Raw genomic sequence first — 57671 nt, forward strand, 5'->3', positions numbered from 1 at the left:
TCCACCGCCACCGGCGCGGCCGACCGCATCGACGACGAGACGCTGGGGATCCAGCTCGCCCCCTCGGTCAGCACCGAGGTGGCCGGCATACTCCAGCGCCCGCGCTCCTGCTACGTGTGCAAGACCCGCTACGTCGAGGTCGACGCCTTCTACCACCAGCTCTGCCCGAGCTGCGCGGTCGAGAACCGGGCCCGTCGCGACGCCCGCACCGACCTGGCGGGGCGCCGCGCGCTGCTCACCGGCGGCCGGGCCAAGATCGGCATGTACATCGCGCTGCGGCTGCTGCGCGACGGTGCCCACACCACCATCACCACCCGCTTCCCCAACGACGCGATCCGCCGCTTCACCGCCATGCCCGACAGCGGGGACTGGCTGCACCGGCTCAAGGTCGTCGGCATCGACCTGCGCGACCCGGCCCAGGTCGTCGCCCTCGCCGACTCGGTCGCGGCGGAGGGACCGCTGGACATCCTCATCAACAACGCGGCCCAGACCGTGCGCCGCACCCCGCGCGCCTACGCCGAGCTCGTCGCCGCCGAGTCGGCGCCGCTGCCGGCCGGGCAGCTGCCGGCCGCCGAGGTGTTCGGCGCCTTCGGCTCCGGCGCGCCCGCCGCGCCCGCCCTGCCCTCACCGCGCGGCGGCGGCCTGACCGCCGCCGACGTCACCGGACTCGCGCTGGTCAGCGGCTCCGCCACGGTCGCGCGGATCGAGGCGGGCACCGCCATCGACGCGGGCGGCCTGGTGCCCGACCTCGACCCGAGCAACACGTGGGTGCAGACCGTCGGCGAGGTCGACCCGGTGGAACTGCTCGAAGTCCAGCTGTGCAACGTGACCGCGCCGTTCATCCTGGTCAGCCGGCTGCGGCCGGTGATGGCGGCGTCGCCCGCGCGCCGCAAGTACGTGGTCAACGTCTCCGCCATGGAGGGCCAGTTCAGCCGCGGCTACAAGGGCCCGGGCCACCCGCACACCAACATGGCCAAGGCCGCGCTGAACATGCTCACCCGCACCAGCGCGCAGGAGATGCTGGACACCGACGGCATCCTGATGACGGCCGTGGACACCGGCTGGATCACCGACGAGCGGCCGCACCCGGACAAGGTCCGGCTGGCCGCCGAGGGCTTCCACGCCCCGCTCGACCTCGTCGACGGCGCCGCCCGCGTCTACGACCCGATCGTGCGCGGCGAGCAGGGCGAGGACCTCTTCGGCTGCTTCCTCAAGGACTACCGGCCCTCCGCCTGGTGAGCCGTCGCGGGATCGGCGGCCGGCACGTCCACGCGTGCCGGCCCGTCCCCGGGGCCGGCGGTCAGCCCCGGCCTCAGGACGCCGGGCCGGCCGCGAAGAACTCCCAGTGGTGGCCGTCCAGGTCGTAGAAACTGCGGGTGTACATGGGGCTCTCCTCGGCGGTCCGGCGTGCGGGGGCCGCACCGGCGGCCAGGGCCGCGTCGCCGATCCGGTCGACGTCCTCGCGGGTGTCCTGGAGCACCGCGACGATCACCTCGGTGGACTCCGACGCGTCCGCCGTGGGCTTGTCGGTGAACGTGGCGAAGAACGGCTCGGTGAGCAGCATCGCGTAGCTGTGCGCGCCGATCACCATGCACGCCGCCTTCGCGTCGGTGTAGTCCGGGTCGAAGGTGAAGCCGAGCGCGCGGAAGAACGCCGTCGCGCGGTCCAGGTCGCGTACGGGCAGGTTCACGAACGTCTTGGTCGCCATCGGTGCCGCCTCCTTGCGCGCGCCTGCCGGGGGCGCGGTCGTCTGTGTGCCGTCGCACTGCGTGTCGTTGTCCGCCCGCGTCGTCCGCGGATCACCTCTGGTGACGGTCCCGTCGCCCCCGACTCATCGGCCGCGGCCCGGCCGGTACGCCGTACGGGTGAGCCGCGCGCGGCCGGCCCGGGCGTTCACGCGGGGTGGCGCGTGCTCAGACGGGTGGGGCGGTGGAATCGCGGACGACGAGTTCTCCGGCCACCTCGATCCGGGTCGAGGCGGGCCGTTCGCCGGCGATGAGCTGGAGCACCATGCCCGTGGCCAGCGCCGCCATCTCGGCCAGCGGGGTGCGCACGGTGGTGAGCCGGGGCGTCACCCAGTCGGTGAACGGCAGGTCGTCGAAGCCGACCACGCTGACGTCCCCGGGCACCCGCAGGCCGAGCCGGTCGGCGGCCCGGTAGGTGCTCAACGCCTGCTGGTCGCTGCCGGCGAAGACGGCGGTGGGGCGGTCCGGCCGTCCCAGCAGCTCCAGGGCGTGGCGGTGGGCCGGCTCGTTGGAGAAGTCGCCGTACCGCACCAGCTCCGGGTCGAACGCCAGCTCCGCCTCCTCCAGCGCCGACCGGTAGCCGTCCACCCGGGCCCGGGAGGCCAGCCGGCGCGGCGGCCCGCCGATGACCGCGATCCGGCGGTGGCCGAGGCCCAGGAGGTGCCGGGTCGCGGCCCGCCCGCCGGACCAGTTCGCCGCGCCCACCCACGGCACCCCGGCCGGCGGCTCCTCGGCCGGCGCGATCTGCGCGAAGGGCAGGCCCAGCTCCCGCAGCCCGTCCCGCTCCGCCTCGGACAGCTCGGGTACGACCAGCACCGCCCCCCGGGTCGGCCGGGCGGCCAGTGCGGCCAGCCACTCCCGCCCGGTCCGGCCCCGGCCGTGCGCCGCCGACACCACCAGGCCCAGGCCCGCCGCGTGCACCGCCTCCTCCGCGCCGCGCACCAGCTCCGCCGCCCACGGCCCGTCCAGCTCGCCGACCACGAAGTCGACCAGCCCGCCGGCGGCCAGCCCGGTGGGCGCCGCCCGGCCGCGCGCCGCGTAGCCGTGCCGCTCCAGCAGCCGCTGCACCCGCGCCCGGGTCCGGGAGGCCACGTCGGAGCGGCCGTGCAGCACCTTCGAGACGGTGGACACCGACACGCCCGCCTCCGCCGCCACCCTGGCCAGCGTCGGCCCTCCGGGCTCGTCGGGGACGGCCGCCACGGCGGTGCTCCCACCGGCACCGGTACCGGGCTCCCCCGCCGCGGGTGCGGAAGCCGCAGCCTCCGCGGGCGCGGGGGAGGGCGCGGCCGTCGCGGGGTCCTCCGCCGGCGGCTCCCCTGCCGACCGCCCCGGCGCCGTCCGCCCGCCGTCGCGCCGCCCGCCCTGTCCGTCCCGCGCCATCGACTTCCGTGCCCTTCGCCCGCCGGCCCCCGCGGTCCGGTCCCGGGCCACAACGTACCGTCGCTCCGCTCCGCGTCGCGCCCGTCCCGCCCCGGGCCGGGCCGGTAACGATCGCCTCCCGGACGGCGCCCTTGTCGGGACGGGCCGGGCGGGAGCAGGGTGGTGCGAGCGGTAGGACAGCGCGGCGGGTCGCGGCACGTCCCGGCCCGGCGCACGGCGAAGGGGGAGCGGACATGACCACCGGCGGCGGGCAGGACTGGGAGTTCACCGACGACCGCGGCCGCACTCTGCGCGGCACCGGAGCGCCCCGGGTCGCGGCGTACCTGCGGGCGGGGGCGGCACTACGGGAGTACGGCATCCGCCCGGTCGCCGTCTACGGCTCCGGGCACGACGCCGCGGACGCCCCCGACCCGGCCAAGACCGGCGACCTGGACCTGGCCGAGGCCGTGTACCTCGGCGGGGGAGCGGCCGTGGACGCGGCCCGGCTGCGAGAGGTCGGCGCCGACCTCGTCGTGGACGTCACCTACGACGGCAAGACGTCCTACGCACTGCCCGAGGAGACCGCGCGCGCTGCCGGTGTCCAGCTGGCGGCGCTGGGGGTGAGCGGCGACTCCTCACTCGGGGAGATCCTCGGCCGGTTCGCCGCGCTGGCCGGCGTGCTCGGCGCCGGACCGCATCCGGCCTCCGGCGAACAGGCCCTGGCGGAAGAGGAGTTGCGGGGAGCGGTGGCCGGCGGCGGGGCGCCCCGAGCGGTGGCGCTCTCCCCGGCCGGGCCGGAGCAGGTGCACCTGGCCAGGCCCGGCACCTGGCCGGAGCTGCGCCGTCTGGCCGAACTCGGCCTGCCGCTGCCCGACCCCGGTCCGGGACCGGGCGTCAACTGGCTGACCCTGGACTGGGACCGGGCCGCCGACGCTGTGGCCGGGGCGCGGCTGGTGCTCGCCGACTGCCGCGCCAACGCCGTCCCCGTCGCCGAGCTGGCCGACCTGCCGGCCTGGCAACGGCTCACCCGCGACGCCCGGGTGCTCCCGTGGAACCCCGAACTGCCGCCCGCGCCAGGGGCGTCCGCCGCGTTCATCCGCTCGGTGACGGCGGCGCTCCGGGCGGTGTGAGACTCGGCCCGCCCTGCCCTCGCGGGCGCTGGTCAACGGGCTGTCCCGCAACTGCCGGCCGGGGACGGGGCGGCCTTTCCGTCGTCGACTCGCCGCCAGGAGCGATGGATCGGTGCCTGTCGCTCGCGGCGGCGGGTCAGCCGTCCCAGGTCCAGTCGGTGACCTCGGGCAGGTCCGTGCCGTGCTGCTTCACCCAGGCGCGGTGGCGCAGCCGGGCGTCCTCCATCACCTGGCGGACCGGGGCGGCGGTGACGGCGAGCCCGGGGACGCGGTCGATGACGTCCATCACCAGCCGGTAGCGGTCGAGGTCGTTGCTGACCACCATGTCGAACGGCGTGGTGGTGGTGCCGATCTCCTTGTAGCCGCGTACGTGCAGGTCGCGGTGGCCGGTGCGGCGGTAGGCGAGCCGGTGCACCAGCCACGGGTAGCCGTGGTAGGCGAAGATGACCGGTTTGTCGGGGGTGAACAGCGCGTCGTAGGAGGCGCCCGACAGGCCGTGCGGGTGCTCCTCCTCGGGCAGCAGCCGGGCGAGGTCCACCACGTTCACCACCCGGACCGCGAGCCGCGGCAGATGGTGGCGGAGCAACTGGGCGGCGGCCAGCACCTCCTGGGTCGGGACGTCGCCGGCGCAGGCCAGCACCACGTCCGGCTCGCGGCTGCCGTCCTCGGTGCCGGCCCAGTCCCAGATGCCGGCGCCGCGGGCGCAGTGCGCCCGGGCGGCGTCCATGTCCAGCCAGTCGAAGCAGGGTTGCTTGCCGGCGACGACCACGTTCACGTAGTCGCGCGAGTGGAGGCAGTGCTCGGCCACCGACAGCAGGGTGTTGGTGTCCGGCGGCAGGTAGACGCGGACCACCTCGGGGGACTTGTTGAGGACGTGGTCGACGAAGCCGGGGTCCTGGTGCGAGAAGCCGTTGTGGTCCTGCCGCCACACGTGCGAGGTGAGCAGGTAGTTGAGGGAGGCGATGGGCCGCCGCCAGGGCAGCCGCCGGGTGGTGCGCAGCCACTTGATGTGCTGGTTGACCATCGAGTCGACGATGTGCACGAACGCCTCGTAGCAGGAGAACAGGCCGTGCCGGCCGGTCAGCAGGTAGCCCTCCAGCCAGCCCTGGCAGGTGTGTTCGGAGAGGATCTCCATCACCCGGCCGTGCCGGTCGAGGTGTTCGTCCACCGGCAGCGTCCGCCCCTGCCACGCCTTGCCGGAGGCGCCGTAGAGGGCGTCCAGCCGGTTGGAGGCGGTCTCGTCCGGGCCGACGACGCGGAAGTCGCGCCGCTGCGCGGTGTCGGCCATCACCCGCTCCAGGTAGTGGCCCAGGACCCGGGTGGGCTCGTGCAGGACGGTGCCGGGGCGCTCGACGGGGACGGCGAACTCCTCCAGCGGCGGGGTGGGCAGGTCGCGCAGCAGCAGCCCGCCGTTGGCGTGCGGGGTGGCGCCCAGCCGCCGGGCGCCCTCGGGGACGTTCGCCAGCACCTCCGGGCGCGGCCGGCCCTCGGCGTCGAACAGCTCCTCGGGCCGGTACGAGCGCAGCCACGCCTCCAGCTGGGCGCGGTGCTCCGGGTTGGTGCGGGTCTCGGACAGCGGGACCTGGTGGGCGCGCCAGGTGCCCTCGACGGGCAGGCCGTCGACCTCCTTCGGCCCGGTCCAGCCCTTCGGGGTGCGCAGGACGATCATGGGCCAGCGCACCCGTCCGGTGGCACCCCCCTCGCGGGCGGCGCGCCGGGCGGCGTCGATCCGGTCGAGGGCGGTGTCCATCGCGGCGGCCATCAGCCGGTGGACGGTGAGCGGGTCGTCGCCCGCGACGTGGATCGGGTCGTGGCCGTAGCCGCGCAGCAGACCGTCCAGCTCGCCCTCGGTGAGGCGGGCCAGCACCGTCGGGTTGGCGATCTTGTAGCCGTTGAGGTGGAGGATCGGCAGGACGGCCCCGTCGTGGACCGGGTCGAGGAACGTGTTGCCGTGCCAGGACGCGGCCAGCGGCCCCGTCTCGGCCTCGCCGTCGCCGATCACGCACGCGACCAGCAGGTCCGGGTTGTCGAAGGCGGCGCCGTAGGCGTGGGAGAGGGCGTAGCCGAGCTCGCCGCCCTCGTGGATGGAGCCCGGGGTCTCCGGGGCGACGTGCGAGGGCACCCCGCCGGGGAAGGAGAACTGGCGGAAGAGGCGGGCCATCCCGGCCGCGTCCCGGGTCACGTCCGGGTAGGTCTCGGTGTAGCTGCCCTCCAGCCAGGAGTTGGCCAGCACCGCCGGCCCGCCGTGCCCCGGCCCCCACACGCACACCGCGTCCAGGCCCCGGGTGCGCACCACCCGGTTGACGTGGGTGTACACCAGGTTCAGCCCCGGCGAGGTGCCCCAGTGGCCCAGCAGCCGCGGCTTGACCTGCTCGGCCAGCAGCGGTCCGGCCAGCAGCGGGTTGTCGCCCATCAGGTAGATCTGGCCCACGGCGAGGTAGTTCGCCGCCCGCCAGTGGGCGTCCAGGGCGCGCAGCTCCCCGTCCGGCAGGGCGGCGGGCTCCGGCACGGCGGGGGCGGGGCCGACGGGGTCGGGTGCTTCGGGCGGACCGGGGGCCATGGGGTCGTCCTCCGTACGGGTCGTCCCCGTCAGCCTCGCCCAGCGCCCCCGGTCCCGCGCGGTCTGGCGGCCATCCGGGGCCCGGACCGCCCCGGACCCGCGAGCCGGACCCGCCCCCGGACCCGTGCGCCCTACGCCCTCCGGGCGCCCGGCTCGTGGCGGGTCGCGCCGGACCCGCCCGCACGGCCCGGTGCCGGCGTGTGCGCCTCGGTGACGTCGAACGGCACGATCGTGGCGACCACGTCCGGCAGCTTGCCGACCGCCCGCGCGATGTGGTCGGCCGTACGGCGGTGCAGCAGCCGGCCCAGCACCGGCGAGTAGTTGCGCTCCGGGATCAGCAGCGTGACCTGCGCGCCCTGCTCGCAGGTGCGGCGGTTGACCAGCTCCAGCACCGCCCGGCTGATCCGGCGGTCCGGGCACTCCACCATCTCCAGCGGCAGGTCGCCGACCTCGGTGCGGTCCCACTGGGCCGCGAGCCGCTTCGCCTCGTGCGCGTCCACCACCATGTGCACGGCGCGCACCTGCGCCGGGCGCAGCGAGCGGGCGTACCGGATCGCCTTGAGCACGGCCAGGTCCATCCGGTCGACCAGGATGTACACCTCCTGCCGGCCCGCGGCCGGCAGGGTCGCGCCGGCCTCCGCCGCGGCCAGCGCCGCGGCCTCCTCCCGGTACCGCTTGTTGACCTTGATCAGCGCCCAGACGCCTATGGGGAAGACCACCACGACGATCCACGCCCCCTCGGTGAACTTCGTGACCGCGAAGATCAACGCCACCGCAAGCGACACGCCGCAGGCCGCGCCGTTCAACGCGACCTTGGCCCGCCACGAGCCCTCCCGCAGCCGCCAGTAGTGCCGCACCAGGCCCGCGCCGGCCATGGTGAAGCCGGAGAACACGCCGATCGCGTACAGCCCGACCAGCGCGTTGAGGCTGCCGCGGGTGGCGATCAGCAGGGCCAGCGAGACGACGGTCAGCACGATGATGCCGTTGGAGAAGGCCAGCCGGTGGCCGCGCCGGGTCAGCTGCCGCGGCAGGAAGGAGTCGTCGGCGACGAAGCTGGCCAGGAACGGGAAGCCGTTGAACGAGGTGTTCGCGCCCGTGTAGAGGATCAGCGCGGTGGCGAGCTGGACGAAGACCAGCCCGGTGGTGCCGATCCAGCCGCCGCCGAACGCCCAGCTGGCCTCCTGCGAGATCACCGTCGGGGTCTGCGCCACGTACGGCGTGGCGTGGGTGATGTGCGCCATCAGCGACACGCCGAGCACGCAGACACCCAGCACGCACGACATCGCGACCATGGTGCGCCGCGCGTTGGGGCCCTGCGGGGCGCGGAAGGCGCTCACGCCGTTGGAGATGGCCTCCAGGCCGGTGAGCGAGGAGCCGCCGTTGGCGAACGCGCGCAGCAGGATCAGCAGCGACGCGCCGTAGAAGAAGCCGTGGGTGTCGTGGCCCATCGGCAGCATGCCGGGGGTGTGCACGTCGATCCGGGAGTGGTCGCCGAGCAGGTACCTCGTGAAGCCGGTGACCAGCATCAGCGCCATCGCGCCCATGAAGAGGTAGGCGGGCATCGCGAAGGAGCGGCCCGCCTCGCGTATGCCGCGCAGGTTGCCCCAGCACAGCAGCAGCACCACCCCGACGGTGATGAACAGCTTGTCGTCGTCCAGCACGGTCAGCCGGGCGCCGCCCGCCAGCAGGTGGATCAGCGACACCAGCGCGTCCGTGCCGGCCGCGGCCTGCACCGCCACCGTCACGATGTAGTCGATCAGCAGCGCCACCGCCGCCACCTGCGCCACCCGCGGCCCGAAGTTCTCCCGGGCCACCACGTACGACCCGCCGGCCCGGGTGTAGGCCATGACCACGTCGCGGTAGGACAGCGTCAGCAGGAGCAGCACGCACAGGATCGCCATCGTCACCGGGATCAGCGCGGTGAACGCGGCCACGCCGATCGCGGGGATCAGCACCACCAGCATCTGCTCCGAGCCGTACGCCGAGGACGAGATGCAGTCCGAGGCGAGCACGCCCAGCGCGATCGGGTTCGACAGCTTCTCGCTGTGCAGCTGCTCGGTCACCAGGGGCTTGCCCAGCAGGTGCTTCTTCACCCGGTAGCCGTAGGACTCCGGCAGCACGGCGGCCGGGCCCGGGGGAGCCGCCTGGGAGGCGCCCGCGGTGCCGCGCGCGCCGTCGCTCCCGCGGCGGGTGCCGCGAGATGTCCCGTTGGTCGTCCCGTTGGTCGTCGACGCCATGTCCGTCCGTGTCCGTCCGTCATCCGGCAGAGGGTGGTGAGCCCCCCATCCCTACTGCACAGAGTCGGGTCGAATCGGACATCTGGTCGACGGAGCGGGAGATCTTAGCGCCTCCTTAACGGACCTTGACGCGCCGCGGTCTTCTCACACGCGCGTCGTCGCCGGTCGGGGCGGTCGCCGGGGGTCCGGCGGCCACCCCCCGGGCCGCTCCTGGACGCCTCGTTAGCGGTGGTGTCAAGAAGCCGCCAAGATGGGTGGAGCGGCCCTGGTCGGAGGGGGTCGGCGGTCATCCGGCGTCCTATGCTCATGGATGTCGCGGCAAGGGTCCGCGGCTGCGGAACGGCGAACGGCGGAGGAACAGGTCCGGTGGCGAGGGAAGAGGCGTCCAGACCGCCGTCGGACGATCCGGCACCGGCGTCGGACCTGGACGCGGACGTGAACCCGAACCCGGACGAGAACGTGTATACCCACGTGAACGCGAACACGGAGGCGAATCCGAACCCGGACCCGGGCAGCAGGCCCGGCGGCGCCGGCCGCGGCCGCGGCCGGGGCACCCTGCGGGTGTTCTTCGGCGCCGCCCCGGGCGTCGGCAAGACCTACGCCATGCTGTGCGAGGCGCACCGGCGGGCCGCCCGCGGCACCGACGTGGTCATCGGCTTCGTCGAGGACCACGGCCGCCCGCACACCCGCGAGCTGGTGGCCGGCCTGGAGGAGGTCCCGCGCCGCCACACCACCTACCGCGGCGCGGACTTCACCGAACTCGACCTCGACGCGGTGCTCGCCCGCCGCCCCCGCGTCGTCCTGGTGGACGAGCTGGCCCACACCAACGTGCCCGGCAGCCGCAACAGCAAGCGCTGGGAGGACATCGAGGAGCTGCTGCGGGCCGGCGTCGACGTCGTCTCCACCGTCAACATCCAGCACCTGGAGTCCCTGGGCGACGTCGTCGAGGCCGTCACCGGCGTACGGCAGCGCGAGACGGTGCCGGACGAGGTGGTGCGGCGAGCCGACCAGATCGAGCTGGTCGACATGGACCCGCAGGCGCTGCGCCGCCGCCTGGCCCACGGCAACGTCTACGCACCGGAGAAGGTCGACGCCGCCCTCTCCCACTACTTCCGCCCCGGCAACCTCACCGCCCTGCGCGAGCTGGCCCTGCTGTGGACCGCCGACCGCGTCGACGAGTACCTGCTGCGCTACCGCGACGAGCACGGCATCCAGTCCGCCTGGCAGACCCGGGAGCGGATCGTGGTCGGCCTCACCGGCGGACCCGAGGGCGCCACGCTCATCCGCCGGGCCGCGCGGATAGCCGCGAAGGGCTCCGGCAGCGAGCTGCTCGCCGTCCACGTGGTGCGCTCCGACGGGCTTGCGGGCGGCTCCACCAGGGACCTGGGCGGCCAGCGCCGCCTGGTGGAGGACCTCGGCGGCAGCTACCACTCGGTGCTCGGCAGCGACGTGCCCGCCGCGATGCTGGACTTCGCCCGGGGGGTCGGCGCCACCCAGGTCGTACTCGGCTCCAGCCGGCGCAGGGCCTGGCAGTACGTGCTCGGGCCGGGCGTCGGCGCCACCGTGGCGCGCGACAGCGGCGACATCGACGTCCACATCGTCACCCACGAGGAGGCCGCCGCCGGCCGGCCCCGGCTGCCCGGGCGGCTGCCCATCAGCCTGGGACGGGCCCGGGCGGTCGGCGGCTGGCTGCTCGGCCTGGGCGGCCCGCCGCTGCTCACCCTCGCCCTGCTGTCCGGCTCCGGGCGCCCCGGGCTGTCCACCCCGCTGCTGCTCCTGCTCGCGCTCACGGTGGCCGCCGCGCTGGTCGGCGGGGTTTTCCCGGCCATCGCCGCCGCGCTGCTCGGCTCGCTGCTGCTCAACTACTACTTCGCGCCGCCCACCCACACCTTCACCATCTCCGACCCGCAGAACCTGCTGGCGGTGGTGATCTTCGTCGCGGTGGGCATAGCGGTCGCCTCCGTGGTGGACCTGGCCGCGCGCCGCGCCCAGCAGGCCGCGCGCAGCCGCACCGAGTCGGAGATCCTCAGCCACCTGGCCGGCAGCGTGCTGCGCGGCGAGGACCACACCGACTCCATCACCTCGCTGCTGGAACGGGTCCGGGAGATCTTCGCCATGGAGTCGGCGGCCCTGCTGGAGCACGCCGGGCAGGAACGGGCCGGTGAAGGGCCCTGGCGCACCGTGGCCTCCGTCGGCCCCGCGCCCGCCCCGGCCCCCGAGGGCGCCGACGTGGAGGTGCCGGCCGGCGACCGGCTGGTGCTGGCCCTCAGCGGCCGGGTGCTGCCGGCCGCCGACCGCCGGGTGCTGGTCGCCTTCGCCGCGCAGACCGCGGCCCTGCTGGAGCACCAGCGGCTGGCCCGCCGCGCCGAGGACGCCCGCCGCCTGGCCGAGGGCAACCGCATCCGCACCGCCCTGCTCGCCGCCGTCTCCCACGACCTGCGCACGCCGCTGGCCGGCATCAAGGCGTCGGTCACCTCGCTGCGCTCCGACGAGGTCGAGTGGAGCGAGGAGGACGAGGCCGAGCTGCTGGCCGGCATCGAGACCGGCGCCGACCGGCTCAACCACCTCATCGGCAACCTCCTGGACATGAGCCGGCTGCGTACCGGCACCGTCAGCCCGCTGCTGCGCGACATCGCCCTGGACGAGGTGGTGCCGGCCGTGCTGGCCGGGGTGCCGACCGGGGCGGTGCGGCTGGAGCTGCCGGTGGAGCTGCCGCTGGTACGGGCCGACATCGGGCTGCTGGAGCGGGCGGTGGCCAACGTCGTGGAGAACGCCGTCAAGTACAGCCCGCCCGGCCGGCCCGTCGTCGTCCGCGCCGACGCGCTGCCGCTGCCGTCCGGCACCCAGGTGGAGGTGCGCGTCATCGACCAGGGTCCGGGGGTGCCCGCCGAGGCCCGCGACCGGGTCTTCGAGCCGTTCCAGCGGTACGGCGACGCCCCGCCGGACGGCACGGGCGTCGGCCTCGGGCTCGCCGTGGCCCGCGGCTTCACCGAGGCGATGGGCGGCACCCTCACGGCCGAGGACACGCCCGGGGGCGGCCTGAGCATGGTCTTTACCCTGCCCACCGCGCCCGGCAGGCCGCCCGGGGGCGGCGGGGACGCCCCGGACGGCCCGGATGACCTGGATGGCCTGGACGGCCTGGACGGCTTGGACGACCTGGACGGTCCGGAGCCCCCCGGCACGCGGCGCGGTGCCGGTCCCGAGGACGGCGGCCCGGTCCTGGACGGTTCCCGCGACGCTCCGCGGGGCACGCGCTCCGAAGTAACCTTTCCCCCCTCTGACCGCCCGCGAAAGGCAGCACCCCGACGATGACCCGGGTTCTGGTGGTGGACGACGAGCCGCAGCTCGTCCGCGCCCTGGTGATCAACCTGCGGGCCCGCCACTACGACGTGGACGCGGCCCCCGACGGAGCCGGTGCCCTGCGGCTGGCCGCCACGCACCACCCCGACGTGGTCCTCCTGGACCTGAGCCTGCCCGACATGGACGGGGCGCAGGTGATCCGCGGCCTGCGCGGCTGGACGCGGGTGCCGATCATCGTGCTCTCCGCCCGGCACGCCTCCAAGGAGAAGGTGCAGGCGCTGGACGCCGGCGCGGACGACTACGTCACCAAGCCGTTCGGCATGGACGAACTCCTCGCGCGGCTGCGGGCCGCCCTCCGCCGGGCCGAACCCGGCTCCGGCGCCCCCGCCGACCAGGCGGTGGTCGTCACCGAGTCCTTCACCGTCGACCTCGCGGCGAAGAAGGTCCGCTCGAACGGGGCGGACGTGCGGCTGACGCCCACCGAGTGGCACCTGCTGGAGGTGCTGGTGCGCAACCCGGGGCGGCTGGTCACCCAGACCCAGCTGCTCCAGGAGGTCTGGGGACCCACCTACCGCTCGGAGACCAACTACCTGCGCGTGTACCTGGCCCAGCTGCGCCGCAAGCTGGAGCCCGACCCGTCCCGCCCGCGCCACCTGATCACCGAACCCGGCATGGGCTACCGCTTCGAGCCGTGACACCGCCGGGCCGTGACGCCGCCGGTTCTCGGCCCGGCGGCGGTGCCGGCAGGGCTGTCTCGGTCAGGCGGGCCGCAGGCCGGTCCGGGCCTGCGCGGGGACGGCGGCGGTCGGCGCGTCCGGCATGAGGAGGCCGGCCGTGCCGGTGAGGGCGAAGAGGCGGACGGCGGCCGGGGCGGCGGCGGTCACCGTGAAGGCGGTGCCCCGGGAGCGGGCGAGGGAGCGCACCCGCAGCAGGCAGTTGAGGCCGGAGCAGTCCAGGAAGGACACGTCGCTGAGGTCCACGTCGAGCGCGTCGGCCCGGCGGACCGCGTCGGACAGCGCGGCCTCAAGGGTGCCCGCCCCCGCCATGTCGGCCTCGCCGAGGACGTGCGCGCGCAGCCGGCCGCGGCCGCCCCTCAGCCGTACCGTCAGTGGAGCCCACAGATCGCACACCGTGCCGGCTTCCCCCTCGTCCGCGTCGGAGTCGTCGAGCCCGGCGGAGCCGTCGGGCCCGTGAGGTCCCCCGGATGCCTCGGGCCCCTCGGAGCCGGCGGGTCCGGCAGATACGTCAGGTCCGTCGGGCCCGGGAAACAGGTCGAACTCGTCGTGGCGGCCCGGCACCGGATCGGTGCCGCCGCCGACCGCCCCGGCGGTGACCGCGGGGGTGCCGGGGCCGGGCCGCGCCGCGTCGATGGACATGCTGCCGCCCTCGCGTTCTCTCCCGCCGTACCCGCGTTGCGTCCAGCATGGCCGGTCGTTCTGATACCCGTCAAGGTATACACGAATTCGCGTTCGCCTATCGGTTCGGGCGGAGGCGAACTCGTACGATGGGCCCATGGAAGAAGCCGCGCCGACCCGCACCAGTTGGACGTTCCTCACCAACCACGCGCGCGTGCTCGCCGCCATCGCCCGGGACCCCGGTACACGGGTGCGGGACATCGCCGCCGGCTGCCTGCTGACCGAGCGCGCGGTGCAGAAGATCATCGCCGACCTGGAGACGGCGGGCTATCTCACCCACCGCCGCACCGGCCGCACCAACTTCTACACCGTCGCCCCCGGCACGCCGCTGCGGCACCCGGCCGACGCCGGCCCGACCGTCGGCGACCTGCTGACCGTCCTCACCCTGCGGCCGCAGGAGCGGACCGCCCCGGGCTCCGACCCGGCCCCCTCGGAAGCCGTGGGGCCGGCCGGCCGGCTCGGTGCCGACCTCCCCGGAGAAGCCGCGCACTGACGGTCCGGCCGCCGGGCCCACCGCTCTCCCCGGCCCGGGCGCGGGGCCTCGGCCAGGGCGTCAGCCGCTGTGCACGGGGTCCGGCCGGCCTCTTCGCGGCAGCCGGGGCCGCGCCGCCGTGCGGCGCTGCCGTTCGGCGACGGCCGCCGCCGGGCCCGCCACCGCCGCCTCCAGCCGCCATCCGACGTCCAGGTGGTCGGCGGTCCACACCATCCGGATCGCGGTGGCCGTGCCGTGGCCGTCGCCGCCGGTGAGGTCGCGTCCGACCGCCTCCGTCAGGCGCGCCTGCACCGCCTCCTCCCGCTCCGGCGGCTCCGGAACGGGGCCGCCGTCGCCCATCGCCCGCGCCGCCCGCTGGTACCAGCCGCACACCCGGGCGGCCGTGGCCAGCAGCTCCACCCGCGCCGCCGTACGGTCGCCGGCCGCCCCGCCGTCCTCCGGCTGCCACAGGGCGAGCACCGCGTCGGCGGTCTGCCGCAGCACCGCCACCGCCGTCACCAGCGCCGCCACGTCCGCCAGCGGCAGGTGCTTGGTGCCGCGTTCGGCCAGGAAGCCGCGGAAGGCGTCGTCCAGCCGCCGGGCCGCCGCCGCGGCCGCCCGCCGCTCCCCGTCCGGCGCGGCCGTCCCCGGCGCCGCCGGGTCGCACCGGCTCACCCCGAACTCCACCGCCCGGCGCAGGTAGCGGGCGCTGTCGCCGACCGCCTCCGACAGCGCCCGGCTCAGCGCCGCGCCCGCCCCGCGCGGCCAGAACACCGCACCGACGCACAGGCTCACCGCACAGCCGATCGCCACGTCCTCGAACCGCACCAGCCCGATCGACCAGCCGGACGGCGCGATGATGGTGAAGAGGATCAGCAGCACCGCGGTGAAGCCCGCCTGCCCGGCGGCGAAGGAGATCGCCGCCGGCGCCAGCCCGGAGAAGACCAGCGCCAGCGGAAGCAGCACCCACAGCACCGTCGTCTCCGAACCGACCGCGGCGACCAGCCCGCCGCCGACGGCGATGCCGACCGCCGTGCCCACCAGCGCGCGCAGCGCGTTCTGCCCGGTCAGCAGCGCGCTGGAACGCAGCACCGACAGGGTGCCGAAGGCGACCCAGAAGGAGTGCTCCACCCCGGTCAGCTCGGCCACCAGCACCGCGGCGCCCAGCGCCAGGGCCCCGCGCAGGCTGTTGCGGAACCACACCGAGTGGGTCCGCGCGTGCGCCCCGGCCCGCTCCTGCGCCGTCGCCAGCGGGGACTCGGCCCGGTCCGCCCCGGCCGGGCGGCGGCCCAGCGCCCGCCGCCACCACGGCCGCTCCCGGGCGGCCCCGGCCAGGTCGACGTTGGCGGCGATCGCCGAGACGGCGCCGGCCGTCTCCTGCGCCCGGAAGCCCGGTTCCAGCGAGCTGACGAACCCCGCGACACCCGGCGCCCGCCGTGCCGCGGCCCCCGCCGGACCGTCGGCCGTCCCGTCCCCCGTGTCGCCGGCCCTCCCGTCCGTCGTCGCGTCGGTCGTCCCGTCGGTCGTCCCGTCGGTCGCGTCGCCTGGCGTGTCGCCGCTCGCCGACGCGGGGACGGGGGCGTAGGGGGCCGACGTGACGCTCTCCTCCATGGCCGCGCGGGCCGCCGCCAGCGCCGCCGCCTCCCGGCGGTAGCCGGCCGGGTCCCGCACCGCCGACTCCAGCCGGCGGGCCGTCCCCTCCAGCAGGTCGGCCGAGGCGAACTTCACCCCGCACACCGAGGCGTCCACGCGGGCGGCCGGCAGCTCCGGCGGGGTGCGGGCCAGGATCGCCTCCAGCCACACCACCTCGTCCACCAGTCGCACCAGCGCCCGCGCCTCGGTGCTGAGCCCGGTCGGGCGGTAGGGCGTGGCGAAGAACGAGGTGCGCAGGTCCCGGGCGGCAGCCGCCGCGTCGGCGGCCGGCCCGGCGAGATCGGCCCGGGCCGAGGGGTTCCAGCCGCACGCCACGCCGCCCGCCTCGGCCCGCAGCCGGCGGGCCAGCATCGCGCAGGCCCGGGCGGTCGCCGCGCGCAGCGGCTCGCGGCCCGGCGCCGGCCACAACCACACCACCCCCAGCACCGACGCGGCGCCGGCCATGCCGTAGCCCGCCAGCCGGTCCGGGATGCTGCCCGCCGGGGCCGGCAGCGACACCGACAGCACCAGTACGGTCAGCAGGGCGGTGGCGGCGCCGGCCAGCACCGAGCTGACCGCGCCGGAGAAGAGCACCCCGAAGGCGACCACCGCCGTCAGCACGGTCGCCGACCACGTCGACCGAGAGGCCAGTGTGCCGAGGCAGACCAGGACGACCCCGGCCAGCACCAGGCAGCCCTGGGCGGTGGCGCGGTCCCGCAGCGGACCGCCGAAGTCGACGAAGAGCAGCAGCGAGATCGAGCCGAAGGCGGCGAAGAGCGCGGTCGTGGGGTTGCCGACCGCGTGGACGCCGACCGCGAAGAGGGCGGGTGTGATGACGCCGGCGCGGCAGGCGCGGCGCAGGGCCACCCAGCCCGCGTCGCGTTCGCGGACCGCGCGGAGCCAGCGTGCGACGATCCCCACGGGAGACCCCTCGACCCCTCGACCTTGGCCCTCGACCCTTGACCCTTCGGCTCACTGAGCTGCCAGCATGCCATCGGAGCCGCACCGCCGCAGATCGGCGCCGGCCCGGACGGACGGAGCAGCCGCCGGGGCGGGCCCAGCCCGCCCGGCCCCGTACGCGCGCGGCGCGGGACCCCGCCGGGTCCCGCGCCGCTTCGTACTCCGCCGTCCTCCCCGGACGGCTCAGGCATGTCCCATGCCTACGAGACGGTGACCACCACCTTCGCGGTGGGCGCCGCCGTGCCCGTCGGGTCCTGGGCGGTCGCCGTCAGGGTGTGGGCGCCGGCGGCCAGCGGGGCGGCGGCGGTGCAGCTCCAGGCGCCGTCGTCGCCGGCGGTGGCGGTGCACACGGTGGTGGTGCCGTCGGCCACCGTCACGGTGGCGTCCGGCTCGGCGGTGCCGGACAGCGCCGGCGAGGCCGCCACGGTCGCGCCCGCGGCGGGCGCGGTGACGGCGACGGCCGGGGCGAAGTCGGTGGCGTTCGGCACGCCGTCACCGCTGAGCTTCACCGCGACGCTGTGGACGGTGATCTGGCCGTTGCCGTTGCGCAGCCGGAAGTCCGCGGCGGAGTGCTGCTGGCCGCCGAAGTAGACGTCCGAGGCGGAGACCGTCGCGGTCTTCCAGGTGTTGGTGCCGGTCAGCGAGATGGTGCCGGCCTGCTTGTACGGGTCGGAGCCGCCGTCGTCGTACTGCACGGCGAACGATCCGTTGCCCTGGTCGTAGTAGGAGACGGTGAACGTCGCCGCGTAGTCGCCGGCGTGGGCCACGGAGTCGTCGACGTCGAAGTAGATGTTGCTGTTCGTGCTGGTCCGCGCGGACCGGCCGGCGACGACCGAGGCCGTTGTCGGGCCGTCGAAGCCGCTGGAGGGCGTCTCGTCCTCGCTCATGCCGTAGGCGTGGTTGTCCGCGCCGAGGACCGCGCCGACCACGGCGGTGCCCGGCGGCAGGTCGGAGGCGTCGAAGGAGACCGCCGCCGAGGCGGGACCGGTCAGGCCGGAGGGGTCGGTGGCCGTCGCGGTGAGCGCCTGCTTGCCGGCCGTGAAGCCGCCGGAGGGCGCGCAGCTCCAGGCGCCGGAGTCGTCCGCGGTGGCCGTGCACAGCGTGCTCTGGCCCTCGGCCACGGTGACCGCGGCGTCCGGCAGCGCGGTGCCCGTGACGGACGAGGCGAGCTTGACGGTGGAGCCGCCGCGCGGCGTGGTGATCTGCGGCGCGGGCGGGAACTGCTGCCCGCCGGACACCCACGCCCCGGTGACGGTGACCGCCGCGCTGTGCACGCTGAACGGTGCGGACGAGTGCAGCCGCAGGTCCGCGCCGGCGTTCTCGCTGTTCCCGAAGTACGCGCCGTTGGCGGCGATTTCGGCCTTCTGCCAGGTGCCGGTGTTGTGCAGGGTGATGGATCCGGCGGTGTGGTAGGCGTCCTTGGCGCCGGCGTCGTACTGGACGAGGATGGAGCCGGTTCCCGCGTCCAGGTAGGACACGTCCATTGTGGAGTTGTAACTGCCCGTCGCAGCAGTGGAGTTGTCGATGTCGAAGTACATGTCGCTGCCGCCGGAGCTGGTTCCGGTGGTGCGGGCGGTGCGCCCGGCCTTGTCCCCGGCGGTGGTGACCGCCCCGGTGGAGCCGGTGAAGTCGACCTGGGTCAGGCCGTGGTCGCCGCCGGCGGCGCCCAGCACGGTGCCCACGGTGGCGGTGCCGTTCGGCTTCGCGGTGGCGTCCAGGCCGAGCTGGACGTTGCCCAGGTGCTTGGCGGCGGTGGGCGCGGTGCCGGACACGGCGGCGTAGGCGAGCTTGCCGGTGGGCGCGGAGACCCGCTGCACCAGGTAGGTGCCGCCCTTGCTGACGGGCACGGAGAGGACCGAGGCGTTGCTGGCGCGCAGCACGGTGTGCCCGGTGCGGCCGTCCACCACCTCGACCTGCTGGCCCGGCCAGGGGTTCTCCACCAGCTGGTCGCCGTTGGCCCCGGACTCGATCGCGGCGGTCGTCAACTGCCCGCCCTGGACCTGGACGTCGACCTTGCCGCCGTGCTGGATGTACACGGTGCCGGCGCCGTTCCAGTCGCTCGGCCAGGCCGGGGCGAAGCGGATGATGCCGTCGTAGTCCTGCGCGAGCGCCTCGTCGACCGCCGTGGCCGCGCTGGACTCCTGCTCGATGTAGGGCTCATAGCCGACCGAACTGCCCAGGTCGGCGAAGCCGTTGGGGTAGACCTGGTGGCTCTCGGTGATCGAGACCAGGTCGCTGCGCACCTGGTCGGCGTTCTTCAGCCGGGCCGCGTCGATGGCGTCCAGCGACCAGTCGTTGCCGCCCTTGTTGGGCCGGTTCGCGTAGGAGCGCTGCTCCAGGGAGAACAGGTTGGGGTCCTGGTCGCTGACCGTGTTCCACGGGAACAGCGGCTCCAGCTCGATGTTCTCGCCGTTGCGCCGCTCGGCGGCCGGCTCGTACGAGATCCCGATCATGTCGGTGCCGGTGGCGTCCGCGGCCTGCGTCTGCGCCTGGCTGTAGTCGGGGTTGAGCAGCTTGGTGCGGGTGGCCTGGTCCGTGCGCGGGTAGGGCGGGATCTCCGTCTCCGCCTTCGCCACCTTGCTCACCAGGCCCGCGTCGGCGCCGCGCGCGGTGCCCAGCACCTTGGCGGCCTGCCCGATGATCGGGAACACCGCCTGGTCCAGGGCGATGTCGGTGGTCGGGTCCTGCACGGCCCACTGTGTCTCGTGCGCGTTGGCGACGGCGTGCAGCAGCCCGTCCGTGCCGATGGTCTGGTAGGCGAGCTGGAACTTGACGGCCGCCTTGATGAACGGCCAGTACCGCTTCAGCGCGGCCTTGTCGCCGGTCGCCTGGTACTGCTCCCACATGTAGAGGGCGACCTCGGGGCCGCTGGAGATGTCCAGCGCGTTCCAGTTGGGGCTGCCCGGCTCACTGCAGGAGCCGTTCTCGCCGACCCCCGGGGAGATGCCGTTGCCGTTGAAGCGCATGGTCTCCGGCAGGCAGATGCCCGGCAGCCCGCCCATCTGCTGCTTCGTCCACGCCTTGGTGTCGGGCAGGTCCTTGGCGTACATGTCGAAGATCGGCGTGTTCAACTGGTAGTTGCCGCTGCTCATGTTGGCGGCGATCTCGGCGCGCAGGTTCCAGAGCCAGTACGCCGACGGCGTCCACGTCTGGGTGTCCTTGTCCCACGAGAACATGTCGGCCTCGCCGGCCTGGCTGCCGGGGTAGATCCCCGCCTTCATCGACGCCGCCTCCTCGTAGAGGTACAGCGTGCGCAGGTTCTCGACGTAGTCCGCGCTGCCGTCGGCGGAGTCCATGGCGACCAGCCCGGAGTCCGACCAGAACCGCTGCCACCAGCGGTCCTGCGGCTTCAGCAGGGACTTCTCGGACGCGGAGGCGTCCTGTCCGATGAGCTTGGAGGCGGTGCGGGCCGGGGTCTTCTGGGCGGTGCCGCCGTTCCAGGCGGGCGAGCCGACGACGACGCGGAAGGAGCCGTCCCGGTTGGGCTTGAAGGCCACCTTGACCTGGGTGGGGCTCGCCACGGACGCGGTGACGTCCCGGCCGCCGGCGGTGAGGGCGGCCAGCGAGCCGAACGTCTTCCCGGTGCCGATCGGCGGCGCCTGGTCGGACCAGGTCTCCGCGAGGGTGGCGGTGGTGCCCGAGACGGCCGCGACGGGCTTGCGCGGGGACCACAGGCTGACCGTGGCGGTCTGCACGGTGTTCGGGTCGGCGCCGGAGACGTCCACGACCAGCTCGTCCTTGTCGCCGGCCACCCAGGCCTTGAGCGACATGCCGCCGCCGGACTCGCTCAGCACCCCGTCGGTGAGGTCCAGCCGGCCGGAGAAGTCGGCGGCGTGCGAGATCACCGACAGCCCCGGGATGGCCAGCTGGCCGGGGGACTTGCGGTCGGGCATGGTGTCGGAGCGGTTGAGCTGCGCGGTGAAGCCGTCCTGCGCCCAGGCGGCCACGCCCAGGGACCCGTTGCCCAGCGGCATCGACGCCGTCGGGTTGCTGTTCGGCGAGCCGAGCACCACGTCGGAGCGGCTGACCACGCCGGTCGGGTCGAGGTTGAACGTCCCCTTCTGCCAGGCGGTGGTCGGCCCGGCGGCGGCCGAGGCCGGCCCGGCGCCTGCCGCGGCGAGGCCGGAGACCGCCGCCAGCAGCGCGGACGAGATCACGAGGGCCCGCCGGAGCGGGCCTCTTCGGGAGTGGGTCGAGTTGTGCACGAAGCCCTCCAGGGCAGTACGACGACATCCGGCCGCGCCGTGGACGCGACCCCTCAGTGGTGCGGGTTGGTACTCCCCAGCGCGGGGTGGCGTTCGGCTCCCACGTGATGGGTAGTGCTCCGTAGTGCTCCGATGTATACGCCGGGTTGCGGGCGTGGCTCGGTGACGCGATGGGGAAAGGGGGGTGATGTGCCGCCTAACATCGGACGACTGCCGTTGTAGTTCATGGCCGGTGCCCGCGTAAAGACCTCGGTCGCAGCTGACTGTCCGTCAGGGGAGCGAGGTGGCGCGGCCCCGCGCCGCACGGGGCACGCACGACGCCTGCCGCCGGGCGGACCCGGCGGCGGGCGGTGGGTGGACGACCTGCGGAGGGGCCGTCCTGCGGGGGCGACCGGTGGAGGACCTGCCCGCGGAGGGGGCGGCCGCGGAGCGGGGACCCGCGGTGGGGCTTCGCGCGGCGCGGTGGCCGCGGGGGTGGCTTGCCCGCCGGCGGCCGCCTCAGTGGTGGGACGACTGGCGCCCCGGGCAGGCCACCCTCTCCAGCGGGACGCCGCCCGCCGCCGACCCGAGAAGGGTGAGGACGGGGAGCGGGGACCGGCCGGCGTGGTGCCGTCGGTGAGGACGGCGAGCGCGAGCGTGTTGCTCCCGCGCGGGTCGAGCAGGCCGGCCGGCAGCACGAAAGTGTGCTGCGGGCCCACGTCGTTGATGTACTGGCCCAGGTTCCAGCCGTTGACGAAGATCTGCGCCCGGTAGGCGCGGGACGGGTCGTCGGTGAGGGTCAGGCCGATGGAGGCGTCCGTCCCGGCGGGCACGTCCAGGTGGAACGAGGTGCGGTACCAGGCGACGCCCTGCCGGGTGTCGGAGTACGGCAGCGCGACCGGCCGCCACGAGCGGTCCTCGTGGTCCGGCAGGTGCCAGCCGGCCCGCTCGCCGTACAGGCCGCCGTTGTTGAGCGGCCCGCGTACCGGGTCGGAGCCGGCCGCGCCCTGGATGCGCCAGGTCGGCGCGGCGCCGTCCAGGGTGGCGGCGGTCAGGCCGCGGGCGGAGGTGAAGGCGTCGTTGGCGCCGCCGTCCTCGTCGTGCGCCATCCGCCGCACCAGCACGGCGACGGTGTGCGGGCCGTCGCCGCGCAGGTCCGCGGGCACGGTGAACGAGGCGGTGGCCGACCAGGTCCCGGTGGTGGCCTGGGCCGAGGTGGGCACCGGCAGCCGGTGGGTGCCGAGCGGGCGGCCGTCCCACCACGCCATCAGCAGGCCGGCCGTACCCGCCTGGTAGCCCAGGTCCAGCTGCTGCGCGCCGGGGCCCGCCACGGTGGAGCGGTACCAGACGTCGCCGTAGTGGAAGCCGTAGTCGTCGGCGAAGAGCACGGCGGGCTGGCCGGCCGGCAGCGCGGTGGTGCTGCGCGAGGAGGTGAGGTCGCAGGTGCGCCAGGCGCTGTCGTCGAACCCCGGCTCGGACTCCGGGTTCTCCGCCGCCCGCCGCCAGCCGGTGAGCGCCGGCAGCCGCACCGGCGCCGGGCCGGGCAGGTCCCGGACGGCGGTGAGCCCGCCGTCGACGCCGCGCGCGGCCACCGGGCGCCCGTTCCAGGTGAGTTGGCGGACCGTGCCGCCGGTCCAGGCGGTCAGTGGCGCGGGGGCGGTGGTGTCGCCGGTCAACCTCAGTTCGCCGCCGCGTAGTTCGGCGGTGCGCAGCAGCGCCGGACCGGCCACCAGCACGGGTCCGTCCGCCGTGGTGTACGGCCACAGGGTGGCGGCCGCGTCGTCGTCGGCGAGGAACAGCAGCAGCGGCGCGGCGCCGCCCGGCTCCTGCACGCGGACGCGGGTGAGGCCGTCGAGGACGGCGTTGATCCGCAGGGTGCCGGCGGCGGCGTCGTAGGAGGTCGCGGCGCTGCCGGACTCCACGGTGACCTCGGGGCGGGTACGGCTGAGCAGGACGGCCTCGACGGCGTCGCCGGGGCGGCCGGTGAGGACGGCGAGGTCCCGCGCGGTGCCGGTGGCCCGCCACATCGGCTGGGCGGTGGTCCACAGCAGCGCCCGGCGGCCGAGCGACAGGTCGGTGGCGACCACCTTCATGTCCTTGGCCGCCACGCTCAGGCTGCCCGACGACGGCACGGTGGCCGGGCCGGCGGAGGTGGACACCGGGAGCGTGCAACCGACCGCCGAGCCGGTGTCGTTGCGCAGGAAGTAGAGGTGCGAGCCGCGGTCGGCGTCGGTGAGGTGGTAGACGCGCACCGACGCGCTGCTCGCCGCCACCGGCTCGGCCGGGTCCATCTCGGCCAGGTCGGGGAAGGAGCCGAGCATCGAGCCGATCTGCTTCATCGGCGTGATCTTCGACGTGAGGTTGCGGGCCTCGTCGATGGCCGCGCCGTAGTCGTAGGAGGTGTAGACGACGGGGGCGGGCAGCCAGCCCCACGAGGTGCCGCCGAAGGTCATGTAGACGTTGTGGACGCTGATGCCGTTGGCGAGGTTGGTGAGGTAGAAGCGGCGCTCGTACCCGGCGTCGCGGGAGGTCCGGGCGCCGGCGTAGCCCTGCCCGGCGAACTCCGCGCCGCCCCAGCAGTCGAACCAGCCGCCGCCGAACTCGGCCATGAAGCCGGGGGTTGCGGGGCTCGCCGTGGAGCCGCCCTTGGCGCCGCCGGTGCCCCAGAAGCCCCAGTCCGGCGGGGTGCTGGTGGGGGAGGGGTAGCCGTCGAAGGCGTAGAGGTAACGGCCCTCCTCGCCGCCGGTGTCGAACGAGCCCGGCACCCAGTAGCCGTTGCGGCCCTTGTCGTTGTGGAACAGGGGGACGTCGATGCCGTCGGCTCGCACCTTCGCGTACAGGTGCGCCATGTACTCCTGGCCCGTGGCGCTGGTGGTGAACGACGCGTACTCGTTCTCCAGTTGGTAGAGGAGCACGGTGCCGCCGCTGCGCGTCCACTGGCGCGGCGCGATCACCGCGTCCACCGCGGTCAGCCACTCGTCCACGTGGGCCATGTAGGTCGGGTCGTCGGTCCTGGCCCGGCCCGGCGTGGTGGTCAGCCAGCCGGGGTAACCGCCGGCGTCCACCTCGGCGTTGATGTACGGGCCGGGCCGGGCGATCACGAACAGGCCCGCCTCGGCGGCCAGGTCGAGGAACCGGCCGAGGTCGCGGACGCCGGTGAAGTCGTAGCGGCCGGGCGCGGGCGAGTGGTAGTTCCAGGCGACGTAGATACTGACGGCGTTGTAGCCGCCGGCGCGCATCTTCTGCAGCACGTCCCGCCACAGCGAAGGGCTCGGCAGCCGGAACGGGTGCATCTCGCCCGACCACAGGGGCACGCGCCGGCCGTCCACCAGCACCGAGTGGTGGTCGAACGCCACGGTGTGCCCGGGCCCGGCGCCGGCGCCGGGCCCGGAGGTGTCGGAGGCCCCGGCCGCGCGGTTCCCGGGTGCCGCGGCCTGGGCCGCCGCCGCGGGCAGGGCCAGGCTCAGGGCCGCGGTGCCGGTGAACGCCGAGAAGGCGCGGCGGGTCAGCTCCAAGGGGATCTCCTTGTTTTCATCTGGTCGTTTCCGGTCGTTTCTGGTCGCTTATGAGCGGTGAAATCGGATCAAAGCGGGATGAAACTCTCGTCCCCTCGCGTCGGGACAAGGCTGCCCCAGGCTGGTGAGGTGCGGCAAGACCCGTGCGCACACCCGTCCTGGCGCCTTCTCCGCGACTGTCTGACTTCTTATCGCCAGGGGAGCGTGGAGGAACCGAAGCCGGGAGGGCGGCTTCGGCCGGTCCGGTGTGGAGAAGGTTAAAAAACGTGTAAACGGATGACCGTGGGGGGTCGCGGCCGCGTCCGGGTCAAACTGCCTGCTCCATGGCCTCCGTGGCGCGCGTGACGGGCGGGCGCCCTGGTGCACGGCAGGGTCGCGGTGCTACTGATGTGTCTTCAACTTTCGTACGGGGAAGGAGTTTTTCAGGGGTTGACGGAAGCGATCCGGCCAAGAAGGATGGGAGCGCTCCCAGCGGGCGGGTGCGGGACCCGCGACTGCTGGCCGAGTACTCCCGTTACTTCCGTGAACGTGAACCGCCGATGAGCCCGTCGGCACGCCGGCAGGGGACTCCGCTCCGCACTCGGTGCCCTCCGCCGGCCGACCAGCGGGTGCGACACCCGCCTCTTCCGCCGTCTTCACCGTCCCACCGCTTGCCCTCACACCGTCCTTGCGCCGCACCGGCGGCAGCTCCGCCGTGCGCGGTTTCCCGCCTCCGCCGGCGCGCTCCGGCCCCTCCTCACGGCGGGGACCGACCGACAAGGGACCGTCAGACAGGAGTCATCGCCATGTCCGTGCGCCCGACCGACGCACCCGCAGCAGCAGACCCCGCAGACGACACAGAATCCGCACACCCCGTGTCCGACCCGCCCGCCGCGGCGGGCTCCCGCGGCACCCGGCTGGGCACCAGCAGGGTGGCGGACAACCTGGACCTGGTCGGGAAGATCTACCAGAAGTCCGCCTTCCCGGCGATCGAGGCCGTCGCCCGCGGCGAACGGCTGGCCACCCCCCAGGTCATCGACCTCGACCCGACGACGGTCTGCGACCTGGCCTGCCCCGAGTGCATCAGCTCCAACGTGCTGCACCACGGCCAGATCGGCAACGACCGGATCGTACGGCTGGCCGAGGAGCTCGTCGGCACCGGAGTGCGCGCGGTCATCCTCATCGGCGGCGGCGAGCCCCTGATGCACCGTTCGATAGGCAAGGTCATACGCACCCTGCACGGCGCCGGAATCCGGATCGGCCTGGTCACCAACGGCACCCAGATCCACCGCTACATCGACGAGCTGTCCGAGATGCTCTCGTGGGTGCGGGTGTCCGTGGACGCCGCCCGCGAGGACACCTACGCCGAGTTCCGCCCGGCCCGGGGCAAGCGCAGCGTCTTCCCGCAGGTCATCGAGAACATGCGGCTGCTCGCCGAGCGGCGCCAGGGACGGCTGGGCTACTCCTTCCTGCTGATGCAGCGCTTCGCCGCCGACGGCACGCTGGAGGTCTCCAACTACGACCAGGTGTACGAGGCCGGACGGCTCGCCAAGGACATCGGCTGCGACTACTTCGAGCTCAAGGCGATGCTCGACCAGGACCACTACACGGTCAACCAGGCCGGCGCCGACATCCAGCGGGTCGAGGAGCAGGTGGCGCGGCTCCAGGAGCTGGAGGACGACTCCTTCCGGCTGCTCAACTCCTCCAACTGGGAGGCCGTGCAGGTCGGCTCGGACCCGCACCAGCCCAAGGAGTACAGCGCCTGCGCCGTCGCCGAACTGCGCACCACGGTCACGCCCACCGGCGTCTACGTCTGCCCCTACCACCGGGGCAACAGCAAGGGCCTGCTGGGCGACATCCGCGACAGCTCCTTCGCCGACCTGTGGAAGAAGGCGGACACCACCGTCATCGACCCGCGGACCGACTGCCGGTTCCACTGCGCCCGGCACCGCACCAACGTGGAGATCGGACGGCTGGCCGCAGGCGGGACCCCCGCGCCGCTGGTCCCCGACTACGACCCGTTCATCTGACGGAGGCGGACCGCTCATGACGTCCGGCCCCGGCCACCCCCGGGAGCCGGCCGGCCGCTCCTGAGCGATCCCGCCCACCTGCCCCCCGCCGCCCTACCCGCCGCCCCCACCTCGCCGTCCGACCCCGCCGACCGGCAGCCACACCCAGCCGGCCGGCGGCGGGTCGGACGAGCCCGCCCCTAGGAGTGCCATGGAAATCGCCGTGATCGGTGCCGGCCCAGCCGGGCTGACCAGTGCCAAGCAGGCCCTGGAGCGCGGCCACCAGGTGGTGGTGTACGAACGGGAGGACGATCTCGGCGGCATCTGGAACCCGGCCGCCGGCGGGGCCTACGACAGTGTGCGGATGCAGAGCTCGGTGATGAGCTTCCCGTTCTCCGACTACCCGCCGCCGGCCGACACCGCCTTCCCCACCCAGGCCGAGGTGCACACGTATCTCACCGGCTACGCGCGCGAGTTCGGCGTGGCGCCGGCCACCCGGTACCGCCACACGGTCACCCGTGTCGTCAAGCGGGACGGCCGCTGGCAGGTCACCGCCCGCTGCGACGGGCAGGAGCGCACCGACACCTTCGACGCGGTGATGGTCGCCAGCGGCGAGCTGTGGGAGTCGCGCCGCCCGGAGTTCGTCCCCGACGGCTCGACCGGCGTGCAGGTGATCACCGCGAAGGACTACCGCGCGCCGCGCTCCTGCCGCGGGCAGCGGGTGCTGGTGATCGGCGGCGGCGTCAGCGGCGCCGACATCGCCGGCGAACTCGCCGCGGACGGCCGTGCCGTGGACTGGTCGGTGCGCCACCGCGCGCTGTTCCTGCCGCGGCGCTGCGGCGGCATCCTCAACGACGCGTTCTTCTCCTACATCGGCCGCGTCGCCGTCGAGGAGCTGCCCTACCAGGACTACCTCAAGCGGCTGGAGGAGGACCTCCCGCAGTACCTGACGACGTACCGCGAGTCCGGGCTGCTGCCCGAGGACGGCTTCCACGGCGCGATCCACGTCAACGACCGCATCGTCGAGGCCGTCCACTCCGGACGGGTCCAGGTCCGGCCGTCGTTCACCCGGTTCGACGAGGACGGCTCGGCCGTCTTCTCCGACGGTTCGCGGGAGCGCTACGACACCGTGGTGCTGTGCCTGGGCTACGGGCTGCCGGACTACCGCTTCCTGCCCGAGATGGACCGGCACGACCTGTACGAGCACTTCTTCTGGAGCGCCGACCCCACTCTCGCGATCATCAACACCCCGGTCGACACCGAGGCGTTCGGGACCGCCTGCCCGTACTTCGAGATGATCGCCGCGTGGGCGCTGCGGGTGTTCGACGGCACCGTGCAGCTGCCGCCGGCCGAGGAGCGGGCCGCCTGGTGCGCCCGGCACATGGCCCGCCTGGACGACCGCCGCTACTACGACTGCTGGCTGGAGACGGTGCGCCTGGGCCTCATAGCCGGTGTCCTGCCCGACCCGGCCCGGGACTTCGACGGCTACTGGCGCCTCATAGCCGGCCAGGTCGCGCCCGCCGGACTGCTCCCGGACGCGGCCCCCGTGCCGGCCGGCGTGCGCGACGACTGGTTCGACCTCACGGTGCTGCGGCACCGGGTGCTGGCCGGTCTGGACCCGCAGGCGCTGGCCGGCCTGGTCGCCGCCGGCCAGGTCACCGCCGAGGACGCGGCCGCGGCCCGCGCCGTGCCGGCCGACCGGGCCATCGCGCCGTGGCTGCCCTACCGGCAGCGCTCCGCGACCGTGTCCTTCTCGGGCAAGGAGATCGACGGCCCCTCGACCGCGGCGGCCGGCACCGGTCTGCCGACCGGGGCAGGCCGGTGAGCGCGGCCGGGGAGCAGGCCGCCGAGGGCTCGGCGGAGCAGGGCGGGCCGCCGTCCCCGGCCAGGACGCCCCCGGCCCGGACCCGGCCGCCGGGCTCCCGGCCCGGACCAGGCCGCCGCCGGGGCGCCGCCCCGGCGGGACGGCGGGCTGGCGGTCCCGCACCACGGCGATGCTCCGCGACACGCAGCTGACCTCGCTGGTGGGCACCACCGGCCTGATCGGCGTCGGCGGCGCGATGGTGACCACTTCGTCGTCGCTGTTCCTCTCCGACGCCATCAAGGCGACCCCGCTCATGGTCGGCTTCTTCTTCACCGGCCGCGCCCTGTCCGAGATCGTCTGCGAGATGGTCGTCGCGGTGATGTCGGACCGGATCGGCAACCGCCGGCCGCTGCTGGCGCTGTGCGCGCTGCTGTCCGGCCTCGGCGCGTTCAGCTTCTACTGCTTCCACAACTACTACGTCCTGTTCGCCGCGGTCTCGGTGCTGCTCGGCATCGGCAGCGCCTGCTTCTCCCAGCTCTTCGCCTTCACGCGTGAGTTCGCGGAGACCAGAGTGCTCAACGCGGTGTTCTTCAACGCCGCGCTGCGAGCGGTCACCTCCGTGGCGTGGATCGCCGGACCGCCACTGGCGTTCCTGCTGATCTCGCACAGCGGCTTCGACGCGCTGTTCCTCACCGCGACCGCCCTGTACCTGCTGGCCGCGCTCATCGCCTGGCGCGGCCTGCCCGACCTCGGCGTCGGCGACCGCCCCCCGCCGCAGGGCAACCCGTACCGGGGCATCGGGCGGCGGATGGGCCTGCTCATGGGCGCCGTGCTGCTGCTGATGGTGGTCAGCAGCATCTACCAGATCAACATCGCCCTGTACGTGACGAAGACGCTCCACCTGGCGACCGGGTTCACCGGCATCCTCATCGGCCTCGCGGCCGGCCTCGAAGTGCCCGTGATGCTCTACCTCGGCTCGCGCGCCGAACGCATCGGCAAGTGGCCCATGGTGATCTTCGCCGCCTGCTGCGCCACCCTCTTCTTCGCCCTGCTGCCGCTGGTCCACACCGCGTGGGGCCTGCTGCTGCTCCAACTGCCCAACGCCGCCTGGACGGCGGTGGTGATGAGCATCCCCGTCACCATCCTCCAGGACCACTTCACCGGCGAACGGGTCGGCCTGGCGTCCGCCCTGTACGCCAGCGCGTTCAAGACCGGCATCTTCGTCGGCGGTGCCGTGACTGGCGTCGTCACCGAATGGGCCGGGTACACCGATGTGTTCTGGGTCTGCGCCGCGCTCGCCGCGGCCGCGGCCGTGCTACTCGTCTGCGGGAGGAACGATGGAACCGACAGCTCAGTCAGCGGTGCCGGCGACGGAGCCGCTGTGCAGCGTGGTGGTGCCGACCTACAACAGGTCCGGACTGCTGCGCCACACGCTGGACTCGCTGACGAAGCAGACGCTGCCGGCTGAACAGTTCGAGGTCATCGTCGTCGACGACGGCTCCGGCGACGACACCCGCGCCACCGTCGCCGCGTTCGAGGACACCCTGCGCCTGACGTACCTCTTCCAGGAGGACCAGGGCTACCGGGTGGCCGCCGCCCGCAACCGCGGCCTGGACGCGGCGGCCGGCGCGGTCACCGTCTTCCTCGACTCCGGGGTGCTGCTCCACTCCGGGGCGCTCGCCGCGCACCTGGCCTCCCACCAGGCGGCCGACGGCCCGCTCGCGGTGTGCGGCTACGTCTACTGCTTCAACGAGGACAACGAGGACGCCGCCCAGATCGACGCGTTCATCGACATCACCGACCCCGACGGCAGCATCGGCCGACTGCGCGCGGAGAACCGCTGGCTGGACATCCGCGAGGAGTGGTACGAGAAGTACACCGACGACTTCGCCGACCTGCCCGCGCCCTGGCTGGTCTACTGGACCTGCAACGTCTCGGCCTCCACCGAACGGCTGCGCGAGATCGGCGGGTTCGACGAGAACTACCGCGCCTGGGGAGCGGAGGACGTCGACCTCGGCTACCGGCTGCACCGGGCCGGCAGTCGCTTCACGGTCAACCGCGACGCCTGCGCCATCCACGCGCCGCACCCCAAGAGCTACACCGAGAACATGCGCTCCGCCGCGGCCAACTACCGCTACTTCGCCGAGAAGTACGACACCCCCATCACGGCGCTGGTACCGGACAACCACTTCTTCGTCATCAACGACCTGATCCGCGAGCAGAACCTGCCCGGCTGCGCCGAGTACCTCGCCACCCCCGACCCGGACGCCGGGCGGGTGCTGGTCTTCTCCCCGCACCCGGACGACGAGACCATAGCCTGCGGCGGCGCCGTCGCCCGGCTGGCCGCCCGCGGCCACCGGGTCGGCGTGGTCTTCGCCACCGACGGCTCCCGGTCGCACTCCGCTGTCCTCGGCATCGACGACGACCCCACCCCCGAGGAGCTGGCCGTCATCCGCCACGGCGAGGCACTGGCCGCCACCGGCGCGCTCGGCGTGGCCGCCGAGGACGTGTCCTGGCTGGGCTACACCGACACCCTGCTCAGCGCCAGCGCCGAGAGTTACGGCGCCGACGTCGCCAAGCTGCTGGGCGAGTGGCGCGACGTCACCCGCGTCTACCTCCCGCACCCCGGACGGGAGCTGAACGCCGACCACCGCTGCACCGGCGAGATGGCCATCAAGGCGCTGGCCGAACTCGGCCTGGAACCCGAGGTGTTCCGGTACGTCGTCTGGGACGAGCGGACCGAGCGGGAGTTCGAGTTCGTCAACCGGGGGGAGGAGGCCGCCCCCGAGCCCGACGGCGAGCGCCTCGTCGTACGCGACATCGCACCCCAGGTCGCGCGGAAGCTGGACGCCCTGTCCCGGCACGCCACCCAGGTCAGCCTCTACTCGGCCAAGCAGCAGCGCACCGTGGTCCCCGCACCGTTCCTGGAGCGGCTGAACCACAGCACCACCGAGGAGTTCTGGACCGACGCGGACTGACCGCGGACCACCGCCTGCCGCCTGCCATCCGCCAACCGCCACCCGCCCCGCCGTTCCCGCCCGCCAGGCGTTCGCACCAGGAGACGACCGTGACCGATCTGGAGTACCTGTCCGAGTGGCCCGCAGTCGGCGGGTCCACCCGCCCCGACCCCGCCCTGGAGGAGCGGGTCGAGGCCGTCCTCGGGCAGATGACCCTTGAGGAGAAGGTCGGGCAGATGATCCAGCCCGAACTCGCCGAACTCACCCCCGAGGACGTCACCCGCTACAAGATCGGCTCCGCGCTCAACGGCGCGGGCATCTGGCCGGGCGGGAACCGGCACGCCACCCGGCAGCAGTGGATCGAGACCGTCGACGCGTACTGGCAGGCGGCCGAGGACGCCTACGCCGGCCGCGGCTTCCGCGTCCCCTTCCTGTGGGCCACCGACGCCGTGCACGGCAACAACAACGTCTACGGCGCCACGATCTTCCCGCACAACATCGGACTCGGCGCCGCCCGCGACGCCGGACTGCTGCGCCGCATCGGCGCCGCCACCGCCCGCGAGATCGCCGCCGCCGGCATGGACTGGACCTTCGCACCCACCGTGACCACCCCCCGCGACCGGCGCTGGGGCCGCTACTACGAGGGCTACGGCGAGGACCCGCGGATCGTCCACGGCTACGCCCCCGAGATGGTCCGCGGCATCCAGGACGACGACCCCGACGCCGGGGTGCTGTCCACCATCAAGCACTGGGTCGCCGACGGCGGCACCGACCAGGGCGGCGACCGCGGCACCGCCCGCGCCTCCGAGGACCTGCTGCGCAACGTGCACGCCGCCGGCTTCCTGTCCGGCATCGCGGCCGGCGCCGCCTCGGTGATGGTCTCCTTCAGCAGCTGGGAGAACGCCGCCAACTACGACCACAGCCCCGAGCAGGACCCGCCCTACAACCACAAGGTGCACGGCAGCCGGTTCCTGATCAACGACGTCCTCAAGGAGCGCGTCGGCTTCGACGGCATCGTCATCAGCGACTGGGACGCCCACTCCGAGGTCGCCGGCTGCTCCGCCGGCGACGCCGGGTACGCGATCAACGCCGGCATCGACGTGCTGATGGTGGCCGGCCGCGACGCCTGGCAGTCCGTGCACCGCAACGCCGTCGCGGACGTCCGCGCGGGCCGTATCCCCGCCGAGCGGGTCGACGACGCCGTCCGCCGCGTGCTGCGGGTCAAGATGCGGGCCGGCCTGTGGGAGCGCCCCCGCCCGGCCGAGCGGCCGCTGGCCGCGGGCGAGGGCAGCGGCCTGCTGGGCTGCGCCGAGCACCGGGAGCTGTCCCGGGAGGCGGTCCGCAAGTCGCTGGTGCTGCTCAAGCACGAGCCCGGCACCCTCCCGCTGCCCCGCGACGCGCGCGTCCTGGTCACCGGCAGCGGCGCCGACGACATCCGCAAGCTCGCCGGCGGCTGGACGCTGACCTGGCAGGGCGCCGACGTCACCCTCGACGACCTGCCGGGCGCCCGCACCGTGGCCGGCGCGGTCGCCGACGTGGTGGGCGCCGAGCGCACCACCGTCGACCCGGAGCTGGCCGAGGCCGACCCCGCCGCGTTCGACGTGGCCGTCGCCGTCATCGGCGAGGACTCCTACGCCGAGATGCGCGGCACCATCAAGCCCTGGGGCACCCTGGGCTACGCCGCCGCCAAGCGCGGCTACGCGCGCGACCTCGACGTGCTGCGCCGGCTGCGCGCCGCCGGAGTGAAGGTGGTCACCGTCTTCCTGTCCGGCCGGCCGATGTACACCACCGAGGAGATCACCCTCTCCGACGCGTTCGTCGCCGCGTGGCTGCCCGGCCCGGAGGCCGGCGGCATCACCGACCTGCTCTTCCGCCCCGCCGAGGGTGCCGCCGCCCACGACTTCCAGGGCCGGCTGGGCTTCTCCTGGCCCGCCACGCCCCGCTCGCACGCCGCCAACAGCATCCCGGCGCACATCCCCGGCTACCAGGTGCCCGAGCAGGAGCAGGAGCCGTCCGGCGAGCACACCCCGCTCTTCCCGTTCGGCTACGGCCTGACACTGGCCGCCACCAACGCACCCGAGGAGGGCGCGAAGGCCCCCGAGGGCACGGTCGACCCCGTTCGCGGCCCGCGCGGCATCCTCCCGCTGGACACCTGGACGGACCCGACACCCGTCCCGGCCGTGGACGGCCCGCTGCCCGTGCCGTGGCTGCCCGACGGCCCGTTCGACGTGCGGATCGGCGGCCACAACACGTGGTCGCGCCCGGTCATCCCCTTCGACGAGGCCACGGACCTGCTGGTGCTGCGCGCCGAGCCGGCCGGCACCGCCGAGCGCCCCGACGCCTTCGCGCTGCGCTTCAAGGGCTACCCGGCCTTCATCTACGCCCAGTACGCCTCCGGCGACCCCGCCGACCTGCGCGGCTACGCGGCGGCCGGCGGCCGGATCGAGTTCGACGTCCGCGTCGTCGACGTGCCCGACGGCCCCCTCTACCTGGCCTGCCACGACGACTACCCGGCCCAGCCCGGCGTCGACCTCGCGCCGCGGCTGGCCGCCCTCGAACCGGGGGAGTGGGTCCGGCTGTCCGTGCCCGTCCGGGAACTGGCCGACGCCGGCTCCGACCTCCAGCACGTCGACGTCCCGTTCATGCTCTACAGCGACCACAAGGCCGCCCTGGACATCGCCGCCGTGAACTGGACCACGGCCGAGTAGGCCGCACCGCGCGTAGGCCGCCCGCAATCGGCCCGCAATCGGCCCGCACTCCGTCCGTACCCCCCGCCCCGGCGCTCCCCCGCCGGGGCGGGGAGGGCCGCGGGGAAGGTGGATCTTGCCCGTCGGGGTCCGGGCGGCACTGGCTATGCTTGCGGCATGCTGCTCGCCGCGATTCCCTCACCCTCGGTGAGCGGTTTCCACATCGGTCCGCTGTTCATCCACTTCTACGCGCTGATGTACATCGTCGGCATCGCGCTGGCCGTGGCCATCGGCCGCCGCCGCTGGAAGGCCGCCGGGGGCGACCCCCTGCTGGTGGACGACATGGCCCTGTGGGGCGTGCCCTTCGGCATCCTCGGCGGGCGCCTCTACTTCGACGCCACCACGCCGGCCGACATCCCGCACAAGTGGTACGGCTGGCTTGCCGTGTGGGACGGCGGCCTGGGCATCTGGGGCGGTGTGCTGCTCGCCACCGTGGTGTGCGTGCTGGTGCTGCGCCGCAAGGGCGTGAGCGTCCTCACCATGATGGACGCCCTGGCGCCCTGCCTGCTGGTCGCGCAGGCGGTCGGCCGGATCGGCAACTACTTCAACCAGGAGCTCTTCGGCAAGCCCACCTCGCTGCCGTGGGGCCTGCGGATCGACGCCGACCACCGCCCGCCCGGTTTCACCGACCACGCCCTCTTCCAGCCGACCTTCCTCTACGAACTTCTCTGGGACCTGGCCCTCGCGGCGCTGCTCATCTGGCTCGGACGGCGCGGGAAGGTCCGCTCCGGCGGCCTGTTCGCGCTGTACGTGGCCGGCTACTCGGCGTTCCGCATCATCGAGGAGTCGATGCGGATCGACTATTCGCAGCACTTCCTCGGCCTGCGCCTGAACTTCTACATCGCCGCCGGCTGCACCCTCGCCGGCCTGGTCTGGTTCGCGGTGCTCCAGCGCCGCGCGCCGAGCCCGGCTGCCGCGGTGCCCGCGCCGGCTGCCGAGCCGGTGGGGTCGGAGGCATCGGAGGCACCGGAGGGGCGCCGCGAGGCCGCATGTGCGGACGCCGACATCGATGACGCCGAGGGCGCCGCGGCCCCCGCGGAGGCTGACGGGGCGGAGGAGCCGGCCACGCAGGGCCGCTGAGCCCCAGCAAGCAGGACCGAAAAGCGGAAGCGGGACGCCTACGGGCGTCCCGCTTCCGCTTTTCGGGCTGCCCAGGCTCCACCGCGCCCCTCGTTCCCCGCGCCGCCCCTCGTCGGTCGACGGGACACGGCCGAGCGCACGCGCCGACAGGTGGTGGGTTTCCGTAACCCCACTGTTACCGGCCGTGCCGTTGACCGACATGATCGCGAGCCCCTACTTTCGCTTTCGGAGTCGAAGTCGCAACTTTCGGCCGTCCCTTGCCCGGTGAACAGCGGAGCCACGCACCCGGTGGCCCCGGAGGAGCGTGGTCCCAGATGAAGCGTGCTCTGCCTCTCAGATCGGCGACGGCCGTCGCGGTCGCCGCGGTCCTCGTGGGGGCCACGGCCGGCTGCGGCGGCAGCGGCGGCAGTGGCGGTGGCGGCGGGCACGCGGACCGAGCCGGCCGGGTCACCGTCTGGTCGCTCAAGGACACGGCGCTGAACCCGCTGCAGGCGAAGTCCGTCAGGACCTACAACGCGGCCGGCCCCAAGTCCCAGGCGACGCTGGCGACCTTCGAGAACGACCCCTACAAGGCGAAGCTCGCATCCTCCCTCGGGACGGCCGCCACCCCGGACGTCTTCCTGAACTGGGGCGGCGGCAACCTCGCCGACTACGTCGAGGCCGGCCGCGTCGCCGACCTCTCCGGCGAACTCGACGCCACGTTCCGGGACGAGTTCCTGCACAGCGTGCTGGCCGCCGGCACGGTCGGCGGGAACGTCTACGGCATACCGATGCAGGGGGTCCAGCCCGTCGCCCTGTTCTTCAACAAGGACGTCTTCGCCCAGGCCGGGATCGGAGCCGCGCCCGCGACGTGGCAGGAACTGCTCGACGACATCGACGCGTTGAAGGCCGCGGGCGTCACGCCCATCGCGCTGGCCGGCTCGCAGTCCTGGACCGAGCTGATGTGGATGGAGTACCTGCTGGACCGGGTCGGCGGCCCCGGTGTCTTCGCCGCGATCCAGGCCGGCAAGGCCGGGGCCTGGGACGACCCGGCCGTCACGGCGGCACTGCGCATGATCCGCGAGCTCGTCGACCGGGGCGCCTTCGGCACTGACTACGGCTCGGTCGGCCAGGACTCCGGCGGCGCCGACGCGCTGCTGTCCAAGGGGCGGGCCGGCATGGAGCTGATGGGCTCCTGGGAGTACGCCTCGCAGCTCGCGAGCGCGCCGGGCTTCGTCAAGGGCGGCAAGCTCGGCTGGAGCACCTTCCCGACGGTGCCGGGAGGCAAGGGCGACCCGAAGGACGTCGTGGGAAACCCGTCGGACTTCTTCTCCGTGGCGGCCGGTTCCGGGCACCTCGCGGACGCGGCCGACTTCATCAGCAAGACGGTCACCCAGCCCTCCTACGTCACCGGTCTGATCTCCATCGGCCAGGTCCCGGCCGTCGCCGGCATCGAGGACCAGCTCACGTCCGGCCCCAACGCGAGCTACACCACCTTCGTCTACGAAATGGTCGAGCACGCCCCGTCGTTCACCCAGTCCTGGGACCAGGCGCTCTCCCCGGCGACCGGGCAGGCCATGCTGGCCGCTCTCCAGAAGGTCTTCAACGGCACGTCGACGACCAGGGAGTTCGTCTCGACCATGGACGCCCTGCACGCCAGGTAGACCCTGGCCGCGCCGCGCCTGCTTGCCGCGCGTCCTCCCCGCAGGGAAAACGGGCGTCCCCCGGCGGCCAGGAGGGCTGCCGGGGGACGCCGGGGACGCGGTGGTCGCGAAGGGGGCGCGGAGGCGCCGTGCTCAGCGGTGCTGCGGGATCGTCGCGATCTCCAGGAAGAACGTGTCGATGCCGCGCACCGCCGCGAGGAAGTCGTCCAGGTTGACCGGCTTCGTCACGAAGGCGTTGGCGTGGTGCAGGTAGGCGGCCGACACGTCGTCCGCCGCCGAGGAGGTGGTGAGCACCACGACCGGGATGAGCGCCAGCTCCGGGGACTCCTTGAGCACGGCCAGCAGCTCGCGCCCGTTCATCCGGGGCATGTTGAGGTCGAGCACGATCAGGTCGGGGCGGGCGGAGGACGGGTCGCGCAGGTACTCCAGCGCGGCGATGCCGTCGTCGGCGCGGACGATCTCGCGGGCCACGTGCTCCTGGGTCAGCGCCTCCTCGATGAGGAGGGCGTCCGCGTTGTCGTCCTCCACGAGGAGCACGCGGTGGAAGTGGTCCGGCGTGGCGGCGTTCATGAGCGGCATCCTGGCTTTCGTCGGCGGGGAACGGGCGGGACGGGCGGGGTCGCGGGCGGGCAGGGGGAGGGTGCCGGTCGTCGGCGGAGAGCGACCTCAGGATAGGCCCCGGCCTCCGGACCGGGACCACGCGGCGGTCCCGGAGCGGTGCCGCCCCGGGCGGCGCGGCACCGGCCGCCCGGTCGGCCGTGAGCCGGCCCGCGGCCGTTGCCGCTGCCTGTAGCATGACCCGGCCGCGTCCCACCGCAGCCGGGCGCCGCTTCGCCGGCCCCGTCCCGGGACCGGCCGCAGCGTCGAGGAGCGGAGGGAAAGCCCATGGCCGACGACGAGACCGGACAGGGCGCCGCCGGGATACCGGTCGCCGGTTCCGACCGTGCGCCGGGGCGTGCCGCGCAGGGCTGGACGACCCGGCGCTGGCTCACCGCGGGCGTCTCCGTGACGGTGGTCCTGCTGGCCGTACTGGCCTCGCTCGGGGCGTGGGTCTTCGCCCGCTCCACCAGCACCTCCAACCACCTCGTCTACACCACCACGCCCGCGCTGATCGCCGCCGCGAAGCTGGAACAGAGCTTCACCGACGAGGAGACGGGGTCGCGCGGCTACGGCCTGTCCGGGCAGCGCTCCTTCCTCCAGCCCTACCAGGACGGTCTGAAGTCCGAGCAGTCGGCCGCCGCCCGGCTGCACACGCTGCTGCCGTCCGGCTCCTCGGGCGCGGACGAACTGACCCGCACCCTGGCACTGGGCGACGCGTGGAAGTCCGCGTTCGGCCGCCCCGTCGCGGAGGCGGCGCCCGCCGACGTGGTGCGCACCGCGGCCTCCCGCGCCGACGAGGGCAAGGCGGCGTTCGACGCCTTCCGCGCCGAGTCCGCCCGGCTCCAGGCGACGCTCCGTGCCGACCAGGCACGCGGGCGCCACGAGCTGGTCCGGGTGCGCGCCGAGCGGAACTGGATCTTCTCGCTGATCGCCGCGGTCGTCCTGGCCCTCATGGTGCTGGTCACCATCGGGCTGCGACGGGCCGTGACCGGGCCGCTGGAGGGCCTGTCCGCCGACGTACGGCGGGTGGCGCGCGGCGACTTCCGGCACGAGGTGCGCGGTTCGGGCCCCGCCGACATCCGGCGGCTCGCCCAGGACGTCGAGTCGATGCGCCAACGCCTCGCCGACGAGCTGGCGTTCAGCGACGCCGCCCGTGAACGACTCGACGAGCAGGCCACCGACCTGCGCCGCTCCAACGCGGAGCTGGAGCAGTTCGCGTACGTCGCCTCGCACGACCTCCAGGAGCCGCTGCGCAAGGTCGCCAGCTTCTGCCAGCTCCTCCAGCGCCGCTACGCCGACCAACTGGACGCGCGGGCCGGGCAGTACATCGAGTTCGCGGTGGACGGTGCGAACCGGATGCAGACGCTCATCAACGACCTGCTGGCCTTCTCCCGGGTCGGCCGGCTGCACGGCGAGTCCGAAGGGGTCGACCTGGAGGAGGTGTTCACGCGCACCAGCGAGGCGCTGAGCATGGCCGTGGAGGACACCGGCGCCGAGCTGGTCCACGACCCGCTGCCCAAGGTGGTGGGCGACCGCACGCAGTTGGCCATGCTGCTCCAGAACCTGGTCGCGAACGCCCTGAAGTTCCGCCGGCCCGACGTGCCGCCCCGGGTGGAGGTCTCCTGCCGGCAGGAGGACGGGGCCTGGCACTTCGCCGTCGCCGACAACGGCATCGGCATCGCCCCCGAGTACGCGGAGAAGGTGTTCGTGATCTTCCAGCGGCTGCACACCCGGGACGCCTACCCCGGCAACGGGATCGGCCTGGCGCTGTGCAAGAAGATCGTGGAGTACCACGGCGGCGCCATCGGCATCGACACCGACCGGGAGTCGGGGGCCCGCATCACGTTCACACTGCCCGTCGCGGAACCGTCCGCCGAGAGGGCCGGCGGCGCCGACGCGGACACGGGGAAGGCCGGGAGTGCCGGGGGCGCCGCCCAGACCGTACCGACGGGCGGGACGGCGTGAGCGTCGACGGCGCCATGCGGGTGGGCGCCCAGCGGCAGTCGGACCGGCCCGCGGCGCAGCCGGACGCGTACTACCGCCTGCTGCTCGTCGAGGACGACGCCGGCGACGCGCTGCTGGTCGAGGAGTACCTCGCCGACACCTCGCTCGACCACCGGCTGCGCTGGACCCAGACGCTCGCCGACGGCCTCGCCGCCGCGGCCGAGGACCCGCCGGACTGCATCCTGCTCGACCTGCACCTGCCGGACGCGGCCGGGGTCGACGCCGTCGTCCGGGTCCAGGCGGCCCTGCCGGACGCGGCGATCATCGTGCTCACCGGCCTGGCCGAGGGCCGCGCCGGCAGCGACGCGGTGGCCGCGGGCGCCCAGGACTACCTCGTCAAGGGACAGGTCACCGGGGAGCTGCTGGAGCGCTCGGTCCGCTACGCCGCAAGCCGCAAGCACGCCCAGCGGACCGCCTCTGAGCTGCGGCTGAAGGAGCGGCAGGCCGAGGAGAACAGCCGGCTGGAGCGCGGCCTGCTGCCCAAGCCGCTGCTGCGCCGCGCCCGGGTCACCGCCACCTCCTGCTACCTGCCCGGCCGCGAGGGCGCGCTGCTGGCCGGCGACTTCCTCGACGTGGTGGAGACCCCGGACGGCGTCGTGCACGCCGTCATCGGCGACGTCAGCGGGCACGGGCCGGACGAGGCGGCCGTCGGGGTGTTGCTGCGCATTGCCTGGCGCACCATGGTGCTGTCGGGCAACGCGCCGGTGGACGTGCTGGCGATGATGGAGACCATCCTGTCGGCGGAGCGGACGTACGAGGCGATGTTCGCCACCGTCGCCACGCTCACGCTGACCCCGGGGAGCAGCCACTGCGAGGTGACGCTGGCCGGGCACGACGCGCCGCTGCTGATCCAGGACGGCCGGGCGACGCAGCTGGCGGCGGTGCCGGGCATGGCACTGGGCATGATGCCGGGGCATGCCGTCTGGCAGCCGGTACGGCAGGCGCTGCCCGCGTCCGCGTCGCTGCTGCTGCACACCGACGGGCTCACCGAGGGCCACACCGGAGCCGGACCGGAGCGGCTGGGCACGGAGGGGCTGGTGTCGGTGATCGGCTCCGCGCCCGACCCCTCCGGCCAGGCACTGATCGACCACCTGACGGCGACCACCCGGCGGATGGACGCGGGCCGCCACCTCGACGACGTGGCGATGCTGCTGCTGACCTGGTAGCCGGGAAGCCGAGGCCCGCCGGGCAGGCGAGGACGCCGGCACGCGAAGGGCCGGCCTCCGCCCGAGCACCCCTCGGGGGCGGTCGGGCTCCGAGCCCTGGCGTACGGCCGACCGCTGTCCGGCGGCCTGGCAGGAGGCGCCAGGGCGGCGCCGACGCCGCCGTACTCAGGGCCGACCGGCGGGGCGGCGCGCCCGGCGGCCGGGGCGGGCAGGATGCCCGGCGGGACGGTCGCGCCGGACAGGACGGCCCCCCGCGAGCGGAAGGACGGCGGATGACGGGTGCGGGCGTTGGAGGAGCCGGTCGCGGCCGGGGAGCCGGGAGACCGGACGGGGCCGCCGGCGCGCCGGGGGAGCGGCTGCGGGTGCTGCGGATGCCCGACGTCCCGGTCGGCGCGGTGCTCGTCCTGCACGGCGGGCGCAGCGAGGACACCCGCGCCCCGGGCCGGGTCAACGCCCCCGGGCTGCGCATGCGCCCCTTCGGCACGGCGCTGCTGCGGGCCACCCGCGACCAGGGTGTCGCCGTCGCCGAGGCGCGCTACCGGCGGCGCGGGTGGAACGGCGGCCGCGCCGACGCCGCGGTGGACGCCGCCGCCGCCCTCGACCGGCTGGCGGCGCGGACCGGCGGCGCCCCGGCGGTGCTGCTCGGCCACTCGATGGGCGGCCGGGCGGCGCTGCGCGCGGCCGGACGGCCCGGGGTCGCCGGCGTCGTGGCCCTCGCCCCCTGGTGTCCGCCGGGCGAGCCCGTCGCCCACCTCGCCGGCCGCTCGCTGGTCTTCGCGCACGCCGAGGGCGACCGCGTCACCTCGCCCGCTGACGCGCTGCGGATGGCCGCCGAGGCACGGGCGGCGGGGGCGCTGGTGTGCCGGTACGTCCTGTCGGGCGGCGACCACACGATGCTGCGCCGGGCGCGGGACTGGCACCGGCTGGCCGTGCTGGGCGTGTGCGGCCTGCTCGGCGTCGGCCCGCTGCCGGACGCGGCCGCCGAGGCGTTCGCGCTTCCCCCGGACGACGCCTCGGGCGGCCTCGCCCTCCCGTTCCCGTGACGGACGGCCCGGGCGGGAGAGCGACCGGCCGGCGGCGTCGCCCGGTGCCTCGCCCGGCACGGTGTGCTCCGCTCGGCACCCCGGCACGCGTCCTCCCGGCGTTGGCCGACAGAGCCGCGCAGGCCCACGACGAGGCTGTCCGGCGGGCTTGCGACGACACGCGCCGGCGCGCCTCGCCACCGGGCGGACCGTGCCGGTCGCGACACGAGTCGCCCATGTGCCCGGGGCGAGGAGGCATCCCATGTATCCAATCCCAACTGGCCCTGAACGAGGGCCAATTCGGTGCACGCTCTGGACTGGCCCCCCGACCCGGACTATAAAACCTCCTACGAATCACGCGCGACGCATCACGCTGCCCCCATGCCGCCCCCCTCCTTGGAGGAGCCGTGTCCGCTCGTCCCGTGCTGCGCAGACGCCTGGCCGCCTGCGCCGCCGCCCTTCTCACGCTGCCCCTCGCGGGCCTCGGCGCCATCGCCACCCAGGCCGCCGCCGCGACCGTCACGACCGCCTGGCACAACGGCGCGTTCGCGGTCGACACCGGCGGCGTCGTCTCCCGCTCCGACATCGTCCTCGGCCGGCCCGACACCGACCCGGCGCAGTCCCTGCCGCTCGGCAACGGCTCGCTCGGCGTGGCCGCCTGGGCCGCCGGCGGCTTCACCGCGCAGCTCAACCGCAACGACACCCAGCCGAACCGGCTCTCCCCCGGGCAGGTGCAGATCCCGGGCCTGTCGGCGATGACGTCCGCCTCGGACTTCACCGGTTCCCTGGACCTCTACAACGGGGTGCTCACCGAGTCCGGCGGCGGGATGACCCTCAAGGCGTGGGTACCGGCGGGCAAGGACGAACTGGTGGTGGACGTCACCGGCGCCGCCCCGTCGGTCCAGCAGACGGCCACCCTGAGCCTGTGGAGCGGGCGTTCGCCGGCCGCCGCGGCCTCGGGCGGGGTCGGCACCCTGGCGCAGACCTGGGTGGACAACTCCCAGTCCGGCTCCTCCGGGAAGACCTTCGGCGCGATGGCGGGGATCACCGCGGGCGGCCGGAACGTGACGGCGTCGGTGGTCAACTCCACCCAGGTGCGCGTCTCCTTCACCCCGAACGCCGACGGCTCCTTCCGCGTGGTCACCGCCGCCCCGTCCTGGACCGGCGGCGACGCGGCGTCCACCGCCTCGGGCGTGGTCGGCTCGGACGCGACGGCGAGCACCTCGTCGCTGCTGGCGACGCAGTCCTCCTGGTGGAACTCCTTCTGGTCCGGCAGCGGCGTGGTGGAGATGAACTCCTCCGACGGCACCGCCCAGTACCTGGAGAACCTGCGGACCCTCTACCTCTACTTCGAAGCCGCCTCGATGCGCGGCGGCCAGTACCCGGGCAGCCAGGCCGGCGTCGCCGACATGTTCGCCTTCGACCAGGACCACCAGGAGTGGTACCCGGCCGGCTACTGGCTGTGGAACCTGCGCGGCCAGATCGCCGCGAACCTCAGCTCCGGCAACTACGCCCTGAACCTGCCGGTGTTCGACCTGTACCTCAACAACCTCTCGGCCATGAAGACCTGGACGTCCGCGCAGATGGGCGGCAAGGCCGGCATCTGCGTCCCGGAGACGATGCGCTTCAACGGCAACGGCTACTACAACGGCGGCAGCGCCTCGCAGAACGCCTCCTGCGCCCTCGCGTCGAGCCCGAGCTACAACGCGGAGACCATCACCAGCGGCGCCGAGATCGCGCTGTGGGTATGGCAGCAGTACCAGGACACCGGCAGCACCTCGTTCCTGCAGAAGTACTACCCGCTGATGCAGCAGGCCGCGACCTTCCTGCTGGCGTACCAGTCCACCGGCTCCGACGGCTACCTGCACGCCGTCGCCAACGCCCACGAGACACAGTGGGCGGTGCAGGACCCGACCACCGATCTCGCCGCCGACCAGGCCCTGTTCACCGCCACCGCCGCGGCCGCCGGCATCCTCGGCACGGACTCCGCGCTCGTCACCCAACTGCACACCGCGCTGGGCCAGATCGAGCCGTACGCCCGCACCGACGCGGCCACCAGGAAGCAGTTGCTGACGTCCTCCGCCGACGCGCAGGGCACGGACGTCATCGCCGACTCCTACCAGCCCTCCGCCGCGCTCAACAACGTGGAGAACGTCGGGCTCGAACCGGTCTGGCCCTACGGACTGATCGGCGACGCCTCCGGCTCCCTCACCTCGCTGGCGGTGCGCACCTACAACTCCCGCCCCAACGTCGACGCCAACGACTGGAGCTTCGACGCCGTGCAGGCCGCCCGGCTGGACCTCGGCAGCCAGGTCTCGGCGATGCTGACCGCCAACACCCAGAAGTACCAGGCGTACATCAACGGCCTCGGCTCGCTGTCCGGCAGCACTCCGGGGTCCGAGCCCTACCTGGAGCAGTCCTCGACCGTGGCCACCGCCATCGACGAGGCCCTGGCCACCGACTACGACGGCACGCTGCGCTTCGCCCCCGCCTGGCCCTCCGGCTGGGACGCGGCCGGCACCGTGTACATCCAGGGCGGCTCCAAGGTCGACGTCCAGGTCGAGGGAGGCACCCTCGCCACCGCCGCCATCCAGGCCGGCAGCACCGGCACCCTCACGGTGCGCAACCCGTGGCCGGGCAGCCAGGCCGAGGTCGTCAACGGCTCCACCGGTGCCGTCACCGTCGCGGCCACCAGCGCCACCACCTTCTCCGTACCCGTCACCGCCGGCTCGTCCTACCTGGTCGAACGGCCCTCCAGCCTGACCACCGCACTGCCCTACGCGCAGGTCACCGGCACCAGGGCGACCACCGCCAAGCACCTGGGCGGCGTGCAGATCGGCCTGGACGCCGGTTCCACGACGACCTACGCGAACCTCGCCGCCACGTTCAACGACGTCGCCATCACCGCGGACGACAACACCGCCCCCGGGAACTTCGACGGCGGCGGCGCCAGCTTCTCCCAGACGGCGATGACCAGCGCCCACGCCGGGCCCGGCGCGAGCATCACCTCCTCGGGCGTCACCTTCACCGTCCCCAACGTCGCGGCCGGCACCAACGACAACACCGTCGCCCAGGGGCAGAAGATCGCGCTGAAGGGCACCGGAACCCTCGGGTTCCTGGTCTCGGCCAGCTACGGCCCGGCCACCGGCACCGGCACCCTCACCTACACCGACGGCAGCACCCAGAGCTACACCCTCACCTCACCCGACTGGTTCTCCACCGGCCCGCCCAGCGGGGGAGCGCTCGCCGTCAGCTCCGACCACCAGAACCGGCAGGGCAACACCACCTACGCCGGAACCGGCAACATCTTCTCCGAGACGGTCGCGCTCAGCTCCGGCAAGACCCTGGCCTCCGTGACCCTCCCACCGGGCGCGAGCCTCGCCGCGGGCACCCCGGCACTGCACCTCTTCGCCCTGGCCACCACCGGCAGCGCGTAACCCGTCGGCCCGCCGCGTGGACGCGGCGGACCACGCGAGGGAGGCGGTCCGCCGGCGGGCCGCCTCCGCTCCGGCCGCCCGGACGGCCTTCAGCGCCGGACGTCCGGCTGCGGAGCGCTCACTTGGCGGGGGACGCCAGCAGGTCCTCGGTGAACCTCTCCTTGCGGTACGTCGAGTTGGTGCGGTAGGTCGAGTTCGTGTGGTGCGTCGAGTTGGTGCGTCGATCGTGCGTCGAGACCCTCTCAGCGAAGCGCGGGCGTGCATCCCGCCGCACCCCGGGTCCCCTGCGCCGGGTCCCTGCGCCGGGGCGGTCAGCCGAGTGCGGCGCGGGCGATGGCCGCGGCGCCGCCCGCGGCGGCCACCCCCAGCACCACCTGGCGGAAGCGGCGGGCCGGCAGCCGTTCGGCGACCAGCGCGCCGAGCAGCCAGCCGACGGGCAGCGCGGGCAGGAACCGCCAGTCGACCCGGGGCCCGCCCAGGGTGGCCAGTGACGCGGCGTTGAGCATCAGACCGAACACCTGCAAAGTGGGCGCGACGGCCTGCCGGGGCCACCGCTCGTTGGCGGCGTACAGGGCGCCCGCCGGTCCGGACAGGCCGCCGAGCGCGTTCATGGCGGCGCTGACGAAGCCCACCGCGCACACCCCGACCGGGCCGTCCAGCGGCACCCGCGCGCCCTGGCGGGCCATCAGCGCCGCACTGGCCACCGTGACCAGGCCGGCCGCCAGGGTGAGCACCCGCGCGTCCAGCCGGTGCACCGCGGCGGCGATCGGAGCCGTCAGCAGCACGGCGGAGGCTCCCAGGACCAGGGCGTCGCGGACCCGGGTATGCCGCCAGGTGCGGGCCAGGATGAGCGCGCTGACCAAGCACGACAGCGTGATGACGGTACGCACCGCCGGACCCGGCCCCAGCACGGCCACCAGCACCGGTGAGCAGACCAGCGCGAAGCCGAAACCGGAGGCGGTCTGCGTCAGGCTGCCCGCCGCCACGGCGATCCAGGCCGCCAGCATCATCGTCATCCCCCGCGTCCCGTCGTCACCCGCCACCGCTGCTCCCGGCCTTTCCGGCCGTGCCGGGCGCCAAGTATGCCCCGGGAACCGCTGTGCAGGGAAAGGGAGTTGGCCGACGCGGATTCCGGAGGCTCGGCGGCGGGCCAGGCCGCGTGGAGTGCAATTGCGCATGGCCGTGGGCCCGCGTCCGGAGCGGGACATCGCGGGTTGTCGGTCGCGCGGGTGTGCGGGCTCCGTGACCAGGTGTTTTGTTCGAGGTGAGGTCAAGCAATTGCCGGGCGGGGCGAATCGTCCCGATTGAGTGGGCTGACCCTTTGCTGCTGATGGTGCGCCAGAGGGTGGCGTTCCATATACGATGATCTTCCCCAAGCCGACCTCCTTGTAAGGGAAATTCGTGACGAACGGTACTTTCACCTCCACCCTGTCCATCGGCGCATGGATGTTCATGCTCTAGCGAGGGGTTGAGGAGCTCGTGGGTTGTCGGCGCCCTGGCGTCGGCGACCCACGCCAGCGCCGTTTGGCGTGGGGGCTGAGGATGCTCCGTCCGAGGAGTCGGCGGGGCCGCGCGGCGGCTACGCGAACAGCGCACCGGAGGAAGCCGACCTCGGTTCGCCCACTGTGGGTAACCGGATCTCGCCGGTGGGCCGGTGGGCCTACTACTCAAGGGGCGCGGGCTCCCATCCAGCGGTGCCGTCGGGCGATCGCGCGACAGACGTGCTTCCTGCTCACTTCGGGCACTGAATGCCCAGAGCCCGCGCCGCCAAACGCGTGATTTCCGAACTCGGGGGCGCGCGAATCCGCCATATGCCGGGCCACCAGCGACAGGGCCCTCAGCAGCGTCACTATGCCAATAAAGGCTCTTGACACCCTCATTCCGTACGCGTCGAACGGTGTTGCCTCTAGCTGCCGCTCGTGGAGCCGTGCGAAAGTCGTGTCAGCAGTCCATTCGGCGACCGCCCGGCCGCTGATGAACTGCCGGCTGGGGGCAGCGGTGGTGGATTTCCGGATTCTGGGCCCACTCGAATTGTGGTCGGAGGGCCGCAGGCGGCCGTTGGGCTCCGCCAAAGAGCGCTGTCTGCTGGCGATTCTCCTGGCGTCTTCGGGGGAGGCCGTCTCCGCCGAGGTGCTGATCCGGCGGTTGTGGCCGGAGGAGCAGCGGGAGGACGAGAAAGCCCGGCAGGGGCTGCACGTATATGTGTCGCGGCTCCGCACCAGGCTCCGGGAGGCGGTCGGAGAGCAGGTCGAAGTGGTGACCGCTGCCCGTACGTACCGCCTCGACGTCGATCCCGAGGCTGTCGACCTGCTCCGCTTCCAGCGGCTGCGCAGGCAGGCGCAGTCGGTGGCGGACAGCGGAAAGCCCGAAAGCGCCGTCCAGCTCTTCGACGAAGCCGAGGCGCTCTGGAAGGGGGAACCCCTCGCGGAGTTCGACGGGCACTGGGCGTCGGCGCTGCGCAGCCGCTGGCAGGAGGAGCGGCGATCCGCGCGCGAGGCCCGGATCGGAGTCGAGCTGGACCTCGGCCGCCACGCGGAACTCGTGGGGGAGTTACGGGAGATGGCCGCCCACGGCCCGATCACGGAGACGGCGGTCAAGTGGCTCATGGTCGCGCTGTACCGGTCCGGCAGGCAGGGGGAGGCACTTGAGGCCTACCACGACGCGCGCCTCAGGCTGCGGGACGAACTCGGACTGTCTCCCAGTCGGGAGCTGGAAGAACTGCACCGGAGGGTTCTGGGCGGGGACCGGGCCCTCGCGCGCGTCCCTGGCGCCGGCAAGCGGGAGATGACGCAGCCGCCCGACGACCTGCCCAGGGACACCGCTGACTTCACGGGTCGTGACGGGGAGTTGGCCGCACTCCTCGCCCACCGGGTGCGATCCACAACGGCGTTGCCCGTCTCGGTGATCCACGGGATGCCGGGCGTCGGCAAGACATCGCTCGCCGTGCACGCCGCGCACCTCCTCAAACCGGGATTTCCGGACGGCTGCCTCTACCTCGACATGCGGGCCTACAGAGCCCAGCCGGCCCGGGAGCCGACCGGCGCGCTGGCGAAGCTCCTGCGCGCGGTCCACGACCAGCCGGACCACAAGCCCACGGCTGACCTGGACGAACTCGCCTCGCGCTGGCGTGACTGGACCGCGCAGCGGAGAGTGCTCCTCGTGCTCGACGACGTCAGGGACGCCGACCAGCTGAGGCCGCTGCTTCCGGGAGGGGCCGGCTGCCGCGTCCTGGTGACCAGCCGGCGCCGGCTGGCGGACCTGGAAGGTGCCGCGTCGATCTCCCTGGACGTGCTCAGTGCCGCGAGCGCCGCAGCCCTCTTCGCCCGTGTCGTCGGACGGAGCCGGCAGATCGACGCGGACGCGGTGGACACCGTCGTCGGACTCTGCGGCCGGCATCCACTGGCCATCCGGATCGTGGCGAGCCGGCTGCGGCACAGAGAGGCGTGGGGCATCCACGACATCGTGGACCGGCTGTCCGCCGCCGATGACATGCTCGACGAACTCGACGCACCGGTCGGCCTCGCCGCGGCCTTCGGACTGTCCTACGCGGATCTGACAGCCGAGCAGCAAAGCCTCTTCCGGGCGATCTCCCTGCATCCGGGTCCCGACATCACCCTCGACGCCGCAGCCTGCCTCGTCGGCGCGGACACCGCTGCGGTGCGCCGGTCGATGGAGGCGCTCCTCGACTGCCACCTGCTGGAGGAGCCGGTGCGCGACCGCTACGCCGTGCACGACCTCATCCGCCTCTTCGCCGCCCGGACCAGCCGGCTGCACGACTCCGCCGCGGACCGGCGCGCGGCGGTCCTCAGGCTGTACGACTACTTCCTGGCCGGCGCCCGGGAGGCCGACCGGTTGGCCTTCCCGCAGAGACCCCGCCGGGAGGCGGAGCCCGCCGCAGACGTCGGCGGCCCGCGATTCCCCGACGCTGCGGCCGCAGAAGGCTGGCTGGACCTGGAACGGGCCAACCTCCTGTCCGTGGCGCGGGCCGCGGCTGACGACTCGCCGGCACACGCCCGGCAGTTCCCCGCGGTGCTGGCCTCCGCCTTCCACAACTGGGGGGTGTGGGAGGCCGCAGTGGAGATGCATGAGAGATCGGTTGTCCTCTGGCGCGCCGAGCGGGACCAGGCGCGAACGGCGGACGCGCTCATCGACTGTGCCGCGGTGCTCTGGCGTCAGGGGGAGACGGACCGGTCCCTGGCCCGCATTCAGGAGGCGATGACCCTCTACGACGCCATCGGCGACACGGTCGGCCGGGGTCGGGTGCACACCCAGATCGGCCTCGCCTCCGTGGTCTCAGGGAACTTCTCCGGGGCGGTCCAGCACTTGGACATTGCGCTCGCCCTGTTCCGCGAGGCCGCCTGGCGCCATGGCGAGGCCGATGTCCTCTATCGGCGCGCGGTGGCGGTCGCGTACGCCGGGCGGCATGCGGAGGCCCTGAGCCAGACGTGTTCGGCTCTGGAGCTGTTCAGGGCGCTGGGCGATCGCCGAGGCGAACTGCGCGCCCTGAACAACCTGGGAGAGATCTTCTACCGCACGGGCCACAACGAGGAGGCCCGTACCTACTACGAGGAGTCGCTGGCCATCGTGAGAGCGGTGGGGGGCCGCCAGGAGGCGGCGATCCTGACCAACAACCTCGGGAACGTGTGCCTCCGGACCGGTGATCCCTCCTCCGCCCTCGGTCACTTCCGCCGGGCCTTAGAGGACTACCAGGCCATAGGGGACCAGCGCTGCGAGGCCGACACGCTGACCAACATCGGCAGCGCGTTCATGGCGACCGGGAAGTGCAACGAGGCGCTGATCCACTTCACGATGGCCGAGGGCATCGCAGCCCGGATAGGGGCCCTCTACGAACGGCAGCATGCCCTGGTCGGCGCGGGTGACGCCCAGCGTGGAGCTGGCAGGTACCAGGCCGCCATGCCCCTGTACCAGGAGGCCCACGCCCTGGCCCAGCTGATCAACGCGCCGTACGAGGAGGCGCAGGCCGCCGAGGGGCTGGGGCTGACCGTCCAGGTGGTGCGGGGCGAGGAAGCTGCTCGCCCCTACCTGGAGCAGGCGCTGCGCATATACGAGCAACTGGACGGTTCGGAGCGGGAGGCGGAGGCGGTGCGGCGACGGCTCGGCGCCTCCGGGGAGACCGGGGCGTAGATCCGCTATGGCCCGCTGATGCTCACTGAACGACGCACCGTCAGGGGCGCCCTGGTGGGGTCTAGGAGGGGAACAGCGTGACTTCTCGGGACGACTGGGCGGCCGCTCCGAGGCCGAACAGCCACAACTCCCTCTCCGGGAACGTGTATGGGCCCACCGTCCAGGCGGGCGCGATCCACGGGGACGTGTACTTCCAGAACGCCGGTCCCCGTCCACCTCATGTCACGCCACGTCAATTACCGTCTTTGACAAGACACTTCACAGGAAGAGTGAACACCCTGGAGGCGTTGACCGGGTTCCACCGAACGGACGGGCAGACGCTGGCGGTGATCAGCGGTCCGCCGGGGGTCGGAAAGACGTCACTGGCGCTGGCCTGGCTGCACGCCCACGAGGCGGAATTCCCCGACGGGCAGTTGTACGTCGACTTGCTGGGCAGTTCGGCGGCCGTCCCGGCCTCCGCCGGCTCTGCTCTCCAACTGTTCCTCCACGCGCTGGGCGTCGGCGCGGAGCAGGTGCCGGCGGACCTGGCGGGGAAGGCCGCCCTGTACCGCAGCGTGACGGCCGGTCGGCGGATCGCCGTGCTCTGCGACAACGCGCTGTCGGCCGCGCAGGTGCGCCCGCTGATTCCCGCCTCGCCGGGAAGCATGTGCATGGTGACGAGCCGTTGGCGGCTGACATCGCTGACCCTGGACGGAGCCCACCTCCTGCCTCTGGAGCCGCTGGACACCGATACCGCGGTGGAGCTCTTCTGGCGTGTCGCCGGTCAGACGACACCCGGCGGCAGGGAGGACGCCGCCGCGCGGCAGGCCGTCGCCTCCTACGGGCGGTTCCCGCTCGCCGTGTGCGTGGGTGCGGCGCTCCTGGCGCTCCGGAGCGACTGGCAGATCCGACAACTCGTGGCAGGCGACGCCGACGGCCTCCATATGGTCCTTGCAGACGAGGAGACTTCGATGCGCACGTGCTTTGACGAGTCGTACGAAGCGCTGCCGGCCGGGGCCGCGGCGCTGTACATGCGGCTCGGGCTCCATCCGCTCCCGGACTTCGCGGCGGAGGTGACCCACGCGGTCGCCGCGGCCACGCCGGAGGTCGCCGACCTGCCGGGAGCGGTGGGCGCGCTCATGGAGGCCAACCTCCTCACGGCGGCCGTCCCCGGCCGCTACCGCTTCCACGACCTCATCCACCAGCACGCGGGTACGCGAGCCCAGGCCGGTCTGAGCGGGGACGCCGTGCGTGAGGTCAAACGGCGGATCGCCGAGCACTACCTCGCCACCGCCGACAGGGCCGACCGCAGCCTCTCGCAGCATCGCCTCCGTCCCGAGCCCCGGTACGAACACGCCATCACGTCCGTGGTGGAGTTCGGCGGTCAGGCCGAGGCCATGGAGTGGTTCGACGCCGAGCGCGCCAACCTGATGACCGTTCTGGAGGGGGCCGCCGCCGATGGGTGGGACGACGTGGTCTGGCAACTGGCGGACGCCATGTGGCTGCTCTTCACCCACCGTCATCACCACGCCGACTGGGTCGCCAGCTACACGCTGGGATCGGCCTCGGCCGAGGCCTGTGGTCACGTGCTGGGTGAGGCGCGACTGCGTACGGGCCTGGGGACGGCCCTTCGGGCGAGCGGCTCTCCGCAGAGCGCGATGGAGGAGTTCACCAGGGCGCGGGAACTGCGGCGCCGCCTCGAAGACCGCCGGGGGGAAGGCGTCGTGCTCAACCACATGGCCCTGGCCTACCGCGACCTCGGGCAGATGGAGCAGGCCCTCTCGCTGCTGCGCGAGGCGCTCGCCCTCCGCGGGGGAGAGGGGGACCTGCGGGGCGCGGGGCGCATCCACTGCTCCATCGGTGAGATCGAGAGCCTGCTCGGGGCCCACGCGTCCGCCGTCGCCCATCTTGAGGAGGCGTGGCGGTTGATCCGCGACCTCGGGGACACGGCGTCGGAAGCCCTCGTCGAGCGGGTCCTGGGTGAGGCGCTGCTGAGGGCCGGAGACGTGGCCTCGGCCCGGGCCCACCTCGTCAGCGCTCTGGCCCTGCTGCGCGTGTGGGGCACGGGCGCTGAACAGGGTGCCGTCCATGAGGCCATCGGACAGTCCTACGAGCTGGCGGGTGACCTCGCCGAGGCCCGGAACCGCTACCGCAGCGCGGAAGCGGCCTACCTCTCCGTCGGGGCCCTGGAGCACGCCCAGCGCGCGGCTGAGCGTGCCCAGGTGCCGTGACGGACCCCCGCTGGACGCCTCTTGGGACGCCTCTTTGGGACGCCCTTTGGACGGGGTCTGATCCAGAACTGCTCCTGGCCTAGGCGCTGTCCGCGCGGCTGGTCACCGCCACCAGCCGACGCGGGTGCGGAGCGGGTAGACGCGCTGGAGGGCGGACAACTCCGACGGGGTGAGGAAGCCGGCCGTGGCGGACTCCGCGCCGATCTTCCAGCCGGCGAAGAGGACGGCCGACTCCAGCGACTCGACGGCCCGGCCGGACGTCAGCCATCCGTGCAGGAAGGCGGCGAAGAGGGCGTCCCCCGCGCCGTCGGTGCTGCGGATCGGGCGCGGCGTCACCGCCTCGATCTCGATCAGCGTCCCTTCGGGCAGTCCGAGCGCGCAGCCCTGGTCGCCGCGGCCGACGGCGGCGACCCGGCACCCCGGGTAGGTCCGTAACACCCGGCTGATCCATTCCGTCGGGGTGCACGTCAGGCGTTCGTGGCTGCAGAAGAGGACGTCGGCGGACTCGAACCAGGGGCGGTTCCGCTCGTCGTCCAGGTTGGCGGCCAGGTGCAGGTCGATGGCCACGGGCAGCCCGGGTATCTCCCGGGCCGCGGACAGGAAGGGCTTGCCGAAGGGGCTGCTGGTGATGATCGCGAGGTCGGCGTCCACGGCGGCCTCGAAGAAGCGCTCCATCGGGTAGGCCGTCGAACCGCCGGCCGACCACGCGTTCCGGGCGACCCGGCCTTCCGGCTCCACGAGGACCACGGTCATCGCCGACTCGCGGGACGTGACGACTCCGCGCCCGTCCAGTCCGTGCTGCCGCAGGGAGTTGCGGATGGTGTCTCCGGCGATGTCCTCCCCGATGAGCGTGCACAGGCGCGCTTCGTCGCCCAGCGCCAGTAGCGCGCTGCCCACGTTGCACGCACCGCCCACGACGGCGCACCGCATCCAGGAGGCGGTCCGGAGGGCGTCATACGGGAGCGGAAAGCTCTCTACCGGCACGGTCATCGCCAGTCTGCTCGTTCCTACGATGACGAACCGAGGCATTGTTGATCATTCCTCCATCATTTTCGACTGATCCTGATCCGTTTGGATCAGATGGAAGTGAGTGTGGCGGGGTGCTGTGGGTGAAGTGGTTGCAGATTTCCTGACAGGCGGCTGGTGCGCCTGATGTCGCGGCGCTCCGCTTTCGCGCGGTACGTGCCGGTGGCCAGGGGGGCTTCGCCGCCTGCTTTCGTCCACGCCGCGGTCGGGTGGCCGGTGCGTCGTGGCGGGATGTCCAGGAGTGCCGCTGCGTCCGGGTGGGAGGTTCGGGAGCGGAGGACTCGGGCGGGGAAGATTCGGCCACAGAAAGATGCGGCTACAGAACAGTTCGGTGACCGATGTAATCTGGGAGGAGGAAGGCGCCGGGCGAAGGGGTGGCATGTGGACGGGTACGCCGGGGGCGGGCGCGGGGGATGGGGGGCCGTGCTGGTACGGGAGCGGGCCCGGCCGGATGCCGTGCGGGAGCGGCCCGGGGCCTGGCGGCTGGCCGTCGCCACCGTGTGCTTCGGCGCGTTCATGGGCCAGCTCGACGCCAGCGTGGTCACGCTGACCTACCCGAGCCTGCGGGCGCGCTTCGACGCGCCGCTCGCGGGCGTGGAATGGGTGTCGCTGTCCTACCTGCTCGTCCTGGTCGCCGCCCTGGTGCCGGTCGGGAGGCTGGCCGACGCGATGGGCCGCAAGCTCTTCTACCTCTACGGCTTCGTCCTCTTCACCGCCGCCTCCGCCGCCTGCGGGCTCGCACCGTCGCTCGGGGCCCTGGTCGCCTTCCGGGCGGTGCAGGCGATCGGCGCCGCCATGCTCCAGGCCAACAGCGTCGCCCTGGTGGCCACGAGCGCGCCGCCCGCCAGGACACGGGCCGCCCTGGGCGTACAGGCCGCCGCCCAGGCGCTGGGACTGGCCCTGGGCCCGACGGTCGGCGCCGCGCTGGTGGCCACCGCGGGCTGGCGGTGGGTGTTCGGCGTCAACGTGCCGATAGGCGTGGTCGCGCTGGTCGCCGGCCACTACCTGCTGCCGCGCACCCGCACCCGTACGCCGGTGGCCGGCTTCGACGGCTGGGGCCTGCTGTGGCTCTCGGCCGCGACGACGGCGCTGCTGCTCGGGGTGTCGGCCGCGTCCGGGCTGCCGCTGCCCGGCTGGGCGGCGGGGCTGCTCTTCGTGCTGGCGGCGGCAGCGGCCGGTGCCTTCGCCATACGGCAGCGCCGCGCCGGAGCGCCGCTGCTGGACCCCGCCCTGCTGCGGGTCCGGGGGGTGCCGTCGGGGCTCGCGGCCGCGCTCTGCGGGTACCTCGTCCTGTTCGGGCCGCTGGTGCTGGCCCCGGAGGTGCTGGCCCGGGCCGGGTACTCCGAGCTGCTGACGGGCCTGGTGGTGAGCGCGCTGCCCGCCGGGTTCGCGCTGGCCGCGACCGGGGCCGACCGGGTCCTGCCGAGCGGTACCACCGACCGGTCCCGCTGCGTCGCGGGCGCGGCCGTGGCGGTGGCCGCGCTGGCGGCCATGGTGGCCGTACCCCCTGCCGCGGTCTGGACCGCGCTGCTGCTCGCCCTGCTCGGCACCGGCCTGGGCCTTTTCACGCCCGCGAACAACACGCTGATCATGCGGGCCTTCCCGGCCGCCTCGTCGGGCATGGCGGGCGGCCTGGTGAACATGGCCCGGGGCCTCGGCACCGCGCTGGGCGTCGCCCTGGTGACCCTGGCGCTCCACCTGGGCGCCTCCGGCGGGACCGGGGCCGCCGGGGCGGAGCGCCACGGGGTGCCGGTCCTGCTGGCGGCCGCCGTCGCGGGGCTGCTGGCGGCCTGGCGCGGCTCCCGGAGGAGAGGCCGGGGTTCGTCGGCTGCCGGCTCGCCCCGGCGGTGACCTTCTCGCCCCGTCCCGCGATCCGCGCCGGGAGCCGCCCCGGAGGGCGGCGCGCGGCCGCCGTGCGGATTCCCACGGGGCGGCCCGACGGGGCCTCAGCGGGCGAGGGCCGCCGGCAGCTCGGCCAACGAGCTGATGACCCGCACACCGTCCTCGACGGGGACACCGCTGCCCGCCCGGTCCAGCCAGAAGGCGCGCAGACCGGCCTCCCGGGCCCCCACGCCGTCGATGGTGTAATGGTCCCCGACGTAGGCGACCTCGTCCGGCCGCAGGCCGAGGCGGGCACACCCCGCGCGGAAGATGCCCGCCGCCGGCTTCGCCTCGCCGTACTCGTCCGAGCAGACGATCGCGGCCTCAAGGTAGGGCAACAGGCCGACCTGGCCGAGTTTGCGGCGCTGCGTGGCGCTCGACGAGTTGGAGACGACCCCGAGCCGGTGGCCGGACACGAGCCGGGCCAGGACCGGTTCGGCGTCGGGGAAGGCCGCCCAGGCCGCGCGGTGGCGGGTCTCGTAGTCGGCGAACCAGGCGTCGGCGTCGTCGTCGGGCAGGCGGTCGGTGCTCTGGCCGAGGTGGGAGAGGAACGCGCGCACCCGTGCCCGCCGCTGCCCGGTGAAGGTGAGCTCACCGGAGAGGAAGCGGGCGTACGCGGGCTCGGCGACCTCGCGCCACAGGGCCAGCGCCCCGGCGGCGTCGGGGAAGGCGCCGAGCAGACCCAGCGCCGCCAGATGGGCCGCGACCGCCGACTCCTCCGCGCCGGAGAAGTCGACGAGGGTGTCGTCCACGTCGAAGAGCACGCCCCTGACCGGCATCCCGCCCCGCCTCCCAGATCCGGCGGCCTCTTGGAGAGCCCATCGCCCCCTGCCGCCCGCCCGAGTCTGCCAGGGCGGCGCCGGGCCGCGGTAGGGAGCGCGGGCGGGAAGGACGACGGGCGGCCCCGGCGGATCGGACCGCCGGGACCGCCCGTACGGCGGTCAGCCCCGCGAGTGTGTCCTGGTGCCGGCGGACCCGCCGCCGGAACCCTTGTCCCGTCTCGCGGCGGCCTGCTCCGCCGCCGTCCCCGGACGAGGCGACGCGACGGTCACCGCGGAGGCGGACCCGCCCCTTCTGGCAGGAGACGGCCCGCCCGCCGCCGCCACCGACGGCCGGACCGGGCCGGGCAGGTGGTAGGCGGGCAGCCCGGTCAGGAGCCGCTGCGCCAGGAACCCGAGGGCGAGGGTGAGCGCACCGGCCACCGCGTCGGTGACGAAGTGGTTGGCCGTGGACAGGATGACCGTGAACGTCACCAGCGGGTAGCACAGCCCGAGCACCCGCACCCACGTCCGCCGGGCCAGCGCCGCGATGGTGAGCCCGGCCCAGCCGGACCAGACGATGTGCACCGACGGCATCGCCGCGTACTCGTTCGACACCGACGAGACGTGGCCGGAGTCCCACGAACCCCAGGTGTGGTGGGTGACGACCGTGTCGATGAAGCCCTGGTCGGTCAGGAACCGCGGCGGCGCCAGGGCGCAGAAGGCGAACCCGATCAGGGCCAGCAGCGTGGCCGTGTACAGGGCCGTGCGCGCGCCCCGGTAGGAGGACGGGTGCCGGGCGTAGACCCAGATCAGCGTCCCGAGCGTCACGACGAAGTGCAGCGTGGCGTAGTAGTAGTTCATCCCCACGATCAACCAGTCGACGTGGTTGACGGCGTGGTTGATGGCCAGCTCGGGGTCGAGGTGCAGCCACCGTTCGGCGTGCCAGACCTCCCGCGCCCGGTGCAGCGCCGCCGTCTCGTGCCGCGGCACCCACCGGCGGGTGCGGCTGTAGGCGAAGTACAGCGCCACGCTGAAGGTCAGCTCCACCAGCAGGTGGGGGCGGCCCGGCCGCCGGGGCCAGCGGCGCAGGCGGGACCGGCGGCCGGCGGAGGTACCGCTCCCGGCTGCTCCGGACGGGCCGGACGGGCCGGACGCGGAACCGGGGGCGCCGCCGGAGAGGTGGTCGGCTGCCGCGGTGCTCATCGGCCGCTCCCGCCGCTACGCGGGTCCGCTGCCGCCGGTCGGCGGCGGGGTGTCGGCGCGGCCGTTCCGGCGGTGGTGCCCGGGACGCGGCCGCGGGGCGGGACGGAGCCCGGACACCGGACGCTCCGCGAGGGGCCCGGCAGGTTCGCCAGCAGCATGTGTACGGTCACTTTCGGGGTCGGACCCGGCGCGCGGCCGGATAATCCGCACGACACTACAACGGATACCGAACTTCTGGTCGGCGGGGTCCCGTTACGCGTCGGTTCCGAGCCAATCGCGCTTCACTTGTTCCTCGCTTTGCGACCGACTGCGGTCGATCCGCCCCGGTCCCACCCGAAGGGACCACTCCCGGGAGCGATTGCGCAGGTGGGAGGGGCATGACGGGGGTCGCACGCGAGGTCGTGGCCGCTACCCTCGTTGACATGCCATCGCAGCCGCACCCAGAGGCCCCCCGGAACGCGACGCGGACGCCGGACGCCCGGGCGCTC

The 57671-nt window shown here is 73.9% G+C and carries 34 protein-coding genes (2 of these 34 only partly in view); 20 read left to right on the forward strand and 14 right to left on the reverse strand.

What is annotated here, in order from left to right:
• A protein-coding gene (locus tag BS72_RS10135; RefSeq protein ID WP_051951014.1) for an SDR family oxidoreductase crosses the window boundary here: on the forward strand, positions 1–1239 show its 3' portion. 162 nt of this gene lie to the left of the window's left edge; 1239 of the gene's 1401 nt are visible here — the last part of the coding sequence; its start codon lies beyond the left edge, outside the window; it ends in the stop codon at positions 1237–1239.
• Positions 1240–1312: 73 nt separating this feature from the next.
• On the opposite strand, the gene BS72_RS10140 is transcribed toward BS72_RS10135, so the two are convergent.
• Together BS72_RS10140 and BS72_RS10145 are read right to left on the reverse strand one after the other, a co-directional pair.
• Entirely contained in the window at positions 1313–1708 is a 396-nt protein-coding gene (locus BS72_RS10140; RefSeq protein ID WP_037908800.1) for a VOC family protein, read from the reverse strand.
• Between the two features lie 205 nt (positions 1709–1913).
• On the reverse strand, positions 1914–2945 hold the full coding sequence (locus BS72_RS10145; protein ID WP_232792311.1) for a LacI family DNA-binding transcriptional regulator: 1032 nt from the start codon (positions 2943–2945) through the stop codon (positions 1914–1916).
• A gap of 413 nt (positions 2946–3358) precedes the next feature.
• Here BS72_RS10145 and BS72_RS10150 point away from each other — a divergent pair, with 413 nt between their 5' ends.
• Positions 3359–4234 (forward strand): hypothetical protein, encoded by an 876-nt coding sequence (locus BS72_RS10150; RefSeq protein ID WP_037908802.1) that lies wholly within the window; start codon positions 3359–3361, stop codon positions 4232–4234.
• A 136-nt stretch (positions 4235–4370) separates the two neighbouring features.
• Here BS72_RS10150 and BS72_RS10155 read toward each other — a convergent pair whose 3' ends face one another.
• Both BS72_RS10155 and BS72_RS10160 read right to left on the reverse strand, forming a co-directional pair.
• A complete protein-coding gene (locus tag BS72_RS10155; protein WP_051950898.1) occupies positions 4371–6794 on the reverse strand; it encodes a phosphoketolase family protein in 2424 nt (807 codons plus the stop codon).
• A gap of 131 nt (positions 6795–6925) precedes the next feature.
• Positions 6926–9031: an APC family permease gene (locus tag BS72_RS10160; RefSeq protein WP_063836017.1), complete on the reverse strand. Its 2106-nt coding sequence runs from the start codon at positions 9029–9031 to the stop codon at positions 6926–6928.
• 561 nt (positions 9032–9592) lie between these two features.
• Between BS72_RS10160 and BS72_RS10165 the strand changes: the two genes are divergently transcribed.
• Both BS72_RS10165 and BS72_RS10170 read left to right on the forward strand, forming a co-directional pair.
• Positions 9593–12343 carry an ATP-binding protein gene (locus BS72_RS10165; RefSeq protein ID WP_232792359.1) on the forward strand — a complete coding sequence of 917 codons (2751 nt, stop codon included), beginning with the start codon at positions 9593–9595 and terminating at the stop codon, positions 12341–12343.
• Positions 12340–13026: a response regulator gene (locus tag BS72_RS10170; RefSeq protein ID WP_037908804.1), complete on the forward strand. Its 687-nt coding sequence runs from the start codon at positions 12340–12342 to the stop codon at positions 13024–13026. Before BS72_RS10165 ends, BS72_RS10170 begins: the two co-directional genes overlap by 4 nt.
• Before the next feature lie 63 nt (positions 13027–13089).
• Here BS72_RS10170 and BS72_RS32155 read toward each other — a convergent pair whose 3' ends face one another.
• Positions 13090–13707 (reverse strand): STAS domain-containing protein, encoded by a 618-nt coding sequence (locus tag BS72_RS32155; protein WP_051950899.1) that lies wholly within the window; start codon positions 13705–13707, stop codon positions 13090–13092.
• A gap of 136 nt (positions 13708–13843) precedes the next feature.
• Here BS72_RS32155 and BS72_RS10180 point away from each other — a divergent pair, with 136 nt between their 5' ends.
• A complete protein-coding gene (locus BS72_RS10180; RefSeq protein WP_078901200.1) occupies positions 13844–14239 on the forward strand; it encodes a helix-turn-helix transcriptional regulator in 396 nt (131 codons plus the stop codon).
• Between the two features lie 60 nt (positions 14240–14299).
• On the opposite strand, the gene BS72_RS10185 is transcribed toward BS72_RS10180, so the two are convergent.
• The 3 genes from BS72_RS10185 to BS72_RS10195 all read right to left on the reverse strand — a co-directional run bounded on the left by BS72_RS10185 (position 14300) and on the right by BS72_RS10195 (position 24509).
• The gene (locus BS72_RS10185; RefSeq protein WP_051950900.1) at positions 14300–16771 is read right to left on the reverse strand and encodes an FUSC family protein; all 2472 of its coding nucleotides are present in this window, start codon (positions 16769–16771) and stop codon (positions 14300–14302) included.
• A 239-nt stretch (positions 16772–17010) separates the two neighbouring features.
• Positions 17011–21015, reverse strand: a complete 4005-nt coding sequence (locus BS72_RS32160) for an Ig-like domain-containing protein (RefSeq protein WP_051950901.1) — start codon at positions 21013–21015, stop codon at positions 17011–17013.
• Positions 21016–21068: 53 nt separating this feature from the next.
• Positions 21069–24509, reverse strand: a complete 3441-nt coding sequence (locus BS72_RS10195; protein WP_322942184.1) for a beta-galactosidase — start codon at positions 24507–24509, stop codon at positions 21069–21071.
• A gap of 854 nt (positions 24510–25363) precedes the next feature.
• Between BS72_RS10195 and BS72_RS10200 the strand changes: the two genes are divergently transcribed.
• The 7 genes from BS72_RS10200 to BS72_RS10235 all read left to right on the forward strand — a co-directional run bounded on the left by BS72_RS10200 (position 25364) and on the right by BS72_RS10235 (position 36728).
• A complete protein-coding gene (locus BS72_RS10200) occupies positions 25364–26518 on the forward strand; it encodes a radical SAM protein (RefSeq protein WP_232792312.1) in 1155 nt (384 codons plus the stop codon).
• 190 nt (positions 26519–26708) lie between these two features.
• Positions 26709–28322: a flavin-containing monooxygenase gene (locus BS72_RS10205; RefSeq protein WP_051950902.1), complete on the forward strand. Its 1614-nt coding sequence runs from the start codon at positions 26709–26711 to the stop codon at positions 28320–28322.
• 169 nt (positions 28323–28491) lie between these two features.
• Positions 28492–29769 (forward strand): sugar efflux transporter, encoded by a 1278-nt coding sequence (locus tag BS72_RS38020; RefSeq protein WP_063836018.1) that lies wholly within the window; start codon positions 28492–28494, stop codon positions 29767–29769.
• Positions 29696–31279, forward strand: a complete 1584-nt coding sequence (locus BS72_RS35350) for a PIG-L family deacetylase (RefSeq protein ID WP_232792360.1) — start codon at positions 29696–29698, stop codon at positions 31277–31279. Before BS72_RS38020 ends, BS72_RS35350 begins: the two co-directional genes overlap by 74 nt.
• A gap of 89 nt (positions 31280–31368) precedes the next feature.
• Complete coding sequence (locus BS72_RS10225; protein ID WP_037908812.1) at positions 31369–33966, forward strand: glycoside hydrolase family 3 protein; 2598 nt, start codon at positions 31369–31371, stop codon at positions 33964–33966.
• 156 nt (positions 33967–34122) lie between these two features.
• Complete coding sequence (gene lgt, locus BS72_RS10230) at positions 34123–35085, forward strand: prolipoprotein diacylglyceryl transferase (protein ID WP_051950903.1); 963 nt, start codon at positions 34123–34125, stop codon at positions 35083–35085.
• Positions 35086–35399: 314 nt separating this feature from the next.
• Positions 35400–36728 (forward strand): extracellular solute-binding protein, encoded by a 1329-nt coding sequence (locus BS72_RS10235; RefSeq protein WP_051950904.1) that lies wholly within the window; start codon positions 35400–35402, stop codon positions 36726–36728.
• A 132-nt stretch (positions 36729–36860) separates the two neighbouring features.
• Here the strand turns inward: BS72_RS10235 and BS72_RS10240 are convergent, their stop codons facing one another.
• Positions 36861–37298 carry a response regulator gene (locus tag BS72_RS10240; RefSeq protein WP_037909932.1) on the reverse strand — a complete coding sequence of 146 codons (438 nt, stop codon included), beginning with the start codon at positions 37296–37298 and terminating at the stop codon, positions 36861–36863.
• A 315-nt stretch (positions 37299–37613) separates the two neighbouring features.
• Here BS72_RS10240 and BS72_RS10245 point away from each other — a divergent pair, with 315 nt between their 5' ends.
• From BS72_RS10245 to BS72_RS39160, 4 genes are all read left to right on the forward strand, one after another.
• Positions 37614–39293: a sensor histidine kinase gene (locus BS72_RS10245; RefSeq protein ID WP_078901202.1), complete on the forward strand. Its 1680-nt coding sequence runs from the start codon at positions 37614–37616 to the stop codon at positions 39291–39293.
• Entirely contained in the window at positions 39290–40498 is a 1209-nt protein-coding gene (locus BS72_RS10250) for a PP2C family protein-serine/threonine phosphatase (RefSeq protein WP_232792313.1), read from the forward strand. The genes BS72_RS10245 and BS72_RS10250 overlap by 4 nt, the downstream gene beginning before the upstream one ends.
• A 371-nt stretch (positions 40499–40869) precedes the next feature.
• The gene (locus tag BS72_RS10255; protein ID WP_051951018.1) at positions 40870–41541 is read left to right on the forward strand and encodes an alpha/beta fold hydrolase; all 672 of its coding nucleotides are present in this window, start codon (positions 40870–40872) and stop codon (positions 41539–41541) included.
• Between the two features lie 386 nt (positions 41542–41927).
• On the forward strand, positions 41928–44957 hold the full coding sequence (locus tag BS72_RS39160) for a glycosyl hydrolase family 95 catalytic domain-containing protein (RefSeq protein WP_198545841.1): 3030 nt from the start codon (positions 41928–41930) through the stop codon (positions 44955–44957).
• 118 nt (positions 44958–45075) lie between these two features.
• Here BS72_RS39160 and BS72_RS36425 read toward each other — a convergent pair whose 3' ends face one another.
• Positions 45076–45231: a hypothetical protein gene (locus tag BS72_RS36425; protein ID WP_157856197.1), complete on the reverse strand. Its 156-nt coding sequence runs from the start codon at positions 45229–45231 to the stop codon at positions 45076–45078.
• A gap of 37 nt (positions 45232–45268) precedes the next feature.
• Positions 45269–46000, reverse strand: a complete 732-nt coding sequence (locus BS72_RS36430) for a sulfite exporter TauE/SafE family protein (protein ID WP_157856198.1) — start codon at positions 45998–46000, stop codon at positions 45269–45271.
• 1015 nt (positions 46001–47015) lie between these two features.
• On the opposite strand from BS72_RS36430, the gene BS72_RS10270 reads away from it, so the two are divergent.
• Together BS72_RS10270 and BS72_RS32165 are read left to right on the forward strand one after the other, a co-directional pair.
• On the forward strand, positions 47016–50102 hold the full coding sequence (locus BS72_RS10270; RefSeq protein WP_198545843.1) for an AfsR/SARP family transcriptional regulator: 3087 nt from the start codon (positions 47016–47018) through the stop codon (positions 50100–50102).
• 269 nt (positions 50103–50371) lie between these two features.
• Positions 50372–52312, forward strand: a complete 1941-nt coding sequence (locus tag BS72_RS32165; RefSeq protein ID WP_051950908.1) for a tetratricopeptide repeat protein — start codon at positions 50372–50374, stop codon at positions 52310–52312.
• 102 nt (positions 52313–52414) lie between these two features.
• Here BS72_RS32165 and BS72_RS10280 read toward each other — a convergent pair whose 3' ends face one another.
• The gene (locus tag BS72_RS10280; protein WP_051950909.1) at positions 52415–53302 is read right to left on the reverse strand and encodes a carbohydrate kinase family protein; all 888 of its coding nucleotides are present in this window, start codon (positions 53300–53302) and stop codon (positions 52415–52417) included.
• 459 nt (positions 53303–53761) lie between these two features.
• Here BS72_RS10280 and BS72_RS10285 point away from each other — a divergent pair, with 459 nt between their 5' ends.
• Positions 53762–55189 (forward strand): MFS transporter, encoded by a 1428-nt coding sequence (locus BS72_RS10285; protein WP_232792314.1) that lies wholly within the window; start codon positions 53762–53764, stop codon positions 55187–55189.
• A gap of 95 nt (positions 55190–55284) precedes the next feature.
• Here the strand turns inward: BS72_RS10285 and BS72_RS10290 are convergent, their stop codons facing one another.
• The gene (locus tag BS72_RS10290; protein WP_037908818.1) at positions 55285–55998 is read right to left on the reverse strand and encodes an HAD family hydrolase; all 714 of its coding nucleotides are present in this window, start codon (positions 55996–55998) and stop codon (positions 55285–55287) included.
• 162 nt (positions 55999–56160) lie between these two features.
• Positions 56161–57183 (reverse strand): phosphatase PAP2 family protein, encoded by a 1023-nt coding sequence (locus tag BS72_RS10295; RefSeq protein WP_078901207.1) that lies wholly within the window; start codon positions 57181–57183, stop codon positions 56161–56163.
• Positions 57184–57605: 422 nt separating this feature from the next.
• Here BS72_RS10295 and BS72_RS10300 point away from each other — a divergent pair, with 422 nt between their 5' ends.
• Positions 57606–57671 carry the 5' portion of a MarR family winged helix-turn-helix transcriptional regulator gene (locus BS72_RS10300; RefSeq protein ID WP_037909950.1) on the forward strand. It continues 420 nt past the right edge of the window, so 66 of the gene's 486 nt are visible here — the first part of the coding sequence; the start codon lies at positions 57606–57608; its stop codon lies beyond the right edge, outside the window.

The sequence above is a fragment of the Actinacidiphila yeochonensis CN732 genome (assembly GCF_000745345.1).
Taxonomy (GTDB): domain Bacteria; phylum Actinomycetota; class Actinomycetes; order Streptomycetales; family Streptomycetaceae; genus Actinacidiphila; species Actinacidiphila yeochonensis.

What these genes read in the sequence shown, in the direction of transcription:
- BS72_RS10140 (WP_037908800.1), bottom strand. Translation starts at nt 1,708, where the DNA reads ATGGCGACCAAGACGTTCGTGAACCTGCCCGTACGCGACCTGGACCGC.
- BS72_RS10150 (WP_037908802.1), top strand. Translation starts at nt 3,359, where the DNA reads ATGACCACCGGCGGCGGGCAGGACTGGGAGTTCACCGACGACCGCGGC.
- BS72_RS10155 (WP_051950898.1), bottom strand. Translation starts at nt 6,794, where the DNA reads ATGGCCCCCGGTCCGCCCGAAGCACCCGACCCCGTCGGCCCCGCCCCC.
- BS72_RS10160 (WP_063836017.1), bottom strand. Translation starts at nt 9,031, where the DNA reads ATGGCGTCGACGACCAACGGGACGACCAACGGGACATCTCGCGGCACC.
- BS72_RS10170 (WP_037908804.1), top strand. Translation starts at nt 12,340, where the DNA reads ATGACCCGGGTTCTGGTGGTGGACGACGAGCCGCAGCTCGTCCGCGCC.
- BS72_RS32155 (WP_051950899.1), bottom strand. Translation starts at nt 13,707, where the DNA reads ATGTCCATCGACGCGGCGCGGCCCGGCCCCGGCACCCCCGCGGTCACC.
- BS72_RS10180 (WP_078901200.1), top strand. Translation starts at nt 13,844, where the DNA reads ATGGAAGAAGCCGCGCCGACCCGCACCAGTTGGACGTTCCTCACCAAC.
- BS72_RS10205 (WP_051950902.1), top strand. Translation starts at nt 26,709, where the DNA reads ATGGAAATCGCCGTGATCGGTGCCGGCCCAGCCGGGCTGACCAGTGCC.
- BS72_RS38020 (WP_063836018.1), top strand. Translation starts at nt 28,492, where the DNA reads ATGCTCCGCGACACGCAGCTGACCTCGCTGGTGGGCACCACCGGCCTG.
- lgt (WP_051950903.1), top strand. Translation starts at nt 34,123, where the DNA reads ATGCTGCTCGCCGCGATTCCCTCACCCTCGGTGAGCGGTTTCCACATC.
- BS72_RS10235 (WP_051950904.1), top strand. Translation starts at nt 35,400, where the DNA reads ATGAAGCGTGCTCTGCCTCTCAGATCGGCGACGGCCGTCGCGGTCGCC.
- BS72_RS10240 (WP_037909932.1), bottom strand. Translation starts at nt 37,298, where the DNA reads ATGAACGCCGCCACGCCGGACCACTTCCACCGCGTGCTCCTCGTGGAG.
- BS72_RS10245 (WP_078901202.1), top strand. Translation starts at nt 37,614, where the DNA reads ATGGCCGACGACGAGACCGGACAGGGCGCCGCCGGGATACCGGTCGCC.
- BS72_RS10255 (WP_051951018.1), top strand. Translation starts at nt 40,870, where the DNA reads ATGCCCGACGTCCCGGTCGGCGCGGTGCTCGTCCTGCACGGCGGGCGC.
- BS72_RS10280 (WP_051950909.1), bottom strand. Translation starts at nt 53,302, where the DNA reads ATGACCGTGCCGGTAGAGAGCTTTCCGCTCCCGTATGACGCCCTCCGG.
- BS72_RS10290 (WP_037908818.1), bottom strand. Translation starts at nt 55,998, where the DNA reads ATGCCGGTCAGGGGCGTGCTCTTCGACGTGGACGACACCCTCGTCGAC.
- BS72_RS10295 (WP_078901207.1), bottom strand. Translation starts at nt 57,183, where the DNA reads ATGAGCACCGCGGCAGCCGACCACCTCTCCGGCGGCGCCCCCGGTTCC.